The sequence below is a fragment of the Bradyrhizobium sp. USDA 4473 genome (assembly GCF_054063335.1).
Genome location: NZ_JBSSGE010000001.1, coordinates 1,540,374 through 1,596,987, shown reverse-complemented (window position 1 = coordinate 1,596,987; position 56,614 = coordinate 1,540,374). Strand labels below are relative to the sequence as shown.

The window sequence follows — 56,614 nt, the reverse complement described above, 5'->3', positions numbered from 1 at the left end:
CCGAGTCCTTATCGGCGCCGATGGCGGAAACATGGACTATCCGGGCTCCGGCAGCGGCCGACGCCTGGGCGATTGCCTCGGCGCCCTTCACCTGCACGGCATCAAAGCTCTGTCCGCCGCCCTCGGCCAGGATGCCGACCAGATTGATGGCGATGTGCGAATCACGCAACGCCGCCTCGACCGAGGCCGGGTAGCGCACATTGGCCTGGACGGCATGAATCTGCCCGACGCGGCCGAGCGGCTGCAGATGGAACGCCAGTTCAGGCCGCCGCACCGCGACTCGCACGCGGTAATCGCGCTTGCAGAGCGCTCGGACCACGTTCCGTCCCAGAAAACCCGATCCGCCGAAGACCGTGACGAGCGTTTCCAGGTTCGATGCCATGAGGTCCATTCCTGCCGGATTCGAGAGCGATTGAGCGCATTTAGCGCCTCTCGCGATACGCCATCAGCCCAATCCTGTACAGGCTATTTGAATTTTCGATCGCGAATTTGACAAGCGCGTAACCGATCCTTACTAAGCCGCTCCACATGCCCAGGTGGCGGAATTGGTAGACGCGCTGGCTTCAGGTGCCAGTGGCTTAACGGCCGTGAAGGTTCGAGTCCTTTCCTGGGCACCACCCACTTTTTAAGCGATTGAAATCGCTCAGCATCCGGAGGGTGGGTGCGACGAGGCCGTGACCCGCTGAGGATGCGGTGGCAGAGTACGCCGACGCCGGGCCGAGCTTGCCTCACACCACCCGCCGCCCAGCCCGCCGCGCGATCGGCTTCTGCACAAAATACATCGCGATCATCGAGATCATCGAGCTCGCCACGACGACGTAGCCGATCCGGTCGAAATGCAGCAGCGAGCCGTCCGCATTCTCGGCGACGATCGCGGCTGCGACCACCGAGCCCAGCCCGCCCGAGAGCTGCTGCACCGAGGCCGAGACCGCGCTGAACGCGCCGCGCTGGCTGGCGTCGGGGATCGCCGACATCAGCGCCTGCGACGGGATCATGCGCGAGAAGATGCCGACGAACATCAGCACGTTGACGATGATCGCGGTCAGCAGCGAGACGTGGCCGAGATGAGTGTAGATCAGCACCATGATCGCCGACACCACGCAGCCGAAGATGAAGGTCGGATATTTGCCGAATGCATCGCTGGCGCGGCCGACCAGCGGTCCCATCAGGATGCTGAACAGGCCGGAGACCAGATAGATCGTCGGCAGATGGACGATGTCGATGCCGAGATTATGCACGGTGAAGGCGCTGCCGAACGGCATCAGCATGAAGCCGCCGGTCGCCAGCAGCGTCGTCACCAGGAAGGCCAGCGTGTAGCGCGGCTGCGTCACGGTCGCGAACAAATGCTGGAACGGGTTGCGGTCGTGCTGCAGCTTGAGATGGCCGTCGACCGGCTCCATGAACAACGCGATGGTGGCGATCGCAGCGATCGACAGGCCGACGATGGCGACGAAGCAGACGTGCCAGTTCCAGTGATTGGCGAGGAAGAGTCCGGCCGGCACGCCGAGCACCTGGCTTGCGGCAAATGCGGTCTGGATGAAGCCCATCACCCGGCCGCGCAGCTGCAGCGGAAACAGGTCGGTGACGATGGCGAGCACCACGGAGCCGATCACGCCGCCGAACAGACCGGTAACGATGCGGCCGAGCAGCAGCACGTGGAAGTTCTGCGCCAGCGCGCACAGCACGGTGCCGAAGGTGAAGCCAACATAGAAGAACAGCAGGAGCCGCTTGCGGTCGAAGCGATCGGCAAAGCCGGCGGCGAGGATGCCGGAGATGCCGGCCGCGAAGGCGTAGGCCGACACCGCGACGCCGAACTGCCCGGCGGTGATGTTGAGCGACGGCATCAGGATGGCGCCGAGCGGCGACATGATGATGAAGTCGAGGATCAGGGTGAATTGCGTGAAGGCGAGCAGCGCGATCAGGAACGTTTGATAGCGCGAAAAGCCGCGCTCCTGCTGGTCGTCATCGATCGGCGCGGCGATGGTCTGTTCCGACATGAGGCTCATTTCTGAAGATGAGTAGGACGTGCGAGCGGCTGGCCACAGATAGGGCGCCGCTCGTGGATTTCATCGGCGCGGATACGCAAAAAATGCGCGGAAGTGCGATCAAGAACCGCGAGATTTCCGCTTCTTCATATGGGTGTTGCCGGGCCTCGGGTCATCCCGGCGCCTATCGTTTGAATTGCAGCGTGATCCAAATGCAACAGGGTCGGCGCGATGCTGGGCAGCCGTGTCGGGATATGGCAAGAGCAGGGAGTAACGCCCGGCTGAGCCGCCCGGCAACTGCCTATCCGCTCGCATCCGGGGCGTTTGGGGCAGAGCGTTTTCGAGCGAAGCGGATACCGGTTCGCGTAAAGAAAACGCGTCAAAACAAGAGTCTAGAGCTCCGTTCCGATTTCATCGGAACGGAAAAGGCTCTAGTGTCGCCTGTCGAATCGAACCGAGACCCGAGGCCTTGATACATGACCATCCGCCTGCATCGCGGCGACCTGCCCGATCTCACGCGCTACACCGATTCCGTTGCGATCGACACCGAGACCATGGGGCTGCATCCGCATCGTGACCGGCTCTGCGTGGTGCAGATGTCGAACGGCGACGGCACCGCCGACGTGATCCAGATTCCGAACGGCCACACCGATGCGCCGAACCTGAAGGCGCTGCTCGCCAATCCCAAGATCACCAAGATCTTCCATTTCGCGCGGTTCGATGTCGCGGTGCTCTACAACACCTTCGGCGTGATGCCGACGCCGGTCTATTGCACCAAGATCGCCTCGCGGCTGTCGCGCACCTACACCGACCGCCACGGCCTGAAGGATCTGGTGCGCGAGGTGCTCAACGTCGAGCTGTCGAAGCAGCAGCAGTCGAGCGACTGGGGCGCGCAGAGCCTCAGCGAAGCCCAGCTCGCCTACGCCGCGTCCGACGTGCTGCATCTGCATGCGCTGCGCGACAGATTGAATGCGATGCTCGCGCGCGAAGGACGCACCGACCTCGCTCAGGCCTGCTTCGATTTCCTTCCCGCCCGCGCCAGGCTCGATCTCGATGGCTGGGAGGCCGAGGACATCTTCGCTCATTCATGAATTCGCCGTTCATGATGGGCGTCGAATTCGTCGCGGCAGGGGCCGTTCCGCCCCGTTTCGGCCAAACTGTTCACGCGTGGTCTCCTTGCGGGGGCGCGACGCGAGGTCCGGGCTGCATGATTGGGCGGCTCCGGCTAGAATAGGGGCAATTTCGTGCCTCTGGAGCTCAGGTGAATTCGGTTCAGAATCCAGCCTATGTGACTGGCCTCGAGGCGCGCTTTGCTGCCGCCGCGCGGCACAGCCGCATGGTGCGGATACTGCGCGTCGCGGTGCCCGCTGTGGTCGGGCTGTCGATGGCCTCGATCATCTTCGTCTCGGTCTACAATCCGTTCCGCGAACTGATCCCCAAGCTGCCGGTCGAGATGGACAACCTCGTGGTGTCGGGCACCAAGATCACGATGGAATCGCCGCACATCGCCGGCTTCTCGGCCGACGGGCGGCCCTACGAGATGTGGGCCAAGGCGGCGATCCAGGACGTCACCGATCCCGACCATGTCGAGCTGAAGACGATCCGCGCCAAGGTCGCGCAGCAGGACGAGTCGACCGTAACGATGGATGCGCGCACCGGCTTCTTCGACAACAAGAAGCAACTGCTCGATCTGCGCCAGGATGTCTTCCTGCAATCCTCCACCGGCTATGAAGCGAAGCTGACTCAAGCTTTCGTCGACATCAACAAGGGCAACGTGTCGTCGGACGAGCACGTCGACGTCAAGCTGCTCCAGGGCACGCTGACATCGGACCGGCTCAGGATCTACAACAGCGGCGAGCTCGTGCGTTTCGAAGGCAATGTCGTGATGTATCTCGACAAGCTCGGCGACAACAATCCGAGCCCGCAAGCCGAGCCCGCACCGCCTCCTCCTCCGGCGCCGCCGAAGGCGCGCAAATCCGCCAACCCGAAATGATTTTGATGATGAGACGTTTTCCGTACGGCACGGCAATTGCGACTTTCCTGCTTGCGCTGCTCGCGAGCGGCGCGGCCTTCGCGCAAGGCTCGATGAGCGGCGTTCCCAACGCCATGCAGGGCTTTTCGCAGAACCGCGATCAGCCGATCCAGATCGAGGCGGCTGCGCTCGAAATGCGCGACAAGAAGAAGGAGGCGACCTTCTCCGGCAATGTGAAGGTCGTGCAGGGCGACACCACCATGACCTCGAAGATCCTGGTCGTGTTCTACGAGGATAAGTCGACCCAGACGCCGGCGCCCGCGCCGGCCGGCACCAAGGCCGCGGCCGCCAAGGGGGGTGCCGCGCCGATGCAGTCGGCGACGCCCGGGCCCGGCGGCGCGTCCTCGATCAAGCGGCTCGAGGCGAAAGGCAATGTCGTCGTCACCCAGAAGGACCAGGTCGTCACCGGCGAGACCGCGATCTTCGACACCAAGACCAATCTGATCACCATGCTCGGCGGCGGCGGCGGCGGCGGCCAGGTGGTGCTGACCCAGTGCCAGAACGTGCTGCGCGGCGATCGTCTGCTGGTCGACATGACCACCGGCGTCTCGCGGGTGGAATCCGACAGCGGCAAGGTGCAGGGCCTGTTCAATCAGAGCGCCAAGGGCGGCTGCGGAACGCCGGCCGCCCCCGGCGCAGCCCCGGCGCCGTCGCCGCTTCAACTGATTCCCGGCAGCAAACCGAAATAGCCGACTGGTGGTGCGCGGATGGCCATCAGAGTTGCTGGCGGCGCGCCGGCTGCGGCCAGCCCGTAAGCCCCCCGTCAGCTTTGGCCAAGCCACCAAAAGCAAGATAGATCAATGCATTAGATAATATTTTGCAGCCGCGAGGTTGAAGCGCGCGGGGTGAGGCTGTATCTACTGCTGCGGCCCGGCCGAACGATGCGCCTTGAGGGGGAGTCTTGTCGGCCGGAGGGGCATCCATTCATTCAAGGCGCGGGCGATCGCGCTTTGCCGTGTTGTTTGAGCATGATCTCCGCCGCAAACGCGTCCGCTTTTGTTGCGCAGGGAAGGCCGGTGTTCAGTTTTCCGGCTCATGCTTGCGCCTTCGCATGCGAATCGATTGGTCCGCAGGCAAAAGTCGCGGGATCCGTGAAAGGCTGAAGCGAAGCGGGGATGGTGGATTTTCTCGGCATGTTCCGGCGGCGCCCTGCGAAACGCAGTTCCGGATTTGCGCGCGCGCATGACGACATCACGGCGCTCGGCGACCAGTTCGGCGAGATGCTGACGTCTCCGGTGCGCGACGCACCGCCGATGGCGCGCGCCGCCTCGGCGCCCGCAGTCGAGCTGCGAGCCCAACCGGCCGCAGCGCCCGCACCGGCGCGTGCGCGGCCCGCCCGCAACAACGCCACGGCGGCGCCCCAGCTGATCAAGCGGCCGGGCTATCTGGCTGTGCATAGCGTGGAAAAGAGTTTTGGCAGCCGCCAGGTCGTGCGCGGCGTCAGCATCTATGTACGCCGCGGCGAGGCGGTCGGCCTGCTCGGGCCCAACGGCGCCGGCAAGACCACCGTGTTCTACATGATCACCGGCCTGATCAAGGCCGATCGCGGCGCGATCGAGCTCGACGGCCACGACGTCACCAAGCTGCCGATGTACCAGCGCGCACGCCTCGGCATCGGCTATCTGCCGCAGGAAGCCTCGATCTTCCGCGGCCTGTCGGTGGAACAAAACATCCGCGCCGTGCTCGAAGTCGTCGAGCCTTCGAAGAAGAAGCGCGAGCACGAGTTGGATTCGCTGCTCGACGAGTTCAACATCACGCGGCTGCGCAAAAGCCCGTCGATCGCGCTGTCCGGCGGCGAGCGCCGCCGCGTTGAAATCGCGCGCGCGCTGGCGACGCGGCCCAATTACATGCTGCTCGACGAACCGTTCGCCGGCATCGACCCGATCGCGGTCGGCGACATCCAGGACCTGGTCCGCCATCTCACCAACCGCGGCATCGGCGTGCTCATCACCGACCACAATGTCCGCGAGACGCTCGGCCTGACCGACCGCGCCTACATCGTCTATGCCGGTGAGATCTTGACTGAGGGCAGCCCGGAGGAGATCGTTAACGATCCGGATGTACGCCGGCTTTACCTTGGCGAGGAATTCCGCCTGTAGCGCATGATCCGCCAAAGTGTGAAGCGGTGTGGCGACAAGATCATGCGCAAATTAGAGAATCTGACGCGCGATCGGACGCAAAACCGGACGTCCACTTTTGCTGATCGCGCTTACCCCAAAAATTGCATCCGTCAAGCCGTGTACAAGCTTCACGGACTAAGATAAGCAAGAATCGAGCCAACTTTCAGGGTCGATCTTGCCTCCATGGCGCTGACGCAAAGACTAGAGTTCCGCCAGTCGCAGTCGCTGGTGATGACGCCGCAGCTGATGCAGGCGATCAAGCTGCTGCAACTGTCGAACCTGGATCTGTCGACCTTCGTCGAGGAAGAGCTGGAGCGTAACCCGCTGCTGGAGCGGGCGACGGACGGGCCGGAACCCCCGGTGGCGGGCGAGCCGACCATGGAGCGGGCGGACTACGACGATTCCGACGGTTCGAGCAGCTACGGGGATGAGGGCGACTCGTCCGACATGGCCGCGGGTTCCGGTGGCGAGGCCGCTTTCGAACCCGGCCAGGAGGAATGGCTGAACCGCGACCTCGGCACCCGCGCCGAGATCGAGCAGACGCTCGATACCGGTCTCGACAACGTGTTCTCCGAGGAGCCGGCGGAAGCCGCCGCGCGCGCCGCGCAGGACGCGCCGCCGTCGGTCTATACCGAATGGGGCGGAGGCGCCTCCAGCGACGACGAGTACAATCTCGAAGCCTTCGTGGCCGCCGAGCTGACGCTCGCCGATCACCTCGCCGAACAGCTCGCGGTGGCGTTCTCGGCGCCGGCGCAACGCATGATCGGGCAGTACCTGATCGACCTGGTCGACGACGCCGGCTATCTGCCGGCCGACCTCGGCCAGGCTGCCGAGCGGCTCGGCGCATCGCAGGAAGCGGTCGACGAGGTCGTCGCGGTGCTGCAGAAATTCGATCCGCCGGGCGTGTGCGCCCGTAACCTGAGCGAGTGCCTGGCGATCCAGCTGCGCGAGCTCGATCGCTACGATCCGGCAATGCAGGCGCTGGTCGAGCATCTCGACCTGCTCGCCAAGCGCGACATCGCGGCCTTGCGAAAGCTCTGCGGCGTCGACGATGAAGACATCACCGACATGATCGCGGAGATCCGCCGGCTCGATCCGAAGCCCGGGCTGAAGTTCGGCACCTCGCGGACGCAGACCATGGTGCCTGACGTCTATGTGCGTCCGGGTCCCGATGGCGGCTGGCATGTCGAGCTCAACAGCGACACTCTGCCGCGCGTGCTGGTCAACCAGACCTATTACTCTGAGCTGTCGAAGACGATCCGCAAGGACGGTGACAAGTCGTACTTCACCGACTGCCTGCAGAACGCGACCTGGCTGGTCCGCGCGCTCGATCAGCGCGCCCGCACCATCCTCAAAGTCGCGACCGAGATCGTCCGCCAGCAGGACGGCTTCTTCACCTATGGCGTCGCGCATCTGCGGCCGCTCAATCTGAAAGCGGTCGCGGACGCGATCCAGATGCATGAATCGACGGTGTCGCGCGTCACCGCCAACAAATACATGGCGACCAATCGCGGCAGTTTTGAATTGAAGTATTTTTTCACCGCGTCGATCGCGTCCGCCGACGGCGGCGAAGCGCATTCGGCCGAAGCGGTGCGTCACCACATCAAGCAGTTGATCGACGGCGAGGCGCCGTCAGCGATCCTGTCCGACGACACGATCGTGGAACGTTTGCGGGCCTCGGGCATTGATATTGCCCGCCGCACCGTCGCGAAATATCGCGAGGCGATGCGGATACCATCCTCGGTGCAGCGCCGCCGTGACAAACAGAGCATGCTTGGTAATGCCCTTTCGGCCCCTGCCTCCTCATCCGACCGGTCGCGCGATACAGCCCCCGTTTAGGTTACTTCTTGAGCATGCCCCCGTCCGAGTACGGAGCGGCCCATGCGCTCGTTGCGTTCGCGCCAAATCGGGATAGTCTCAATCTCCAGGTGAAGCGTCGTCCAGAGAGGGAGGTTACCGGAAGCCCAGCAAGCATCATGCTCCAGCAAGAGTGATCGAGGCATCCAGCAATCGAGGCATCAAATGACCCTTCGTATCTCGGGAAAGAGCATCAGCATCGGCGAGGCGCTTCGCGCGCGCGTCAGCGAGCGCACCGACGAGGTCCTGCGAAAGTATTTTGATGGCAACTATTCCGGTCACATCACCCTGAGCAAGGATGGCTTCGGCTTCCGCACCGACTGCGCGCTGCATCTGGATTCCGGCATCACGCTGGAAGCCGAATCCAACGCCGCCGACGCCTATGCCAGCGCCGATGCCGCGCTCCTGATGATCGAGAAGCGTCTGCGCCGCTACAAGAGCCGGCTCAAGGACCGCTCCGCGCGCAAGGCCTACGCCGCGACCGCCGCACTTGCCGAGTTGAACGGCGCAGGTCTCGACGCGCCGAGCTACGTGATCGAGGCGCCCGAGAACGAGGACGAGGTCACCGAATACAGCCCCGTGATCATTGCCGAGGCAACCACCGCGCTGAAGCGGCTGTCGGTCAGCGAAGCCGTGATGGAGCTCGACCTGACCGGCGCCTCCTGCCTGGTGTTCCAGCACGGCGGCAGTGGCCGGTTGAACATCATATACCGCCGTACGGACGGCAATGTCGGCTGGGTCGATCCGCCCGCGGTGAGCCCCTGAGGATAGTTGGCCGATGGCATTGACGTCCGAAGCCAGCCCTGCTTATGGTCCGCCGCCTCCAGGAATAAGGGGGCGGAACAGGGTTCGCAGGTGTTGGCACCGCCGATACGTTGGAGTAGAAGCCCTGCCAGCTGGACCCGGGCTAAGCCCGCATCCCACCTCAACTTCTTGACGCCGCCGCTGTAAAGCCCATTTCGCAACCTGACGGTTCATTCACCTCGGAACGTCCCAATGCCGATTACCGATTTGGTCGCACCCGAGGCGATACTTCCGGCTTTGAAAGTCATCAGCAAGAAGCAGGCGCTGCAGGAACTCGCCGCGCGTGCATCGGCGTTGACCGGGCAGAACGAGCGTGCCGTTTTTGAAGTGCTGCTGCAGCGCGAGAAGCTCGGCACCACGGCGGTCGGCTACGGCGTTGCGATTCCGCACGGCAAGCTGCCGAAGCTCGAGAAGCTGTTCGGCTTCTTCGCCCGCCTCGAGCGCCCGATCGATTTCGAGGCGATGGACGGCCAGCCGGTCGATCTGATCTTCCTGCTGCTGGCGCCTGAAGGCGCCGGCGCCGACCACCTCAAGGCACTGGCGCGCATCGCCCGCTTGCTGCGCGACCAGGACGTCGCCAAGAAGCTGCGCGCCTCACGCGACGCCCAGGCGATCTACTCGGTGCTCGCACTGCCGCCGGCGAGCGCGGCGTAATCATCCCCGTCAGCGAATTCGTTCGCGCTGCTGTCACCAGAGCATAGCCGATGCGTGACGTGATGACGTTCGCCAATGCGTTGTTGATGTTTGAATTCCCGTAGCCCGGATGGAGCCAACGGGTCGCGCGAACGCGCGCCCGATGACAGGCTCCGCGCAATCCGGGAAAGTCTCGCCGCCGGCACAAATCCCCGCTGCGCTTCATCCGGGCTACGAAGCTGTGTACGTCGCAACGTCTCAGCAGATCGTCGGCAGCAGACGGCGGACTTCGTCGAGCAGGTCCGGAACGGCTTTTTTGTCGTCTGCGAGATGCCTGAGCAGCGCGCTCTGGAACAGGCCGTCGAACAGCGCGTAGAGCGCCGCCGGTGACGATGCCGGGCGTTTGTTGCCGAGCTCGGCATAGCGCGTGGCGATGCGCCAGATCATCGCTTCCAGGCTCTTGTCGATCTCCAGCACATCCTTGCGAAATGCCGGTTCGAACATCGCCTGCGAGCGCAGATCGTACCAGAGTCGATGCATGCGCGCTTCATTCTCGAGCGTCGCTGCGAGCTTGGCGAGGAAGCCTTCGGTCAATTCGTCGCGGCTCTGTGCCGTCGTCACCACCTCGTCATAGCGCGTCACGCATTTCGCCTTGTAGTGACGCACGCAGCAGCAGATCAGATCGAGCTTGTCGCTGAAGTAGTAGTGAAACACGCCGTGCGTGAAGGCGGAGTTCTGCGCGATCTCGCGCAGGCTGGTGCGCGCGAAGCCGAGTTCGCCGAGCGTCTCAAGCGCGGCCTCCGCAAGTTCGATGCGCCGTGCGTTGAACTTTTCGTCGCGCAGCGTCTCGGCCGCTACGGCAACACGCTGGGCCGCTCCTGTCGCTTGCCGCGCCATCCGGTGCCTTTCCTCTTCTTCCTTTCAGCAGCTTATACCGCGGCAACCGCGGCGCGCTCCATCTCTTCACAGCATCCTCTTTGACACTTGTCAAATTCAGGCTTGACAAGCGTCAAGTTCCTGGACGAGGGTTGGGTCAATAATTCGGACAACCGTCAAGACGGCTGACCAATCGACAAAACAGGAGGAAATGCACCGCGGGGCGCCAAGGCTGCGCCCCGCCGCCGCCGGCCGCGACCACCAATGCGCTCCAAATGCGCGAAGCGCCCCGGCCCGCGCTGCCCCCGTCCGCAGCACCATCAATCAGCAAGCAAAGGGAGGACTACGTCATGAGTGGGAAGAGCCTCGAAGGCAGGAAAGCCCTGGTGACCGGCGGCGCCCGGGGGATTGGCGCTGCGATCGCACAGGCGCTGGCGCGCTCCGGCGCCGCGGTCATGATCGGCGATATTCTCGAAAGCGTCGGCAAAGACACCGCCGGCGAGATCGCCAGGGCCGGCGTGAAGACCGGCTTTGCCAAGCTCGACGTCACCGACGATGCGCAATGGGAGCGGGCCGCCGCCGCGACGGTCGAGACGCTGGGCGGCTTCGACATCCTGATCAACAATGCCGGCATCGAGATCACCTCGCTGGTCGCCGACATCAAGGCCGAGGACGCGCGGCGGATGTGCGACGTCAACATCGTCGGCACCGTGCTCGGCATGAAGTACGCCTTCCGCGCGATGCGGCCGGGTGGCGCCGCAGGCAAGGGTGGCGCCGTGGTCAACATTGCCTCGGTTGCCGCGACGATCGCCTTCCCGAGCATCGCCGTCTATTCCGGCACCAAATCCGCGGTCGATCGCATGACCCGGGTCGGCGCGATGGAAGCCGGCAAGCTCGGCTACGGCGTGCGCGTCAATTGCATCTATCCCGGCCTGATCCCGACCGACATGGGCCTGCAGCTCGCCAACGACATCGTGAAGATCGGCCTCGCGCCCGACGTCAACGCCGCGGTCGGCTCGGTGGTCGAGCAGACGCCGCTCGGCAAGCTCGCGGAGGTCACCGACATCGCCGACGCCGCGGTGTTCCTGTGCTCGAACGATGCCCGCTTCATCACCGGCATCGGCCTGCCGGTCGACGGCGGCATGGGCATGTAGCAACAAGCCGACAACAGGCATTTCGGAGGAACGCAATGAGCGAGAAGAAGCCCGTCATCGTCTATGGCGCATCCGGCTACACCGGCCGGCTGGTCTGCGAATATCTGCGCGAATACAACATCCCCTTCATTGCCGCCGGCCGCAGCGCCGACAAGCTCAACGCCGCGATGAAATCGAACGTGGCCGGCATCGAGACGGCCGACTACGAAGTGGTGACGGTGCCGCACACCGCGAGCGCGCTGACCGAATTGTTCAAGGGCGCTTCGGTGGTGCTCAACACCGTGGGCCCGTTCGCCAAGTTCGGCATTGAGGTCGTGCAGGCCTGCCTCGCCGCCAAATGCCACTACGCCGACACGACCGGCGAGCAGGACTGGCTGATCATGCTCGAGCAGGAGTTCGGCACCAGGTTCGGCAATGCCGGCCTGCTGCTGGCGCCGGGCATCGCCCAGATGTACACCACCGGCGAGATCGCCGCGCAGCTCTGCCTGGAGACACCCGGCCTCGACACGCTCGATATCGCCGTGTTCTGGGGCGGCAGCCCGACCATCGCCTCGACGCAGACCATCCTGGTCAACGCCGCGATGGCCAAGGCCTACTACCTCGAGCAGAACAAATACGTCGAGCATCAGCCCGATGCCGGTCTCACCAGCCTCGCGATCCCCGGCCAGCACGAGCTGGCGCTGGCGCTGCCCTGGGGCGGCACCTCGCACCCGGTGTGGTTCAAGCGCGATCCGCGCGTCGCCAATGTGAAGGTGCTGGGCGGCGTGTTCAATCGCGCGCTGATGCTGGGCGTGCCGCAGATCGTCGCCGCCGCGCTGGAGGCGACCAAGGACATGAAGCCGGATGAGCGCTACGCCGCGCTGGCGCAGACCGCGGCCGGCGTGATGAACACCATGCCGCCGCGCGAGAACCCGCGCGTCAACAAGTCGCTGGATTCGGTGTATGCCTCCGGCCCGCTGGGGCGCGCGCACTGCGTCATCTACGGCAACAGCAACTACAAGCAGACCGGCATGCTGCAGGCCTATGCTGCCGCGCACCTGCTGCAGCAGCCGCCCAAGCGCGTCGGCTTTGCCTCGGCCTGCCAGGCGTTCGGCCATCATGAGCTGCTCGGGCAGTTGCGCAGCTTCGGCCTGGTCGGCAAGCCGGTCCTGACCGTCCACGACTAGGCCTGAGCCCCGATCGGATCGGGGCTCAGCACTCCGTTCCCTGAAGCGTTTTCGTCAAGCGGACAGGTATCCGCTTTGCTCGAAGACGCACTGCGGGTGACGCAGTCGCGCGTCACCCGCCCCCCTTTCGCGAGACCCGCCATGCGCTTCATCGATTATCTCGATAAGGGTGCCTCGCTCGGCGCCGACGCGCCGTGCCTCACGATGGATGGCCGCGACCTCAGCTATGGCGAGGTGCAACGGCTGAGCTACCGCATCGCGCGCGGGCTCGAGCGATCCGGCATCACGCCCGGCGAGAAAGTCGCGATCCTCTCAAGCAACGATCCGCTCGCGTTTGCCTGCGTGTTCGGCATCTCGCGCGCCGCCGCGGTGTGGTGCCCGATCAATCCGCGCAACGAGGCGGCCGAGAACAAGTTCATCCTCGATCAGTTCGATTGCAGCCTGCTGCTGTTTCATTCGAGCTTCGCCCCGATGGTCGACGCCGTGCGTCAGGATCTGCCCAAGCTGCGCGCGCTGGTCTGCCTCGATACCGAACTGCCGTTCGCGCCGTCGTTCGACCACTGGCTCGGCGGGCTCGCCGGCGATGTCTATCAGCGCGACACGATCGACGATCTCGCGATGATCCCGGGCACCGGCGGCACCACCGGCAAGCCGAAGGGTGTGATGCTCTCGGGCCGCAACATCGAGGCAATGACCGCGCTGACCCTGATGGGCTACCCGTTCGAGGGCCGCCCGATCTATCTCGCGCTGGCGCCGCTGACGCACGCCGCCGGCGTGCTGTGCTTTCCGATCATGACGCTGGGCGGCCGTATCGTGATCATGCACCATCCCGACATCGGCGAGTTCCTGGCGCTGATCGAGCGCTACCGCGTCACCCACACCTTCCTGCCGCCGACCGTGATCTACATGCTTCTCGATCATCCCAGGCTCGACGCGACCGATCGCAGCTCATTGCAGTGCTTCTGGTATGGCGCAGCGCCGATCTCGGCGACGCGGCTTGCCGAAGCCTTGCGGCGGATCGGGCCGATGGCGCAGCTGTTCGGCCAGACCGAGGCGCCGATGATGATCTCGATGATGGCGCCGGCCGATCATTACAATGCGGACGGCACCATCGCGCTGGAGCGCCTTGCGTCCGCGGGGCGGATCGGCCCGCTGGTGCAGGCCGGCATCATGGACGGCGACGGCAAGCTCTTGCCGGCGGGATCGCGCGGCGAGATCGTGGTGCGCGGCTCGCTGGTCATGGAGGGCTACTACAAGAACCCGGAAGCCACCCGCGAAGCATCAGTGCATGGCTGGCACCACACCGGCGACATCGGCTACATCGACGGCGACGGCTATCTCTACATCGTCGACCGCGCCAAGGACATGATCATCACCGGCGGCTTCAACGTCTACTCGATCGAGGTCGAGAACGCGTTGCGCGCCCATGCAGCTGTGCAGGATTGTGCGGTCATCGGATTGCCCGACGACAAATGGGGCGAGCGCATCGTCGCCGTGGTGCAACCGCGCGCCGGCCACACCGTCGACGCGGGAGCGCTGGCTGCGTTCGTCAAGCAGCAGATCGGCAGCATCAAGACGCCGAAGCAGATCGAGGTCTGGGACGACCTGCCGCGTTCCAAGGTCGGCAAGGTGCTGAAGCCGGACATCCGCTCGCGATTGACCTGAGCGTGTATTGACATCCGGCCTGTGGCGCCAGACAAGCGGGGATAGTATCGCGCTTGCGACCCGAGGGATCGGTATGTCCCGTGACTTTCGCCTTGATCGCGTTCCCGTCGACGTTCTCGCCTACGAGCTCGCCGAAGAGAGGGCGAGCGCGCTTGGGCGCATGGGCCGCGCGCTGGAACAGGCGCTCGCCAGACTGCGGGAGTTTGATGCCGCGCATCCGCCCTCCGAAGCTAGGCAGCAGGCCCGGCGCATCCTCGTGCGGGAAGCCGGTCATGCGCTCTGGATGTTCGTGGTGCAGCGGGAGGCCTGCGGGCTGCGCAACAACCGGATGCTGATGCGCGACTATAGCGTGCCCGGCGAGGTGCAGCTCAGCATGGGTCCGCTACTGGCCACGTCGACCTCATCCCAATAAAAAAGCGCGGGCCGCCTCGGTGTCGAGGCCTGCCCGCGCATTGTATCGGCGGATGCTTCAGCCGTGCGTCAGTGGACGCTGACGGCCTGCAACTCGTTGCTCCAGGCGTTGGCGATCGCGGCTTCGCGGCTGTCGGTCAGCATGATCGGCGTGCCGTCGGCGGCATGTAGTGCGAACAGCTTGAGGCCGGGCGCGATCTTCGGCGCCTGTGGAAAGAGGTCGGGCACGTCCTCGGAACGGACCTGCTTCACATAGGCGATGTGGCCTTCGCCCAGATGAGCCAGTGCTTCCGGCGTGACGCTGGTGGATTCGATGGTCGTGGTACTCAGCTCACTCATGGTCTCGACTCCTCAGTCAGATAAGCGGTCGAGTCCGCTCGTTGTTTCTATTATTCGTGTTCATTGATAGCGATTGTCTTAATGACCCGTTCAGGTTCTGGCCTGGCCAGGTCGATCGACAACAGCCCGTTCTTCAGATCCGCGCCCAGCACCTGCATCCCCTCCGCCAGCACGAAAGTGCGCTGGAAGTGGCGCGCGGCGATGCCGCGATGGATGTATTGCCGAGCCTTGTCGTCCTGCTGGCGGCCGCGGATGACGAGCTGATTTTCCTCAATAGTTACATCGAGTTGGTCGCGGGTGAAGCCCGCCACCGCCAACGTGATGCGCAGCTTTTCAGGCTGCCCGTTGGACCGGTCGCACCGCTCGATATTGTACGGAGGATAGCCGTCGGCGCCCTTGACGACGCGGTCGAGCGCACGCTCGATCTCGTCGAATCCCAGCAGGAACGGACTGGACAACGATGGAACACGAGACATTACAAAGTCCTCTCGAAGCGACTTTGAGGGGCCCTTGCGGCGCCCCATGCAACCGGCGGGCCGTCGGGCCTCCGGTCAGTGAGGGATATGGGGGCGATCTGGATAGCGTTCAAGCAGCCCCGAAACCAGCCTAAACGCCCGCAACATGAGGGCAAATTCTTCTCGATCTGTTACCCCGCGAGCCGCGTGCGGCCATCGGCGGTAAAAAGATGCAGTTTGTTGCGCGGGGCCACTGCCCGGATCCGCTCGCCGGTCGCCGGACCGGTGGCGCCGGGAACCCGGACGATCACCTCGCCCGGCGGCAGCTCGCCCGGATTGGCAGCAACGCCCCGCTCCTCGCGCTGGCGGCTGCCATAGACGAAGGTTTCGGCGCCGACATGTTCGATGGCCTCGACCGTCAGGTCGAGCGCAACGCCGCCGGACGCGGTCTCGCCCGTGATCACAAAGTCCTCCGGGCGGATGCCGACAATGCCGGCACCGTCGGTGCCTGATATCTGGGAGGTCAGCTCGTCCGAGCGCAGCGGCATCAGGTTCATCGGCGGGGCGCCGATGAAGGAGGCGACGAAGGTGGTCGCCGGCTTCTGGTAGATCTCGAGCGGATTGCCGATCTGCTCGACCTGGCCGCCATTCATGACCACCAGGATGTCGGCCAGCGTCATTGCCTCGAGCTGGTCGTGGGTGACGTAGATCGAGGTGGTGTTGAGCCGGCGCTGCAGCTTGCGGATCTCGACCCGCATCGCGATGCGCAGCTTGGCGTCGAGGTTCGACAGCGGCTCGTCGAACAGGAACACCTTCGGCTGGCGCACGATGGCGCGGCCCATCGCGACCCGCTGGCGCTGGCCGCCGGAGAGCTGCCGCGGCTTGCGCTCCAGCATCGGCAACAGCTCGAGCACGCGCGCGGCTTCCTCGACCCGGGTCCTGATCTCGGCTTCGGCCATGCCGCGGTTACGCAGGCCGTAGGCCATGTTGTTGTAGACGCTCATATGCGGATAGAGCGCGTAGTTCTGGAACACCATCGCGATGTCGCGATCGGCGGGCTCAACCTGGTTGACGACGCGGCCGCCGATGTCGATCTCGCCGCCGGTGATGGTCTCGAGCCCGGCGACCATGCGCAGCAGCGTGGACTTGCCGCAGCCGCTTGGGCCGACCAGCACGCAGAACTGGCCGTCGCCGACGTCGACATCGACGCCCTTGATGGCCTCGAAGCCGCCGGGATAGGTCTTGCGGACACTGCGCAGCGTGACGTTGGCCATTACTTTTCCGTCTCCACCAATCCGCGCACGAACAGTTTCTGCATCACGACGACGACGAATACCGGCGGCAGCATCGCGAGCAGCGCGGTCGCCATCACCACTGGCCATTCGGTTAGCGCGTCGGTCGTGGTGATCATCTTGCGGATGCCGACCTGGATGGTCTGCATGTCGTCGCGTGTCGTGATCAACAGCGGCCAGAGGTACTGATTCCAGCCGAGGATGAACAGGATCACGAACAGCGCGGCCATGTTGGTGCGCGACAGCGGCAGCAGCGTATCCCAGAAGAAGCGGAACGGGCCCGCCCCGTCGATCCGCGAGGCCTCCAGCAATTCATCCGGCACCGTCATGAAGAATTGCCGGAACAGCAGCGTTGCGGTGGCGGACGCGATCAGCGGCAGCGACAGGCCTGCGTAACTGTCGAGCAGATGCAGGTCGGCGACGATCTTGTAGGTCGGATAGATGCGCACCTCGACCGGCAGCATCAGCGTGATGAAAATGATCCAGAAGATCGCCATCCGGAACGGAAAGCGGAAATACACGATCGCATAGGCCGAGATGATCGAGATCGCGATTTTGCCGACCGCGATCAACAGCGCCATGATCAGCGAGTTCAGCATCATGTTGAGCACCGGCTCGCGGGTCGAGCCGCTCGTGCCGACAAACAGCGTCTGGTAGTAGGTCTCGAGGAAATGGCCGCCGGGCAGCAGCGACATCTGGCCGTTGGCGATGACGGCGTTGTCCTGGGTCGAGGCGACGATCGCCAGATACACCGGGAAGGCGACGATCGCGATCCCGATCCACAGGATGACGTGAGCCAGATAGCGCTGGAAGCCCTCCTCCTCGACCATCAGTAGGTCACCTTGCGTTCGACGAAGCGGAACTGGATGCCGGTCAATACGACGACGATGACCATCAGGATGACCGACTGCGCCGCCGAGGAGCCGAGATTGCCGCCGAGCAGGCCGTCGGTATAGACCTTGTAGACCAGCGTTTCGGTCGCCTTGCCGGGGCCGCCGCGGGTCATCGTGTCGATGATGCCGAAGGTGTCGAAGAAGGCGTAGACGATGTTGATGACCAGCAGGAAAAAGATGGTCGGCGACAGCAGCGGGAAGATCACGGTCCAGAACCGCCGCATCGGGCGGGCGCCGTCGATCGCCGCGGCCTCGATCACGCTCTTGGGGATGCTCTGGAGCCCTGCGAGGAAGAACAGGAAATTGTAGGAGATCTGCTTCCACGCCGCGGCGAGGATGATCAGGGCCGCCGCCTGATCGCCGTCGAGCAGCGGATTCCAGTCAACCCCCATGGCGCGCAGATAGCGCGACAGCACGCCGAGCGAAGGGTGCAGCATGAACACCCAGAGCACGCCGACCACCGGCGGGGCGACGGCATAGGGCCAGATCAAGAGCGTGCGGTAGAGCGTCGAGCCGCGCAGCGGCTTGTCGGCCATGACCGCGAGCAGCAGCGCAAACGACAGCGAGGACACCGCGATCGCGAACGAGAACGCGAAGGTCCTGACGATCGCGGCGAAATAGGCCGGGTCCTTGAACAGCTCGAGATAGTTCTCGAACCAGACGAAGGTGGTGGACAGGCCGAAGGCGTCCTGCAGCAGGAAGGACTGGATCACCGCCTGCGCGGCCGGCCAGTAGAAAAAGATCAGGACGATCGCGAGTTGCGGGGCAACCAGCGCGTAAGGCAACAGCTTTGATTGGAAAATCGCTTGCTTTTGCATGACATCCTGAAAAATGGCAGGCCGCATGATGCGGCCTGCCGGATCGTTGGTCTAGGGCCGGATTATTTCACGGCGGTCTTTTCAAACTGCCGCAGCATCTGGTTGCCGCGCTCGACGGCCGAGTCCAGCGCCTGCTTGGCGGTCTTCTTGCCGGCCAGCGCCTGCTCGATCTCCTCCGACCACATGTCGCGCAGCTGCACCATGTTGCCGAGGCGCAGGCCGCGGGAGTTCTCGGTCGGCTCCTTGTTGGTGAGCTCGAGCAGCGGGGTCTCGAGATAGGGCTGGTCCTTGTAGAAGCCCTCTTCCTTGGCCTTGGCGTAGGCGGCCTTGGTGATCGGCAGATAGCCCGACGCCTTGTGGATCCAGACCTGGCGATCGGTGTCCGACAGGAAGGTCAGGAACTTGGCCACGCCCTTGTATTCCTCGGCCGATTTGCCGCCCATCACCCACAGCGAGGCGCCCCCGATGATCGAGTTCTGCGGCGCGCCCTTGACGTCGGGATAATACGGCATCGGCGCGGCGGTGAAGTTGAACTTGGCCTGCGCCTTGACGTTGCCGAAGAACGCCGACGAGGTCAGGTAGATCGGGCACTCGCCCGAGGTGAAGCGGCCTTCGCCGGTGTTGGTGCGGCCGGCATAGTCGTAGGTCTTGTCCTTCTGCAGCTCGACCAGGTTCTCGAGATGCTTGACCTGCAGCGGACCGTTGAATTCGAGCACGGTGTCGAAGCCGTCGAGGCCGTTGGCCTTGCTGGCGAGCGGCACGTTGTGCCAGGCCGAGAGCTGCTCGAGATTGACCCAGGTGACCCACGAGCCGGAGAAGCCGCAGGTGGTGTAGCCGGCGGCCTTCAGCTTCTTGGCGTCGTCGAACACTTGCGGCCAGGTCTTCGGGATCTCCGCGATGTTGGCCTTCTTCAGCGCGTCGAGATTGACCCACATCACCGTCGACGACGAGTTGAAGGGGAACGACAGCATCTCGCCCTTCGAGGTCGAGTAGTAGCCGGTGATCGCGGGCAGATAGACGCTCGGATCGAACTTCTCGCCGGCATCGGCCATCAGCTTGTAGACCGGCTTCACGGCGCCGGTGGCAGCCATCATCGTCGCGGTGCCGACCTCGAACACCTGCATGATGTGCGGCGCGTTGCCGGCGCGGAATGCGGCGATGCCGGCGTTCATGGTGTCGGCGTAGCCGCCCTTGTAGGTCGGGATCACCTTGTAGTCGGATTGCGAGGCGTTGAAGTCGTTGGCCAGCTTGACGATGACGTCGTTGTTGGCGCCGGTCATCGCGTGCCACCACTGAATCTCGGTCACCGCAAATGCAGGCGACGCGAATGCAAGCGTAGCGGCGGCGACAGCAGCAGCGCCCAATCGTCGAAAAATCATCAAGGCCCCTCCCGGTTGGAAACGTCATGTTTCGTTGCGCGCGTTATCAGCGCCGGATGACGTTCAAATGACCGTATAAACGAAAGCCATCGTAGGGGGGAAGCCGCGACAAAGGGAAGCGGTAAAAAAGGCGAAGAAGCCGGCGCCGTGCGGTGCAGCGCCAGACGCGACGCTGCACCGCACGGCTGACGGATGGTTGTGTCAGCGCTTGCGCTGGGGGCCGCAGACCACGCCCTTGTCGACCAGGCCGTTGATCTCGTCCTTTGAGTAGCCGAACTCGCCGAGCACTTCCGTGGCGTGCTGGCTGAATTTCGGCGGCGTGCGGCGCAAGCTCGGCTTGGTGCGTTCGAGCCGGATCGGCGAGGCGACGCCCTTGTACCAATCCTTCTCGATGACGTCGCCGCGATGGATCGTGTGCGGGTTGGTCAGCGCCTGGTCGATCTTCTGCACGGGGCCGGCCGGCAGGCCGGCGGCGAGCAGCCGGTTGCACAGCGGCTCGGCCTCGTGCTGGCTGAACACCGCCGCAAGCTCGATCCGCAGCGCATCGCGGTTGGCGATGCGGTCCTTGTTGCGGGCAAAGCGCGGATCGGTGCCGAGCTCCGGCTTGCCGATCTCCTTGGCGAGCTTGCGGAACGTGCCGTCATTGCCGACGCCGATGAAGATGTTGTCGGTCTTGGTCGGGAAGATCGCGTAGGGCACGAGGTTCGGATGCTCGTTGCCGGTGAGCTGTGGCGGCTTGCCGTGCATGAAGTAGTTCGCGGTGTGCGGATGCATGATCGCAAGCCCGGTCTCGTACAACGTGGTCTCGATGAACTGGCCGAGCCCGGAGCGCTGCCGCTCCGACAGCGCCATCAGGATGCCGATCGCGGCATAAAGACCAGTCGTGATATCGACCAGCGGCACGCCGATGCGCATCGGGCCGCTCTCCGGCGAGCCGGTGGCCGCGATCATGCCGGTCATCGCCTGGATGATTGCATCATAGCCGGGGTTGCCGCCGCGCGGGCCGTCGGCGCCGAAGCCGGAGATCCGGCAATGCACGAGGCGCGGAAACTTCGCGCGCAGCACGTCGTTTCCGATGCCCCATTTGTCGAGCGTACCCGGCTTGAAATTCTCGATCAGCACGTCGGCGGTCTCGAGCATCTTCATCAGCACCGCGCGTCCGCCTTCGGAGGCGAGGTCGAGGCCGATCGAGCGCTTGTTGCGGTTGATGCCGACGAAATAGGCCGCGTCTTCCTCATGGAAGGGAGGGCCCCACTCGCGCACCTCGTCGCCGGCGGGCGGCTCGACCTTGATCACATCGGCGCCGTGGTCGGCGAGAATCTGGGTGCAATACGGGCCGCCGAGCACGCGCGTCAGATCGATCACGCGCAGTCCAGTCATCGCGCCCGCAGCCGCTGGGGTATTCATGGAAACAACCTTCGCTCAGTTGGGATTGGAAATGCGGTCCCAGAGCTAACGGTCTTCAGGCAAGGCAGCAATGCTTTGATCGGCGCAGGCCCATGCAGGGGCGGCGCGAGCGTTCGCCAAACGAACCGGCATCTGAAAGACAATGGTCCGCCACGTATCGCGGCGGACCATTGCGTGATGTGGAATGAGAGCGTTTTCGAGCGAAGTGGATACCGGTTCGCGTGAAGAAAACGCGTCAAAAGAAGAGTCTAGGGCCCCGTTCCGATTCAATCGGAACGGAAAGGGCTCTACACGACGGTCAGCTTGACGTCGACATTGCCGCGGGTGGCGTTGGAGTAGGGGCACACCTGGTGGGCCTTCTCGACCAGCGCTTCGGCGTCAGCGCGGGACAGGCCCGGCAGCGAGATGGCGAGGTCGACGGCGAGGCCGAAGCCGCCCTCCGAGCGCGGGCCGATGCCGACCGTCGAGGTCACCGCGGCGTCGGCGGGAACCTTGGGCCCACCCTGCGAGGCCACGAACTTCATCGCGCCGATGAAGCAGGCGGCATACCCGGCCGCGAACAGCTGCTCCGGATTGTTGCCGGCGCCGCCGCCGCCACCGAGCTCCTTCGGGGTCGTGAGCTTGACGTCGAGCGCGCCGTCGAGCGTTGCCGCATGGCCGTCGCGGCCGCCGGTGGCCTTGGCGCTGGTCTTGTAGAGCACGTTCACAGACATCGTGGTCTCCCTTGGTTGTGGGCCGGTTTGAATTCGGCGCTGCATGTATTGCATCCAATTGAATTGTGCGCAATATAAATTATGGAGCCTCACATTTAATTGTCCGCAATTGAATCCGCGGTCCCTTGAGCCCAGAATGACCCGGAAACGAGATGGATTCGATGACAATCATGGTCAGGAAACAGACGGCGGCGGATCAGGCGCTGCGGCTCGATAACCAGATCTGCTTTGCGGTCTATTCGACCGCGCACGCCTTCAACCGCGTCTACAAGCCGCTGCTCGACCGGCTCGGGCTGACCTATCCGCAGTATCTGGTGATGCTGGCGCTGTGGGAGCGCGACGACGTGCCCGTGAAGGACCTCGGCGAGCGCCTGTTCCTGGATTCCGGCACGCTGACGCCGCTCCTGAAGCGGCTGGAGGCGGCCGAGCTGATCAGGCGGACCCGCAGCACCGAAGACGAGCGCGTGGTGCTGATCGCGCTGACGCCGCAGGGCCATGCGCTGCGCGAAAAGGCAAAAGCCGTCCCGCAATCGATCCTCGCGGCCTCGGACTGCACGGTCGGGGAATTGCTGGCGATGAAGGACGAGATCGTCGCGTTGCGTGATCGGTTGAACGCGGTGCTGGGGGAGTAGCGGGCGTTGCGAGCTGCGGCTAGAGGCGCTTCTTGGCGAAGGCGCGGCCGGAGGCGGACTTCAGGTATCTTTCAAAAGCAACGGCCTGCTTCTCGTCGCTGAAGGCAACGTAGGTCTTGAGCCGCCAAGGCCCATATTTGGATGTATGGGGCACTTCGCCAGCGTTGTGCTTGGCCAGTCTGGCCCGCAGATCGTCGGTGAGCCCGACGTAGAAGTGCAGGCCGTCGAGGCTTTCGAGAATGTAGACGTATTTCATGAGGCTCCCCGCGCGGCGGATGGGGAGCATGCTAGCGTATTTGAATTCGGTGAGAGCCCGGCTTCGCCCTTCGGGCTACGCCGCGGCAGCCTTCGTTCACTTCGCTACGAGGGACTTCCCCAGGCTTGCCGAGCTGTAGCTCGCGAAGCGAGCGAAGGCTGGTGGAGCCAGGCGGGATCGAACCGCCGACCTCTTGCATGCCATGCAAGCGCTCTCCCAGCTGAGCTATGGCCCCATATTCCAGTGGGATGATCCTGGGGGATCGATCCCGATCCGCGCGGCCTGGATGACTCGCGCGGCAGCACCGTTGATCATAGATCGGCGCCGATCTCAAGTCTCTTCATCACCGCCGACGTCACCAATGATGTCGGTCACGTCCTCATCGCCCTCTTCCTCGTCGGCGATGAAGGTCGAATCGTCGTCGTCATCGTCGTCGATGGTCTCATCGACCTCGATATCGTCCTCGGATTCGGGAACCTGGGCCTTGACCTTGCCGGTGTTCTCCTCGGCATCGGCCTCCTCCAGCGAGACCAACTCTTCGGCCTCGGCGGGTTCCGGCATGTCGGCGGCGGTCGCAGGCGAATTGACGGTGGCGCCACGGCCCCGCGGCGGGGCCACCGGCGCGATCGGCACGACCTCGCCGGTGTAGGGCGAAATCACCGGGTTCTTGTTGAGGTCGTAGAACTTCTTGCCCGTGGTCGGGCAAATGCGCTTGGTTCCGAGCTCGGACTTGGCCACGTGGTCATCCCAGAATTTTGCTGAAAAACGGTGCTTCACTTGGCTAGTTGAGGGGCTGCTGTCAATAGCGGTTTGCGCGCAAGTGACGGGCGCGTGACGCGGTGTTGCCTATGTGATACCTGCCGCGGCGCGAGAGGACACAGTCTTGGCCCATTCTGACACCCCGACCCCGCTGGAATCGCGCGCCTGCGGCCCCCTGGCCGGCAAGGTCCGCGTCCCCGGCGACAAATCGATTTCCCACCGTGCCCTGATCCTGGGAGCGCTTTCGGTGGGTGAAACCCGCATTTCCGGCCTTTTGGAGGGCGAGGACGTCCTCAACACCGCCAAATCGATGCGCACACTGGGTGCCAAAGTGGAGCGGACGGCGCCTTTTGCCTGGTCGGTTGCAGGCGTCGGCGTCGGCGGCTTCGCCCAGCCCGCAGCCCCGCTCGATTTCGGCAATTCCGGCACCGGCTGCCGGCTGGTGATGGGCGCGGTGGCGGGATGCCCGATCGCGGCCATCTTCGATGGCGACGCCTCGCTGCGGTCGCGCCCGATGCGCCGGATCCTCGATCCCCTGGAGCTGATGGGCGCCCGGACCAGCGATATCGGGGCCGGCGGCCGGCTGCCGCTGACCCTGCATGGTGCCCGCTATCCGGTGCCGATCGTCTACAAGACGCCGGTCGCCTCGGCCCAGATCAAGTCCGCGGTGCTGCTGGCGGGGCTGTCCGCGCCCGGCGTCACCACCGTGATCGAGCAGGAGGCGAGCCGCGACCACACCGAATTGATGCTAAAGCATTTCGGCGCCGAGATCTGCTCCGAAAAGGAAGGCAGCCATGGCCGCCGGATCACGCTGAACGGCGAGCCTGAGCTGCGCGGCGCCGAAATCGTGGTGCCGGCCGATCCGTCCTCCGCGGCGTTTCCGATCGTCGCGGCGCTGATCGTCCAGGGATCCGACGTCATGTTCTCCGACGTGATGACCAATCCGCTGCGCACCGGCCTGTTCACCACGCTGCGCGAAATGGGCGCGGCGATCGAGGAGAGCGAGGTGCGCGGCGATGGCGGCGAGCCGATGGCGCAATTGCGCGTCCGTGCCTCGAAGCTCAGGGGCGTCGAGGTGCCGCCGGAGCGCGCGCCGTCGATGATCGACGAATATCTGGTGCTCGCGGTTGCGGCTGCGTTTGCCGAGGGCACCACGATCATGCGCGGCTTGCAGGAGCTGCGGGTCAAGGAATCCGACCGCCTCGAAGCGACCGCGGACATGCTGCGGGTCAATGGCGTCACGGTCGAGGTCTCCGGCGACGATCTGATCGTCAAGGGCCGCGGCCATGTCCCGGGCGGCGGTCTCGTCGCCACCCACATGGATCATCGCATCGCGATGTCGGCGCTGGTGATGGGCTGTGCTTCGGACCGGCCGGTGAAGGTCGACGACACCGCCTTCATTGCCACAAGTTTTCCGGACTTCATCCCGATGATGCGCTCGCTTGGAGCTGATTTCGCATGATCATCGCCATCGACGGACCGGCCGCCTCCGGCAAGGGCACGCTCGGCAAGCGGCTCGCCCACCATTACGGCTATCGCCATCTCGACACCGGCGTGATCTACCGCGCGGTGGCCTATGCGATGATGGCGCAGGGCGCCGACCTCAACGACGAGATGCTGGCAGTGGCCGTCGCGCTCGAGCTCGATCCCGAGAAATTCGGCAATCCGATCCTGAAGACCCAGAAGGTCGGCGAGGGCGCATCCGTTGTCTCGGCCTTTCCCAAGGTGCGCGAGGCGCTGGTGAATTTCCAGCGCCAGTTCGCGGCCGATCCGCCCGGCGCGGTGCTGGATGGGCGCGACATCGGCACCGTGATCTGCCCCGATGCCGACGTGAAGATCTTCGTGGTCGCCGATCCCCGCGTGCGGGCGCGCCGGCGTACCCTGGAAGCCCGGGCCCGCGGCGAGGATGCCGACGAGGAGGCCGTGCTCGCCGACATCCTCAAGCGCGACGAGCGCGACCAGAACCGGACCATTGCGCCGTTGCGGCCGGCGGCTGACGCCCACACGCTGGACAATTCCAACCTCGACATCGAGGCCGGCGTCCGCGCCGCCATTGCCATCGTCGAGGCGGCCCGCGCAAAACGCTAGAATCGCAGGCACGGGCGGGCCTTTCGGCCCGAAACCCCAGCAAAATGGGGCATTTCCTGCTTGCCGAAAGGTGCCCGCACGGCTATATCAGCGCCGTTCGGAGCACCATCGACATTGTCGAGATCGTGTCTGAGCGGGCCGGCGCCGGGTTTGAGCCATCCTCAAACGAAACTGACGCCGCATCTGGAGGAACGCCCGCTCCCAGGTCTTGCAGTCGATATTTTCGTGATCACGCTCCGGATTATCAAAACGTACCGAACGTGCAGTCTTGCTGCCGGCCCGCTGTTGCACCTCCTGCAATGAGCGGTCGTCAGGGTTTGCGGAACCCTGACACTTCACGCGCGGTGCGCCCATCAACCCGAACTGCCGGCGAAATCCCGCATCTGGAGATCAAATGGTTTCGAATTCTGCGTCTTCTTACACCCCGACCCGCGACGACTTCGCGGCGATGCTTGATGAGTCCTTTGCCGGCGGCAATTTGCAGGAAAGCTCGGTCATCAAGGGCAAGGTGGTTGCAATTGAGAAGGACATGGCCGTCATCGACGTCGGCCTGAAGACCGAAGGCCGCGTCGCGCTGCGCGAATTCGCCGGCCCCGGCCGTGAGAGCGACCTCAAGGTCGGCGACGAAGTCGAGGTGTTCCTCGACCGCATCGAGAATGCGCTTGGCGAAGCCGTGCTGTCGCGCGACAAGGCGCGCCGCGAGGAGAGCTGGGGCAAGCTCGAGAAGGCGTTCCAGAACAACGAAAAGGTCAACGGCGTCATCTTCAACCAGGTCAAGGGCGGCTTCACGGTCGACCTCGACGGTGCGGTGGCGTTCCTGCCGCGCTCCCAGGTCGACATTCGTCCGATCCGCGACGTTGCGCCGCTGATGAACAACTCGCAGCCGTTCCAGATCCTCAAGATGGACCGCCGCCGCGGCAACATCGTGGTGTCGCGCCGCACGGTTCTCGAAGAGACCCGCGCCGAGCAGCGCCAGGAGCTGGTACAGAACCTCGAAGAGGGTCAGGTGATCGACGGCGTGGTCAAGAACATCACCGATTACGGTGCGTTCGTTGATCTCGGCGGCATCGACGGCCTGCTGCACGTGACCGACATCGCCTGGCGCCGCGTCAACCACCCGACCGAGGTGCTGACCATCGGCCAGACCGTCAAGGTCAAGATCATCAAGATCAACCACGAGACGCACCGCATCTCGCTCGGCATGAAGCAGCTGCTGGACGATCCGTGGCAGGGCATCGAAGCCAAGTACCCGCTGGGTGCCCGCTTCACCGGCCGCGTCACCAACATCACCGACTACGGCGCGTTCGTCGAGCTCGAGCCGGGCATCGAAGGCCTGATCCACGTCTCCGAGATGTCGTGGACCAAGAAGAACATGCACCCCGGCAAGATCGTTTCGACCTCGCAGGAAGTCGAAGTGCAGGTGCTGGAAGTCGATTCGGTCAAGCGCCGCATCTCGCTCGGTCTCAAGCAGACCATGCGCAATCCCTGGGAAGTGTTCGTCGAGAAGTTCCCGGTCGGCTCGACCGTCGAAGGCGAGGTCAAGAACAAGACCGAGTTCGGACTTTTCTTGGGCCTCGACGGCGACGTCGACGGCATGGTCCATCTCTCCGACCTCGACTGGAAGCTTCCGGGCGAGCAGGTCATCGACAACTTCAAGAAGGGCGACATGGTCAAGGCCGTGGTGCTCGACGTCGATGTCGAGAAGGAGCGTATCTCGCTCGGCGTCAAGCAGCTCGAAGGCGACCCCTTCGCCGAGCCGGGCGACGTCAAGAAGGGCGCGGTCGTGACCTGCGAAGTGCTCGAAGTGAAGGAGAGCGGCATCGAGGTCCGGATTTCGGGCACCGAGTTCACTACCTTCATCAAGCGGTCCGAGCTGGCCCGCGATCGCAACGACCAGCGTGCCGAACGCTTTGCCGTCGGCGAGAAGGTCGATGCCCGCGTCATCCAGTTCGACAAGAAGGCCCGCAAGGTGCAGGTCTCGATCAAGGCGCTGGAAGTCGCCGAAGAGAAGGAAGCCATCGCGCAGTACGGCTCCTCCGATTCGGGTGCGACGCTCGGCGACATCCTCGGCACCGCGCTGAAGAACCGCGGCACCGACAAGTAAGCGTTCGGGCGATTTAAGCGAACAACTAGAGGGCCCCGGCGCGAACCGGGGCCCTTTGTTTTTGGCGTAGCCCGGATGGAGCGAAGCGAAATCCGGGGCTTTATCCCCGCGGCGGACTTTCCCGGATTGCGCTTCGCTTCATCCGGGCTCCGGATGCGTCGATGGGACGGGCCTTGTTTTCTTCAAATTGCGCCGCAATTGATGTATTTGGCTAAGCAGATGGTGACGCTGCGACGGCAAAACGCGCGGGACTGCGCGCTGACTATTTCTGGAGAGATCGGATGTCGCTTGATTCGGATGTGATCGTCGACCGCCGCCGTATCAGGCGCAAGCTGACGTTCTGGCGCGTCGCCGCTGCGGTCATTGCGATCGCGGCCATCGTCGGCGTCGGCGTGATCGCCGCCGGCGACCGCGGCAGCCTCTCGGCATCGAACGCGATCGCGCGGATCAACATCGACGGATTGATCCGCAGCGACCAGGAACGCGTCGAAGCGCTGGAGCGGCTCGGCAAGTCGAGCTATGCGGCGGTTGTCGTGCACATCAATTCGCCGGGCGGCACCACCGCAGGCTCCGAGCAGCTCTACGACTCGCTGATGCAGTTGAAGGCGAAGAAGCCGCTGGTCGTCGTGGTCGAGGGCCTGGCCGCCTCGGGCGGCTACATCACGGCGATCGCCTCGGATCATATCGTCGCCCAACAGACCTCGCTGGTCGGCTCGATCGGCGTGCTCTTCCAGTTTCCGAACGTTTCGGAATTGCTCAAGACCGTCGGCGTAAAGATGGAGGAGATCAAATCCTCCCCGCTGAAAGCTGCGCCCAACGGCATGGAGCCGACCAGCCCCGAGGCACGCGCCGCGATCGAGGGCCTGGTCAAGGACTCCTATGCATGGTTCCGTGGATTGGTGAAGGAGCGCCGCGGCATGGACGACGCCCTGCTGGAGAAGGTCGCTGACGGTCGCGTCTTCACCGGCCGGCAGGCGGTCGATCTCAAGCTGATCGATCAGCTCGGGGACGAGAAGACCGCGATCGCCTGGCTGGTTGCGGAGAAGAAGGTCAAAAGCGACCTGCCGGTGCGCACTTACAAGCTCAATCCGCGCTTCAGCGACCTGACCTTCCTGCGCACGGCTGCATCCATGACGCTCGATGCGCTTGGCCTCGGCGGCATCGCGCGGCGGATCGAGCAGGGCGGCGTGGCCCAGGCGGTCGACCGGTTCGGGCTGGACGGCATGCTGGCATTGTGGAGTCCGGGCGGAACCGACTGACCGGCTGCCAAACGTGTGCTGTTTGATGAATTCCCCCTCTGCGGGAATCGCTGCATGCCCCAATCGGGCTATTTGTCACGCGATTTCACGGCGCTCTAAATCGATTTAGCGTCTTGACAGTGCACGGCATTTTCACGGAAATGGGTTTCCGCAAGAGCCCGGATCCCACTTTCGATGATCAAATCCGAACTTGTTCAGCGTATCGCCGAGCACAACCCGCACCTCTATCAGCGGGATGTCGAGAATATTGTGAATGCGATTCTCGATGAAATCGTCGCGGCGCTGGCGCGTGGCGACCGTGTCGAGTTGCGCGGTTTCGGCGCATTCTCGGTGAAGCATCGCCCGGCGCGCGCCGGCCGCAATCCGCGTACCGGCGAGCATGTGCCGGTCGATCAGAAGAGCGTGCCGTTCTTCAAGACCGGCAAGGAAATGCGCGAGCGTCTCAATCGCGACGAGACCGAGGCGGGAGCCTCCAAGGTCGACGCGTCCAAAGCCGACGCTTAAAAGGCGGATGCTTGAGAGGCTGATGCCTGACAAGGCTGCGGCCTAGCGCGCGAGATCAGACGTTGCCGTGCTGCGGGTGATCGGCCCGCCACTTTCTCCATCGCTGCGAGAGATGGTCATGCGAAAGTTCTTCACGGCAGTGGTCGTCATTCCGCTCGGACTGATCTTCATCATCTTTGCGGTCGCTAACCGGCACTGGGTGACGGTGTCGTTTGACCCCTTCAACTCTGTGACGCCGACAATCGCGGTCACACTGCCGCTGTTTGTCGTCATCATTGCCTCCGCGATCCTGGGTGTGATCGCGGGCGGCATCGCGACCTGGTTCAGGCAGGGGCGGTGGCGCCGCGCCGCCCGGCAGCACGAGGCCGACGCCCGCCAGGTCCGCGCCGAGCTCGCCGACCTCAGGTCCGCCGCCCGGGACGACGCGCAGCGCCGTCCGGTCCCGGCCCTATCAGGCTTTTACGGGCCCAATGGGCGAGACAAGCAGGGCGCGACGTTGTAGAACCCGCCCCGTCGGACCCGGGCCTGCCCCTGTTCCGGGCGCCCGAAAACCCGTTTTGAAGACCCGTTTCGAGACCATGCCCCTGCTCGTCAAAATCTGCGGCCTGTCCACGCGCGAGACGCTCGACGTCGCGCTCGAGGGCGGCGCTGACATGGTGGGGTTCGTGTTCTTCTCCCCGTCGCCGCGCCATATCAGCCTGGAGACCGCGCGCGAGCTCGGCAGCCGCGCCAAGGGACGCGCCGTCAAGGTGGCGCTGACCGTCGATGCCGATGACGCGACCATCGAGAACATCATCGAGACGCTGCGACCCGACATCCTGCAATTGCACGGCAAGGAGACCACGGCGCGGCTGCGCGACCTCAAGCAGAAATTCGGCCTGCCGCTGATGAAGGCGCTGCCGGTCGAGACCTCGGCCGACCTTGCGCCGCTGCCGGGCTATGCCGGCGTCGCCGATCGCATCCTGTTCGATGCCCGCGCGCCCAAGGATGCGACGCGGCCGGGCGGTCTCGGCGCGCCGTTCGACTGGCACCTGCTGGAAAATCTCGATCTCGCTTTGCCCTACATGGTCTCCGGCGGGCTCAATGCCGGCAATGTCACTGAAGCCGTCCGCGTCACCCGCGCCGGCGGAGTCGACGTGTCGTCGGGCGTCGAGCGCACGCCCGGCATCAAGGATCCCGAGCTGATCCGCGCCTTCATCCGCGCCGCACGCGCAACCCAAAGAACTACCCGAGAACTGACGGTTCGATGAATCAAAACCTGCCCAATTCCTACCGCAGCGGCCCCGATGAGCGCGGGCATTTCGGCATTTTCGGCGGACGCTTCGTCGCTGAAACGCTGATGCCGCTGATCCTCGATCTCGAAAAGGCCTATGCCGACGCCAAGGCCGATCCGGCATTCCAGGCCGAGATGAATGTCTATCTGAAGGACTATGTCGGCCGGCCCTCGCCGCTGTACTTCGCCGAACGGCTCACCGAGCATCTCGGCGGGGCGAAAATCTACCTGAAGCGCGAGGAGCTCAACCACACCGGCTCGCACAAGGTCAACAATGTGCTCGGCCAAATCATGGTCGCGCGCCGCATGGGCAAGAAGCGCATCATCGCCGAGACCGGCGCCGGCCAGCACGGCGTGGCGACGGCGACGCTGTGCGCGCGGTTCGGGCTCGAATGCGTGGTCTATATGGGCGCGGTCGACGTCGAGCGGCAGCAGCCGAACGTGATCCGCATGGAAATGCTCGGCGCCAAGGTGGTCCCGGTGCAGTCGGGCGCGCGTACGCTGAAGGACGCGATGAACGACGCGTTGCGCGACTGGGTCACCAACGTGCACAACACCTTCTATTGCATCGGCACGGTGGCGGGCCCGCACCCTTATCCGATGATGGTGCGCGACTTCCAGTCGATCATCGGCCGCGAGACCCGCACGCAGATGCAGGAAGCCGAGGGCCGCCTGCCGGACTCGCTGATCGCCTGCATCGGCGGCGGCTCCAATGCAATGGGCCTGTTCCATCCGTTCCTCGACGATCCCTCGGTCGAGATTTTCGGCGTCGAGGCCGCCGGTCACGGGCTGACGCAGCTGCATGCCGCCTCGCTCGCCGGCGGGCGCCCCGGCGTGCTGCACGGCAACCGCACCTATCTGCTGATGGACGCCGACGGCCAGATCGAGGAAGCGCACTCGATCTCCGCCGGCCTCGACTATCCCGGCATCGGCCCCGAGCACGCCTGGCTGCATGAGACCGGCCGCGTCAAATATCTCTCGGCGACGGACGAGGAAGCGCTCGCCGCATTCCAGCTGCTGTCGCGGCTCGAAGGCATCATCCCCGCGCTGGAATCCGCGCACGCCATCGCGAAATTGTCCGAGCTCGCGCCGCAGCGGCCCAGGGATCATCTGATGGTGGTCAACCTCTCGGGCCGTGGCGACAAGGACGTGCCGCAGGTCGGCGACATCTTGAAGGCGAGGAAGAAGTGACCACCCGTATCGACGCACGTTTCGCCGAGCTGAAGCAGCAGGGCCGCTCCGCTTTCGTCACCTTCGTGATGGCCGGCGACCCCGACGCAAAAACCTCGCTCGACATCCTGAAGGCGCTGCCCAAGGCCGGTGCCGACGTCATCGAGATCGGCATGCCGTTCACCGATCCGATGGCCGACGGCCCGTCGATCCAGGCCGCAGGCCTGCGCGCGCTCAAGGGCGGCATGACCCTGCGCAAGACGCTGGCGATGGTCCGCGACTTCCGCAAGGAGGACAACGCCACGCCGATCGTGCTGATGGGCTACTACAATCCGATTTACATCTACGGCGTCGACGGCTTCCTGGCCGATGCCAAGACCGCCGGCGTCGACGGGTTGATCATCGTCGACCTGCCGCCGGAGGAAGACACCGAGCTCTGCATCCCTGCGATGAAGGCCGGGCTGAACTTCATCCGGCTGGCGACGCCGACCACCGACGACAAGCGCCTGCCGGCGGTGCTCGCCAACACCTCGGGCTTTGTCTATTACGTCTCGATCACCGGCATCACCGGCGCCGCGACGGCCGATTCGACCGCAGTTGCCGAAGCCGTCGCCCGCATCAAGCGGCACACCAAGCTCCCGGTCTGCGTCGGCTTCGGCATCCGTACCCCGGAGACGGCGCGGGCGATCGCCGGAAGCGCCAATGGCGCGGTGGTCGGTACCGCGATCGTCGATGCGGTGCGTGCCAACCTCGACGCCGAGGGCCGCGCGACGCCGAAGACCGTGAGCGCGGTGGCGGACCTGGTGTCCGCGCTGGCGCAGGGGGTCCGCGGCGCCAGGCAGGCCGCTGAATAAGCCACATTTTGCGGCAACAAGGCCGCCAATGGCGGCTTGCCGGGTTCGCCCGGCCCGCCATATATCCAGCTGGTGCGGGACCGACCCGCATTTCGGAGCGAACCATGAACTGGCTCACCAACGTCGTCCGGCCGAAGATCCGCAACATCCTGCGGCGCGAGACGCCGGAGAATCTCTGGATCAAGTGTCCGGATTCCGGGCAGCTCGTGTTCTACAAGGACGTCGAGGCCAACCAGTTCGTGATCCCCGGCTCGAACTACCACATGCGGATGGGCGCGGTGGCGCGGCTGAAGTCGATCTTCGACAACGAGACCTGGTTCGACGTCGCGTTGCCCGAGGTGACGGCCGATCCGCTCAAGTTCCGCGACGAGCGCAAATACGCCGACCGCATCAAGGATGCCCGTGCCAAGACCGGACTGAACGACGCGATCAAGGTCGGTTACGGCAAGCTCGAAGGCGCCGGCGTGGTGGTCGCGGTGCAGGACTTCGATTTCATGGGCGGCTCGCTCGGCATGGCCGCCGGTGAGGCGATGGTGCGCGGGCTCGAGCTCGCGGTCGAGAAGAAGTCGCCGTTCATCGTGTTCGCTGCATCCGGCGGCGCGCGGATGCAGGAAGGCATCCTGTCGCTGATGCAGATGCCGCGCACCACGGTGGGCGTGCAGATGCTGCGCGAGGCGAAGCAGCCCTACATCGTGGTGCTGACCAACCCGACCACCGGCGGCGTCACCGCGTCCTATGCGATGCTCGGCGACATCCAGATCGCCGAACCCGGTGCGCTGATCGGCTTCGCCGGCGCCCGCGTGATCGAGCAGACCATTCGCGAGAAGCTGCCGGAAGGCTTCCAGCGCGCCGAATATCTGCGCGAGCACGGCATGGTCGACATGGTCGTGCACCGTCACGAGATGAAGGCGACGCTGGCGCGGCTGTGCCGCCTGCTGACCAAGGCGCCGGCGCTCGAAACCGCATCGAAATCCACGGCCCCGGTCACCGAGCCGGCCCAGATCGTCACGGCGCCGGAGACGGTGCCGGCTGCGCCGCACGCGTGACCGCAAGCGCCGCCCCATCGCAAGCCTCGTTCGAGGCGTTGATCGCGCGGATATCGGCGCTGCATCCCAAGCGCATCGATCTCAGCCTCGATCGCATGCGCGGCCTGATGGAGCGGCTCGATCATCCCGAGCGCAAGCTGCCGCCGGTGATCCATGTCGCCGGCACCAACGGCAAGGGCTCGACGGTTGCCTATCTGCGCGCGATCCTCGAAGCATCAGGCCTGCGCGTGCACGTCTTCACCTCGCCCTACCTGGTGCGGCTCAACGAATGCTACCGGCTGGGTGCGGTCGGCGGCGGCAAGCTGGTCGGCGACGACGAGCTGCGCGCGACGTTCGAGGAATGCGAGCGCATCAACGCCGGCAACCCGATCACGGTCTTCGAGATGGAGACGGCGGTGGCGTTCTGCCTGTTCGCCAAGCATCCGGCCGATGTCGCGCTGCTCGAGGTCGGCCTCGGCGGCCGGCTGGATTCCACCAATGTGGTGGAGACGCCGCTCGCTTCGGTGATCACGCCGGTCAGCATGGATCACATGGAATTCCTCGGCGACAATCTGGCGGCGATCGCCGGCGAGAAGGCCGCGATCATCAAGCGCAAGGTGCCGGTGGTGTGCGCCGAACAGGCGCCCGAGGCAATGGCGGTGATCGAGGCGGAGGCGAGCCGCATGCGCGCGCCGCTGCATGCCGCCGGCCAGCAATGGCATGTCGGTGTTGAGCGTGGCCGGCTGGTCTATCAGGACGAGCGAGGCCTGCTCGATCTCGCCGCGCCAAAACTGTTCGGCCGGCACCAGTTCGACAATGCGGGCCTTGCGATCGCAACGCTGCGCGCGATCGACGCGTTCAAGCTCAACATCGCAGCCTTCGAGGCCGGCATCGTCAATGCGGAATGGCCGGCGCGGATGCAACGATTGGTCTCAGGCAGCCTGGTCTGCCAGGGCCCGCAGGGCTCCGAGATCTGGCTCGATGGTGGCCATAATGCCGAGGGCGGCCGCGTTGCGGCTGCTGCGCTCGGCGATCTCGAGGAGCGGGTGTCGCGGCCGCTGGTCGTGATCGCAGGCATGATGGCCAACAAGGATGCCAACGCCTTCCTCGCCAATTTCGCCGGGCTGACGCGACACATCATCGCGGTGCCGGTGCCCGGCCGCGACAACGGCATGGCGCCGGACAAGCTCGCCGACGCCGCGCGTGCGCTCGGCATGCGGGTCGAGATCGCATCCGGCGTCGACGCCGCCTTGCAGCGGCTCGCGACGCTGGCCTACGAGGTGCCGCCGCGCATCCTGATCACCGGCTCGCTGTACCTCGCCGGCCCGGTGCTTGCGGCCAACGGCACGCCTCCTGCATGATCCCGCTGACGTAGCCCGGATGAAGCGAAGCGAAATCCGGGAAGGCTCGATCCGCCGAGGCTGGGCCCCGGATTACGCTTCGCTTCATCCGGGCTACGGGAGAACAACACATCATGCGATTTGCTGCGATCGCCGATATCCACGGCAACCACCTCGCGCTTGAAGCGGTGCTGTCCGACATCCGCGCCCAGGGCATCTCCGACATCGTCGATCTCGGCGACATGGTGAGCGGGCCGCTCGACGCGCGGCCGACGATCGACATGCTGATGGCGCTCGATGCGGTCCATCTGCTGGGTAATCACGACCGCTATCTGATCGACCGCCCCCACGAGAAGATGGGCTCCTGGGAGCGGCTGACCTATACCCAGCTCGAGCCGCAGCATCTCGACTGGCTGCGCGCGCTGCCTGCCAATGCGGTCTATCGCGACGCGGTTTTCCTCTGCCACGCAACGCCGCAGGATGACGAGACCTATTGGCTCGAGGCGGTGCTGCCGGGCGGCGAAGTCTGCATGTCCGCGCTTGATGCGATCGAGGCCAAAGCCACGGGCATCACGCAATCGCTGATTCTCTGCGCGCACACTCATACGGCGCGTGCTGTGCGGCTTCGCGATGGGCGGCTGATCGTCAATCCCGGAAGCGTCGGCTCGCCCGGCTATCGCGCCGGCAAGCCGCATCCGCATGTCGTCGAGGCCGGCTCGCCCGACGCGCGCTACGCGATCCTCGAACAGGTTGGTGGCGACTGGACCGTGACCTTCCGCCACATCCCCTACGACCACGCAGCGATGGCGGCGCTGGCGAGGCAGCACGGCCAGGCCGAACTCGCCTCGGCGCTGGCGACCGGATGGATCCGCTGACGGCTACGCCTTCAACAGCTTCATCGGATCGACCGCCTTCTGCTTCAGCTGCTCGAACGTGCATTGCGTCGGCGCTTTGTCCGGACGCCAACGCAGGATTGAGGTGCCGTGGCGAAAGCGGTCGCCGCTGAAATGGTCGTAGCAGACCTCGATTACGAGCTTGGACCTTAGCGGACACCATTGTGCCGAGCGTTCGGTCGACCACCGGCTCGGACCGCCCGGTGCATTCCCTGTGAAGCCGGGCTTGGCGATCAACGGCTCGAGGCGATCGGTGAGCGCTGGCTTGTCCTGCTGCTTGATCGCCGAGGTGAAGCCGACATGGTGCAACAAGCCGTCGTCATCATAGAGGCCGAGCAGCAGCGAGCCGACGACCTTGCGGCGGCCGATCCTGTTGGTGGCATAGCGAAATCCGCCGATCACGCAATCGGCGCTTCTGAATTTCTTGATCTTCTGCATGCCGTCGCGATTGCCGGCCTGATAGGGCAGGTCCAGGCGTTTGGCGATCACGCCGTCGAATCCGCCGCCGGAGCGCGCCAGCCATGTCTTCGCCGTCGTGTAGCTCGTTGTCGCCGGCGAGAGCCGAAAGCCGGGATTGGATTTCAATTGCGCTTTGGCAAAAGCCTCGAGCTGCGGCCGGCGCGTGCTCAAGGACTGTCCGGAAAGCTTCGTCTCGGTCGGCGACGCCAGCAGGTCGAACGCCAGATACAAGGCGGGCGTTTCATGCGCGAGCCGTGTCACGCGGCTGGCCGCCGGATGGATGCGTTGCAGGAGATCGTCGAAGGAGAATGTCCGGCCGTGCGGCACCACGATCTCGCCGTCGAGCGCGAACGACTTTGCCTTTACGCTCAGCGCCGCGGCGACCAACTCAGGGAAATAGCGGGCGAGATCCTCGCCGGATTTCGAGCGCAGGTCGACCTTGTTGCCTGCGCGTTTCAGCAGGCAGCGGAAGCCGTCCCATTTGGGTTCGTATTGCCACGCTTTGCCGCGCGGGATGGCATCGACCGAGCGGGCCTCCATCGCGACGAGCGGCGTGGATATCGAAGCGGGCTTCTGACGTGGGAAGGGCAAGCGCTAAGACCTTCAAACGCAACACACAAGGTCTCAACGCAAACGGCCGGCGAATCCGCCGGCCGGGCTCGAAATTATTTAATCAGCAGACCTGGATCAGACCGCAGCGGTGATCCACTGCTGCAGCTTGGCCTTCGGGGCGGCGCCGACCTGACGGGAGGCCATCTCGCCGCCCTTGAAGATCATCAGGGTCGGGATCGACATCACGCCATACTTCGACGCGGTCTTCGGGCTCTCGTCGACGTTGAGCTTCACGATCTTGACCTTGTCGCCCATCGCGCCGGAAATCTCATCGAGAGCGGGCGCGATCATGCGGCAGGGGCCGCACCATTCGGCCCAGAAGTCAACGACCACCGGCCCGGTCGCCTTGAGCACTTCGGCTTCGAAATCGGCGTCAGAAACCTTGCCAACGGCCATGTGAGTACCTCGTTCGGTTAGGACAAAAGGGCGCGGTTGAGAATCGCGCCCGGGAGCATGGGGCAAACGTATGAATGCCCCCTTGCCGGGTCAAGCTCGCTCACGCCGACATGACCTTATGCCAGCCCGGCGTCTAGCGCGGAGGCGGAAATCTCCATCATTTCAGGGGTTTCGGTCCAGAGCAGAGCGGCGTGGATGATCCTGTGGGGATAAAGTTTTGCCAGCACCGCACGGTACAGTGCGAGCTGCCGGATATAGCCCCTGGGGGCCTCGGCGGAGATCTTGGGCGGGGCGTGGTTGGTCTTGAAATCGACGATCAGGACCTCGTTCGGCGTCACCACCAGCCGGTCGATCTGGCCCGAAACCAGCTCTTTCGGCCGGCCCGGCCGCTCCAGCCGACCCACGATCGAAACCTCGGCACGGCTGCCGGGAGCAAATACCGGCGCGAAGCGCAGATCGACGGTGAGGGCGACCACCTGCCGCGCCAGCGCCGCGCGCTCTTCCTCGCTCCAGCCATCGGCGTTACGAGCAAGATAACCGAGCGCCGCGTCGAGCCGTCGTTCCACCGCGACGTCGGGTAGCGATTGCAGCAGGCGATGCACCAGCGTGCCGCGCTGCAGGGCGCGGGCGCGCAGCAGCACCGATTCGCCGGTTCGTATCTTGTGGCCGTCGTCATCGGCCGGATCGGACGGGCGCAGCACGTCCGCGGCGGCGGCTTCCGGCGCGGCCGCCGTCCGCAGCCAGGACGGCAGTACGATCGGCGCCGCGGCCGGCGACGCCGCGGCGCTGGTGAGATCGGCAGCGTCATCCGGCCGCGAATAGCGCGTCACTTTGCCGGCCGGCGTCTCCTCTTCCTCCAGCTTGAGCCCGGAATTGGCGAGCCCCTTGGTGATCAAATCGTACCAGGAGGATTTGCGTACCGTGTTCATGTTGCCGGGCATGCAGCCGCCGACGATCAGCCGGTCGGCGGCACGCGTCATCGCGACATAGAGCAGGCGGCGATACTCGTCCTCGGTGTCGCCGAGCATCGCCTTGCGCGCGTCGGCGACGCTGGGCGGATCCTCGGCCTTCTTGCCGGCCCACACCACGACGCCGGGGGCGTTCGGTGCGGCGTTGCCTTGCGGCAGATGGATCAGCCGCAGCCGCTGCGTGTCCGACGGCGAGGTCGTGGTGTCGACCAGGAACACCACCGATGCTTCGAGGCCCTTGGCACCGTGCACGGTCATCACGCGGACCTCGTCGCGCGAGATCTCCATGTCGCGCTTCACCTCGGTGTCGGCGGCGCGCATCCAGGCGACGAAGCCCTGCAGCGAGGCCGGCGCCTTGCGCTCATAGCTCAGCGCCAGCTCGAGGAATTCGTCGAGCGCGTCATTGGCCTCGTGGCCCAGCCGGCGCAGCATGCGCGCCCGCCCGCCATCGCCGCCGAGCAGCCAGGCGTAGAACGCGAACGGCGTCTCCTGGGTGAAGCGGCGCTCGCAGCCTTCGAGGCGGCGCAGCGCGGCCGCCAAACGCTCATCACTCGGCGCCAGCGCGGCCAGCGCCTCGCGCAGCGAGCCGCGGCGCTGATACGCCAGCTTGAACAGGTCGTCATCGTCGAGGCCGAACAGCGGGCTCTTCAGCGCCACCGCGAGCGCGAGGTCGTCCTGCGGCAGCAGCAGCGCATCGGCGAGGTTCATCAGGTCGATGATCGCGATGTGCTCGGTCAACTTCAGCCGGTCGGCGCCGGCGACCGGGATGTTGGCATGCTTGAGCGCCTGGATCACCGCGTCGAAGGCGTTGCCGCGCCGCCGCACCAGGATCAGCATGTCGCCGTAACGCAGCGGCCGCCGCGCGCCTTCGCTGCCGGTCATGGTGCCGCTGGTGACGAGGCGCTTGATCTCGGCCTGGATGCGCCGCGCCAGCTTCACCTCGGGGCTCGTCACGGACACGCCGTCGAACGGCGCCCGCCAGCCCTCGATGTCCTGGCGGTCGTCGGCCGCCGCAAGATCCCACAGCTCGATCAGGCTGGGGCCGGCATCGGCCATCGCATTGTGGATCGGATAGCCGTTCTCGACCGCATGAATGCTGCGGAAGATCTCCTGCTCGCGGAACACATGGTCGACCGAATGCAGGATCACCGGCCCCGAGCGGAACGAATAGGTGAACGACACCGGATCGAATTTCAGCCCGGCCTCTTCAAATCGTCGCTTCAGCTCGCGCCGTCGCAGGTCGAATTCACGGGGGGCTGCGCCCTGGAACGAGAAGATCGACTGCTTCTCGTCGCCGACCGCGAACACGGTGCGCACCAGGCCGTCGCGGGCACCGGCGCCGGAGGTGAATTCCGAGATGATATGGGCGACGATGTCCCATTGCCGCGGGCTGGTGTCCTGCGCCTCGTCGATCAGCACGTGATCGACGCCGCGGTCGAGCTTGTAATGCACCCAGCCCGAGGAGACGCGGTCGAGCATTGCCAGCGTCTTGTCGATCAGATCGTCATAGTCGAGCAGGCCGCGTTCCAGCTTCTCGCGGCGGTAATGCGCGGCCGCCGCGGTCGCGATATGGATCAGCGCCTCGGTGCGGTCGCGTGCCACCACGGCGCGGCGGCGCTCGATCAGGGGACCGAGACGGTCGATCTCCGCCTCGAAGCGATGACCCGCGATGGAGTTCTTCTTGATGAAATTGTTGGTGACGACGGAGGCGCGCGGTGCCCGCTCATCGGTCAGGAACACGCCGAGATATTCGTCGACCTGCGCCGCCCCGCTAAAGGTCAGTGCGCTGCGCAGCCGCTCGGCCTGCTTCTGATCCGCCTTGCTGCTGGTGTCGAGCAGCGTCGCCGTCTCCTGCCAGCTCGACCGCGGCAGGTTCGGCCCGTCGACGATCTCGCGCTCGACATCCTCGATGCGAATATCGGCGGGAACGCCAAGCGCCGCGGACATCTGCGCGGCGGCGGCCGCGGCGCTGCCGGCGGCATCGGTCCAGGCCATGAAATGGTCGCGGCTGAGGCAGGCTTCGCGCACCACCTCCTTGAAGGTGACGTCGGCGGCATTTGCCATCGCCGTCCGCAGCGCGCGGCCGATCGGACTGTCGGGAATCCGCGATGCCTCGAGGAACACGGCGAGATTGGCGCGCTCCATCATCTCGTTCTGGTCGCGATCATCAAGCACGGCGAAGCGCGCCGGCACATTGGCCTCGAACGGAAACTGCTGTAGCAGGCGAGTGCACAGCCCGTGGATGGTCTGCACCTTCAAGCCGCCGGGCGTCTCCAGCGCGCACGCGAAAAGCTTGCGCGCTTCCTTGCGGAGCTTCGAATCCGGATGTGCGATGCCGGCCTCACGGATCGCAGCATCGAGCCCGGCATCGTCGAGCGTCACCCAATGGCCGAGCGTCGTGAACACACGTTCCGCCATGTTCGCAGCGGCGGCCTTGGTGAAGGTGATGCAGAGAATCTTTTCCGGCGGCACGCCTGACAGCAGCAGGCGAATCACGCGCTGCACCAGCACATGCGTCTTGCCCGAGCCGGCATTGGCCGACACGAAGGTCGAGGCCTTCGGATCGGACGCGCGGGCCTGCGCATCACGTACCGCGGGCGGGATCGGTCTGGCGGCCTTCACCATTCCTCGATCCCCAGGCCGCCGGCGGCGGACCATTCCTTGATCCGCGCGAGGTCGTCATAGGCGCCGTAACGGTTCGCCCACATCGAGAGGTTCAGTGAGGTGTAGGCTTGGCTCTCGTCGTCGAAGGCGCGGATCAGGGCTTCCAGCTTGCGCCGCGCGCTGTCGGCGGCTTCATCGGGCGGCTGCGGGGCGTCGTTGGTCTTGATCTTCAATTCGAGCGAGCGCTGCTCGCCCGGTGGGTTGTTGCCGCTCAGCCTGACATAGACGAGATCGCCGACCGAGGAGCCCGCCGGGATGTCGGCAAAGCCACCCTCGCGCAGGATCGCGGCTTCCAGCGTCAGCTGCGGCGACAGGCCCATGCGCACCTGCTTGCCGGTCGGCGGTTGCCCGGTCTTGTAGTCGAGGATCGCGAAGCTGCCGTCGTCGCGCCGCTCGATGCGATCGGCGCGCGCTGAGAGCACGAACGTCCTGGCATCGTCAAGCGGAATGCCGATCTCGCCGCGGATCTCGGCCTTGATCGCAGCAATGCTGCCGCGCCGGGCCTGCTCCCATTCGGCAAACCAGCCCGCGATGCGCTGGAAGCGCGGCCACCACAGCGCGCGCGCCTCCGGCCGCTCCATCAGTGGCGCGAAATGCCTGCTACCGATGTCGCGCAGCGCGCCCTTGATGTCGTCAGGCAGCGCGTCGGCGTAAGTTTGCGTGAACTCGCCGAGCGATTCGTGGATTGCGGAGCCGCGGTCCGCCGCAGACAGCGGCATGTCGACCGGATCGAGCGGATCGAGCCGCAAAATGTAGCGCGCATAGATCGTATAGGGATCGCGCAGCCAGTCCTCGATCGCGGTGACCGACATTTTCAGCGGCCGCGCCTCGCGCGGTGGCCGCGGCTCGGGCTGCGCGATCGGCTCGACCTTGTCGGGCCGGTCGAGCTCGGCGGCATATTGCACATAAATCTCGCCGGCCGAAGTCGCGGCTTTCCAGCGCGCTTCGCCCGCCACCGCTTCGAGCCGATGCAGGAAGCGCGAAGCAACAGCCGGCGCGCCGCCGACCTTGGCCGCGTGGGTCAGGATCACCTCGTCATGGCCGAGCAGCTGCGCGAAGTCGTGCGCGGACAGGCCGATGCGCCGTTCGGGGAGATCGAGCCCGAGCTCATGCCGCATCGGCCGGCTCAGCCACGGGTCGACCCGCGGCGCCGGCGGCCAGACGCCCTCGACCAGGCCGCCGAGGATGACGCGATCGGATTCGGTGAGGCGCGCTTCGAGCGAGCCGTAGATGTTGAGCTGAGCCCGCGCCGATTCCGGCCGCCGTACCATGCGGTCGGCGAATGCGGTCTGGAAAACCTCGGGATAATCTGACAGCGGCGTCATCAGCCCGCTCGGCTGCTGCTTGGCGAGCAGCTCGTCGAACGCGGATGCCAGCGACGCACCGGCGCGTTCCTCGAACGCGATGGCGATGCCGTTCTCGTCGGAGGACAGCGCGACCAGCGCCTCGCGGTGGCGCGCGGCCAATTCGGCGAAATCATGCAGTTTTGACGACGCCATGCCTTCCAGTGGCGCCAGCGCCGCCTGCAACCTGGCGATCAGGTCCTGCGCCTGGTTGAGCTCGTTGTCGCGCAGCCGCGTGCGTGGCTCCATGGCGTGCAGCGACGAGGTCTCGCCGCCACTAAGCTTGACCAGTTCGGCGCGGAAGCGGGCGAAGTCGCGGGCAAGCCCGGCGGTCCCGGCTTGCGGCCGCGTGCCGCGCAGCAACGCGATCTCCAGCACCTCGGTCGCGCGCTTCAGCGCACCGTGCGCGCTGCCGAGCCGGAACAGCGGATGCTTGAGCAGCGCGAGCAGTGTCGGCGGCTCCAGCCCCCTGGCCGCGGCCTCCGCGGTGAGGCGGGCGAACACGCCGGCGGGCGTTTCGATCAGCGCGTCGCCGCCGGAATCGTCGAATTCGAGCTTCCAGCGCGTCAACGAGGCCATCACGCGGCGCGCCAGCGCGCGGTCCGGCGTCACTAGCGCGGCCGATTTGCCGAGATGCCGCGCTTCGCGCATCGCGACCGCGATCGCCAGCGCCTCCATCTCCGGATTGGACGCCTCGACCACGGTGAGGTTGCTCATCCCAGCCGAAATCCGCGCCGCGATCTCGGGCCGTTCCAGCCGGTCGTGCCATTGCGCGGTCGCGGTCGAGGGACGCATCGTCTCCGACACCAGAATTTCGCGGCCCTGCGGTGCCGGCTGCGCGAGACTTTCGACATCGCGGCGCTTGATGCCGAAGCGGTCGAGCAGCGCGTGCATCGCGAATTGCGGGTGGTTCGACGAGGGCGGCGTTTTGAACCTGCCGTCGTCGCCGCGCTCGCCGCCGATCGTGTCCCAGGACTCTTCATCGAGATCGGTGTCGAGCCCGGGCAGCACCACCGCGCCGTTCGGCAGCTTCGCCACCGCGTGCAGGAATTTTGCGGTGGCCGGCATCGAGCCGGTCGAACCGGCCGCGATCACCGGGCCCGTCGGATGCGCGGTCAGCCGCGCGGCTTCCGCCTCGATCAACAAATCGCGGCGCGCCGCCGGTTCGATCCGGCCGATCTCCTTGAGGTAGTTCGGCCAGGCGTCGCGTGCGATGCGCAGAAATTCCAGCGAATGCTGCCAGTATTTGTCGAGCTGGTCCGGCACCAGGCGGTCGAGTGCGCGCCAGTCGACGCCGCGCGTTACCATGTCGTCCATCAGCCGCGCCAGATCGCCGGCGAGCTGCAAGGTCGAGGCCGGACCGCCGACCACCAGCGGCGCCGACACCGGCGTCTTGGCCCAGGCCGCGACCAGATGCGCCAAGGTCAGCCGTCGCTCGAGCTCGCCGAGCCGGGGCGGGATCTCCAGCGGCGCGGCGCCGCCGATGTCGTCGCCCTGATCGGCGAAGGCGAGCTCGTCCTCATCGATCTCGCCGAGCGCTATGATGCGTGGCAGCACCGCTGCGTCGGAATCGAGCACGTCGAGGAAGATTTCGCGCGCCAGCCGTCCGGCGCGGCGGGTCGGCAGATAGAGCGTGGCGTTGGCGAGCTTCGCCGGATCGTTGCGCGCCTCGAATCCTGCGACCAGCCGGCCGTCGACCAGCGCCGAGATGACGGTGCGCAGGAACGGCGCAGAAACGGGAACGCTGAAAACGCGCATGGGCTGCCTGATTCGATCCGGCGCCAATATAGGGAGCGGCGGCCGTCGTTAGCCACCCCTCATGCTCAACCGCTCATGATCGCAATCCGGCGACGCAGCGATCGATGGCATCCAGGAACCAGCGCAGCGCCGGATCCTCAGCAGCACGGCTTGCATGAATCAGGTCGATCGCGAAGGCTGGAATGTCGATCGGCGGCATGACCACCGCAACATCGGCCAGATTCGTAAAGCGGCGGGCGACGCGCTCGGCCATCGTGGCGATGAGATCGGTGCCCGTGACCGCGAAGGGAACGGCCACCACATGCGCAAGCGTCACGGCCACTCGTCGTTTCAGTCCATGGCGCGCCAGCAGCGCGTCGATCACGCTCGGCAGGCCATCGCCGCCGGCCGCCGAGAACAGCGCATGCGGCAGGGCCGCATAATCTTGCAGGGTCAGGCGTTCCGATTGATTGGCGGGCGCGGCGGCGCGGATGCAGACGAAGCGCTCTTCGAACAGCCGGTGCCGGACGCAGCGTGGCGACTCCGGCAAATGGCCGCCGATCAGCGCGTCGAGTTCGCCGCGCTCGAGTTTTGCGAGCGCCGTCGTCGCTTCGGTCAGTGGGCGCACGGCAAGGTCGATGCCGGGCGCCTCGATGCGCAACAGGCGGGTCAGTTCCGGCACCAGGACCAGATCGCCATAGTCGGTGGCGGCGATGGTGATGCGTCGTCGCGCGGTGGCGGGATCGAAGGCAGGATCGGGCGCCAGCGCGCCTCTGATCTGCCGCAACGCCTCGCCGACCGGCCCGGCCAGCGCGAGTGCCTTTTCGGTCGGCTGCATGCCGGCGCCGGCGCGCAGGAACAGTTCGTCGGCAAACAGCGCGCGCAGCCGCCGCAGCGCGCTGCTCATCGATGGTTGGGCCAGGCCAATGCGCTCGGCCGCGCGGGTGACATGGCGCTCCTCCATCAGCGCCTCGAAGGCGACCAGCAGATTGAGATCGACGGCAGCTAAATTCATTGCAGCAATAATGCTTATAGAAATAATCGATTTCAACAATGATTTGCCCAGTCGTATGCTGGGTCAGGACATGGCGATGAGATCCGAGGATTTGGCGCGATCATTGGAAAGGCTGGTGCCCCGGGGACCCACCTTGTTGATCATCGGCGTGCTGGCCGGACTGGCTTTGCCTGCCCTGGCGGACGCCGTCCGCCCGCTGATGGCGGCGGCGATCTTCGTTCTGGTGCTCGGCACCTTTGTGCAGACCGATGGCGCGGCGTTCCGGCGCGCATTGCGGCGGCCGCTGGTCTGGCTGCTATTGCCGGCGCTGGCGATGCTGGCCTGTCCGCTGGCGGTCGGCTTCGCCGCGCGCGGCGCCGGACTTCGCACCGAACTGATCGTCGCGCTGGTGCTGTCGGTGTGCGCGCCGCCGTCGAGCGGCACGGCGGCGGTCGCGCGCATGCTCGGCTTCGACGCCACCGTTCCGCTGGCAGTGACGCTGTTGTCGATGGTGCTGGCGCCGGTCACGGTGCCGCTGATCGCAGCCGGCTTTGCCGGTCTCGCGCTCGATCCGCTGGCGCTTGCCGTGCGGCTGGCGCTGCTGGTCGGCGGCGCCGGCGCGGTCGCGTTGCTGCTGCGCCAAAAAGCCGCTGCAGAATTGGCGCGGCGTTCGCGCAGCATCGATACGCTCGTGCTCGCCTCGCTGCTGCTGTTTGCGATCGCCACCATGGCCGGCGTGCGTGCGCAGATCGAAACGCAGCCGATCGCGGCGGCGACCTGCATCGGGCTCGCTTTCGCCTGTAATCTCGCGCTGCAAGGATTTGGCGTACTACTCACGCCGGGCAATCTTGCTGCGCGGCTGACCAGCGGTCTCGTTCTCGGCAACCGCAACGTCGGACTGATCTGGTCGGCGATGGGCGCGGCGGTGTCGCCGATGACGGCGCTGTTCTTCGCGGCCACCCAGTTTCCGATCTATATGACGCCGCGCCTGATCGAGCTGCTGGTCCGGCGCGCGCGCAAGGAGCAAGCCCCGTCATGAGCGACCCGATCCTGACCGAAGACCTCGCCGTCCGTTTTGCCCGCATCGCGCTCGGCCATGTCGGCCGCGAATATCCCAACAAGCCGGATCATGTGCTGGCGGGTCCGCAGGACGCGCGCACGCCGCGCGAGCTGCATCCGGTGTTCTTCGGCAGTTACGATTGGCACTCCTGCGTCCACAGCTACTGGATGCTGGCACGGCTGCTGCGTCGCTATCCGGCATCCGACGTGGCAGATGATATCCGCAGCCTGTTCAACGAACAGTTCGTTGCGGAGAAGATCGCGGCCGAATGCGCCTATCTCGCGGCGCCGACGGCGCGCGGCTTCAAGCGGCCGTATGGCTGGGGTTGGCTGCTGAAGCTCGCAGCGGAGCTCTCATTGCTCGACGGGGCGCGGTGGCGCGATCGAATCGGGCCGCTCGCTGAAATCTTCGCGCAGCGTTTTCGCGATTTCCTGCCGCTCGCCACCTATCCGGTGCGGGTCGGCACCCATTTCAACACCGCGTTCGGGCTGCGCATGGCTGCCGATTATGCCGCCGTGACGCAGGACGATGCATTCGGCGCGCTGCTGCGCGAGACCGCGCTGCGCTGGTACGGCGCCGATCGGGACTGTCCCGCCTGGGGCGAGCCCAGCGGCGACGACTTCCAGTCGTCCGCACTGATCGAAGCGGAGTGCATGCGGCGGCTGCTGCCGCCGGGCGACTTCCTGCCCTGGTTCGATCGCTTCCTGCCGCGGCTTGCGCAACGCGAGCCCGCAACCCTGTTCCGCCCTGCCACGGTGACCGATCGCACGGATGGCAAGCTGGCGCATCTCGATGGGCTCAATCTCAGCCGCGCATGGTGCTGGCGTGCGCTGGCCGGTGCATTGCCGGAGGATGATACGCGCCGTGCGATCCTGCTCGACGCCGCGCGACGCCATCTCGACGCCGGCCTGCCGCATATCGCCGGCGACTATATGGGCGAGCACTGGCTGGCGAGCTTTGCGGTGCTTGCGATCGACGGAGACGATTGACGACGGCGTCGCTTACGCGACGCTTTCCAGGTAGGCTTCTTCCGCGGCCTGGATCGCGTCTGGGGTGCCGACATGCATCCAGACGCCGTCGAGGCGCAGGCCGAACAGCCGCTCCTGCTCATTGGCGCGGTCGAACATCTTGGTCAGCGAGAACTCGCCGGCCGGAGCGTCCGCGAACAGCGACGGCGACATGATCGCGGCACCGGCATAGACGAACGGCACCACCTGGTTCTCCCGCCGCTTGCGCAGCGCGCCGTCCGGCAGCATCGAATAGTCGCCGCGGCCGCCATAGCCGATGCTCGAGGCGGTCGGCGCCATCAAGAGCAGGATATCCATCCGCTCGGGGTCGAAGGCTTCCGCGAGCCGCCCCAGATTGGACCGCACGCCGTCGATCCACATCGTGTCGGCATTGAGATGGAAGAACGGCGCATCGCCGAGCAGCGGCAGCGCCTTGACGACCGCGCCCCCGGTGCCGAGCACCTGGTCGCGCTCGTCGGAGATGATCACGCGCGGGCGGCTGCGGGTCTTGACGTGCTCGATGATCTGGTCGGGCAGATAGTGCACGTTGACGACGGCCTCAGTGACGCCGGCGCCGGCGAGCTTGTCGAGCACATGGTCGAGCAGCGGCTGGCCGGCGACGCTGACCAGCGGCTTCGGCATCGTGTTGGTCAGCGGGCGCATGCGGACGCCGAGACCCGCAGCGAGCACCATGGCCTTATGGGGAGTGACGGGCATTTTCCGGATATTCTCGGTCATCATCTCTCATGCGCCGATCCTATCACGGCGATTCGGCAAGCACATCAATCAGACGCCATAGTCATAGGACATGACGGCCGTAAGACGGCATTAACGACGACGGTTGGCCTAAACGTCGGCTGCCTGCGCGCCGCGTTTGGCCGTTTTCTTCTTCTTGTCGCCTTGTTTGAGGAAGTTGACGCCGATCTGATCGCCATTGACCCACGCCAACTCGCAGCGGCGATAGGCCAATCCTGTGGACGACAGCAGCAGAAAGAACTCCTTCAGGTTCAGGCCCTCGACCGAGCCCTCGACGGAGAGCTTGGCCCCCATCTCCGACACGTCTTCCATGGTGCAGTCGCGCCGCCAGGTGCCGTCAATGCCCATCATGTGCGCGGCGATGCCGCGTTCAAACGTGACACGATCGCCCCTGCGTCGTTCCGTCCCCATCGTCTGGTCCCGCTCCCGATCCGGCCGCGCCAAGGATGTGGTGCGACCCGGTGCAAGCTTAGGGGATCCAAGGCTAATAAACGGCTAACAAGCCGTAAACTACGGTACCGGCGGAGGAACGTTGGCCGTGTACCAGATCCGGAAGCTGGTCAGCGCCGGATGCGCCAGCGACCGCTCCAGATAGGTCCAGATCCGGGGCTGGTGCTTGAGGTAGTGCGGCTTGCCGTCGCGCCGGTTGAGCCGGGCGAAGGTGCCGAGCAGGCGGGTATTTCGCTGCGCCGACATGATCGCATAGAGCTCGGCGAACCCGGCCGGATCGAAGTTCTCGTCGGTGGCGCGCCGCGCCTTGATGTAGCGGGTCAACAGCGCCAGCTCGAGCTGCTCGGGCACGTCGATCCGCGCATCCTGCAGCAGCGACACCACGTCATAGGCCGCGGGGCCGAGCGTTGCGTCCTGGAAGTCGATGATGCCGACGCGCAGGATGCCGGTGCGTTCGGCAAGCCAGATGATGTTCGGCGAATGGAAGTCGCGGATCACCCAGGTCTGCGGGGCCGCAGCGGGCTTCTCCAGCAGGCCGCGCCACATGCCGAGGAATTCGCTGCGGATCTCCTCGCTCGGCTGCACGCCGCGGTCGGGCAAATACCATTCCAGCATCAGCCCGATCTCGATCAGCCAGGCGTCGATATCGAACACCGGGATGTCGTAGCTCTCGTTTGATGTCAGCGGCAGCGTGTCGGGCAGCGCCTCGCGATGCAGCGCGGCGAGCATGTCGACGGCGGCCTCGTAGCGCTCGGCGATCGGCTGCGGCGGATCGCCCGCGATGACGCCTTCGGCGCCGAGATCCTCGGTGATGAGGAAGCCGGATTCGAGATCGATGTGGCGGATCGCAGGCGCGGAGAAGCCGTGCTTGCGCAGACCGTTTCCGATCGCGACGAACGGCCTGACATCTTCGGCGAGATGCACCGCGGCGCTGTACGGCCTGCCGTTGTAGATCGCCGGGCCGTCGGGGCGGCGCGGCGAGTTCATCAGGATCACGCTGCCGTCGTCATTGCGCAGCCGCGCATAGGAGCGGGTCGAGGCATCGCCCGGCATCCGCTCACGCCGGGCGGTGAGGAAGCCCGCGCGATCGAGGAACTGGCGCAGCTCGTTCAGCCGGGTGACCTTCGCCGCGGCCTTGCCGTGGCCGGTGATCTCGGCCGCGCGCGCGGCCGATCCGAGCGCCGGGCGATGGCTGAAGGCGATGTCGATGCGATCGGCGGGCATCGCGTCGGGCGCGCGCTCCGGCCATTCGATCAGCGCCACGATATCGTCGGGCAATGGCGCCAGCCCGATCTCCTCGAGCTCGCTGGCGTCATTGATGCGATAGAGGTCGGCATGGACAAGCGGAAACGACGGCAGCTCGTAGCTCTGCGCCAGCGTGAAGGTCGGGCTCGGCACCTCAAGCGTATCGTCGTCGGCGAGGTAGCGGATCAGCGCGCGCGCGGCCGCGGTCTTGCCAGCGCCGAGGTCGCCCGACAGCGTGATGACGTCGCCGGCGCCGATCAGCAGCGCGAGGTCGGCCATCAGCTCTGACGTCGCGGTTTCGTTCGCGAGCGCCACCGAGAATGTCGAGGGCGCCGTCATTCGGCAGCGTTGCGATGTGCGGTCTGGTCGATCGGGAAGTCGCAGGTCACCGTCGTGCCCTGGCCTACGGTCGAATCGACGCGCACCCGTCCGCCATGCAGCTCGACGAAGGAGCGGACCAGCGACAGGCCGAGCCCGGCGCCGCGATGCCGCGAGCCATGGGAATGGCTCTCGAACCAGTTGAACACCTTGTCGCGCATCTCGGGCGGAATGCCGGGACCGGCATCGGTCACCGCAAACACCACGCTGTGCGCGGTGCGGTGCGCGCTGATCGTGACGGTGGCGTCATGCGGCGAGAAGCCGACCGCATTGGCGAGCAGATTGTAGAGCACCTGCACGACGCGCCGCTCGTCGCCGATGAAGGCGCCGATATTGGGCTCGATGTCGACCTTGAGCGCGATGCGGTCGGTGGCCAGCCGGTCCTGGATGCCTTCGGCGGCGGCCTCGATCGCCTGTCCGATATTGACCGGGCCGAGCTCGAGCTTCATCGCGCCGGCGTCGATGGTGGCAAGATCGAGGATGTTGTTGGTCAGTGCCAGCAGCGCGTTGGTCGATTTGGTGACGTAATCGAGATATTCGGCCTGCTTCGGGGTCAGCGGTCCGGTCGAGGGATCGCTGAGGAAATGCGCGAAGCCGATGATGGTGGTGAGGGGCGCGCGCAGCTCGTAGGAGACGTGGTGGACGAAATCGACCTTCATCTGGTCGGCGGTTTCCAGCGCCTCGTTGCGCTCGCGCAGCGCCCGCTCGACATTCTCGGTGTCGGTGATGTCCTGGAACGCGAGCAGGGTCTTGCCGTCGGGCAGCGGGATGGTCAGGCAGTTCAGCACGCTGCCATCCCTGCGCTCGAGCTTGAGCGCGACCTGGGCGCGGTTCTCGATCGCGGTGATCTGCTCGCGCAGCGTCCGCCAGGTCAGCGCGTCGTCGAACAGCGGCCGGCACAGCGCTTCCACCGCCTCGATATGCGGTTCGCCCTGCAGCGCGTCAGGCGGCAGCTTCCACATCTTGGCGAACGGCGGGTTGAACAGTTCGGCGCGGCCGTTGCTGCCGAACACCGCGACCGCTTCGCTGAGATTGTCGAGGGTCTCGCGCTGCACCCGGGTCAGGCGGTCGTAGCGGCGGGCGAGGTCGAGGCTCTCGGTGACGTTGTCGAACAGATAGGTGACGCCGCCCTCGAGGTTCGGCGTGGTGACGACGTGGATGGCGCGGCCGTCGGGCAGGAACCAGGTATAGGTCTCGGATTCGACCGCGCGGTAGGCCTCGTGCAGCTTGGCCTTCCAGGCGCGGAAGTCCGGCTGCTCGGGCAGCTTGCGGTTGGCGCGCAGCCGGTCGAGCACGCTGGAATCGTCGGGATTGCTGTCGAGGAAGGCCTGGTCGAGGCCCCACAGCCGCCGATAGGATTCGTTGTAGAAGGTGAGCCGGCGGTCGGCGTCGAACACCGCGACGCCAGAGGACAATTGGTCGAGGGTGCGCCGGTGCGCTTCGACCATCCGCGCGATCGCCGCACGGAGCGCCGCGGCTTCGCTGGCGTCGATCGCGATCCCGGCGGTGCCGCCGGAAAGCTTGAGCGCCTGGACGTCGTAGATCCGCCGCTCGCCGCTGACCACGATCGGCAGCCGCGCGGCATAGCTGGCATTGTCGTTCAGCGCGCGGGTCAATTCGGTGCGCTGGTCGCTTTCGAGCAGTTCGAGATTGCGCTGCAGCGCGTCCGACACGCTCTTGCCCTCGGTGGCGCGGACATAGGCCGCGTTGGCATAGCGCAGATTGCCCTCGAGGCTCTTGGCCCAGATCGGCCAGGGTGCCGCGGCAGCGAAATCGCGCAGCAGCTCCGTCTCCTCCTGCAGCGTCTTGTAGCGCAGGTTGGATTCGGCGAGTTCGCGGCGCAGGCCGCCGAGCTCGCGGATCCGGACGATGGCTTGTCCCCCGATCGCGCGGCCCATCGCCTCGATGGCGCGGCCGGCGGAGGTGGAGAGGTTGAGCAGGAACGCCTCGCCCTTCTCGCGCAGCGCGTCGACGGCGTGGTCCATCTGCAGCGCCGGCTCGGGCGGCAGCCAGGTTCCGAAGGCAAGGACGCGCTGCGGCGACCCTTCCTGCGACATCACCAGCGAGGTGTCGCCCGAGATCTGCGGCCGGTTGTCGCCCGCGGCCCAGGAGATCAGGACCTGCGGCTCGACGAACAGCAGCGCGCGCAGCCGGTCCGATTGCGCCTGCAGGTCCGATATCTCGGATTGCAGCTGTTCTTCATTGCGGGTCGCGCGCAGCCGGGTGCGCATCAACAGGATCGCGGCGACGGCGGAGAAGCCGACCAGCGCGAACGACGTCGCGAGCACCGCGACCTCCTGGTGATTGAAGCCGAGATGATCCGACATCGCCTGGGCGACCAGGCTTTCGGCGGCGAACGAGGCGCGGGCCGGCAGCAATGCGGTGATGGCGAGCCCAATCATGCCGTCGCGCGCCAGTGAGGTGCATGACAGCAGGGTTCGACGCATTGCCGCGACTACGCCCGACATATGTTGCCCCAGAACGCACAAACCTTGAGGCATGATCCGGAAATGAGGAGACCGGTGTTCCCTCACGGCAAACGTTTCGCGTTTGTCCGTGGATCATGCCCGAGCAGGACCCGACAGCCCGACGAAGACCCCCCGTCGCGCTCGAATCAATCCAGAATAGTCCCAACCGGACTCGGCGAGTAAGAGTCCAGACCGTGAACGCAGAATCCGCTGTGAAAAAATGCGCCGGTGGTGTGGATTTTACGCGAATTGACTCCGTATTCACGCGGGAGTGCGCTTCAGCAGCGTGATCTGCCAGAGGCATCCGCACACGTCTCGGGTTACGACGACAGGTGGGCTCCCTCGCCCCGTTCTTACGGGGAGAGGGTTGGGGTGAGGGGCCGTCTCCGCAGATGGGGTGATGGCTGCGCTCGCGGAGATCCCCCCTCACCCGGAACGCATCTGACGATGCGTTCCGACCTCTCCCCGCACGCGGGGCGAGGTGAGCCGGCGCCCGCTGATCTAGCGTCCGGTCGAGCCGAAGCCGCCGCTGCCGCGCTCGGTGGACGACAGCACCTCGACCGCAACCAGCTCGGCCCGTGTGACCGGCGCGATCACCATCTGCGCGATGCGCTCGCCGCGCCGGATCGAGAACACCTGCTCGCCGTGATTGATCAGCAGCACGTTGATCTCGCCGCGATAGTCGGCGTCGATCGTGCCTGGCGAGTTCAGCACCGTGACGCCGTATTTGGCGGCGAGCCCGGAGCGCGGTCGCACCTGCGCCTCATAGCCCGCCGGCAGCGCGATGGTCAGCCCGGTCGGAACCATCTCGTAGCGCCCCGGCAGCAGCAGCAGCGGCGCCGACCGCGGCACCGCGGCCAACAGGTCGAGCCCGGCTGCGCCATCGGTCTGATAGATCGGCAGCAGCAGATCAGCGCCATGCGGCAATTGGTGGACTTCGACCTTGATGGTGGCGCTCACGATCCGGTTCCTACTTCTCGTGCGATCCGCGACACCAGCGCGGTCGCGACTTCTTCCTTGGTCATGACCGGCCAGGAATCGACGGTGACCTCCTTGCCCTCGCGCGCGAGCAGATGGACGGTGTTGCGGTCGCCGCCCATCACGCCGGTCGCCGGCGAGACGTCGTTGGCGACGATCCAGTCGCAGCCCTTGCGCGCGAACTTGGCCTTGGCGTTCTCGATCAGGTGCTCGGTCTCGGCGGCAAAGCCGATCACCAGCGGCGGCCGCTTCTCCTTCAGCTTGGAAATTGTCGCGAGGATGTCGGGGTTCTCGACCAGTTGCAGCGGCGGCATGCCGGCTGTGGTCTTCTTCAGTTTCTGGCTGCCTTCGGTGGCGACCCGCCAGTCGGCGACTGCGGCGGCAAAGATCGCCACGTCGACCGGCAGCGCCGCCTCGACCCGGTGCAGCATGTCGCGCGCGGATTCCACGTGCATCACCGAGATGCCCTGGGGATCGTCGAGCTCGACCGGCCCGGTCACCAGCACGACCTCGGCGCCGGCGGCGCGCGCGGCAGCCGCGATGGCAAAGCCCTGCTTGCCGGACGAGCGGTTGGCAATGTAGCGGACCGGATCGATCGCCTCGTGGGTCGGCCCGGCGGTGATCAGCACCCGCTTGCCGGCCAGCGGGCGCGGCTGCGGCGGCCGCAACATGCGCTCGGCGGCGGCGGCGATCTCGACAGGCTCGGCCATCCGCCCGACGCCGGCCTCGCCGGCTTCGGCCATCTCGCCCGCATTGGGGCCGACGGTATGGACGCCGTCGCGGCGCAGCTGCAGCACGTTGCGGCGGGTGGCCGGGTTGTTCCACATCAGCGGATTCATCGCCGGCGCCAGCAGGATCTGCCGGTTTGCCGCCAGCAGCGTGGCGGTGGCGAGGTCGTCGGCATGGCCCTGCGCCATCTTGGCCATCAGGTCGGCGGTCGCCGGTGCCACCACGATCAGGTCGCAGTCCCGCGCCAGGCGGATATGGCCGGCGTCGAACTCGCTCTCGGCGTCGAACAGGTCGGTATAAACGCGCTCATGCGACAGCGCGCTGGCGGCGAGCGGGGTGACGAACTGCTGGGCCGCCTTGGTCAGCACGCAGCGGACCTGGATGTGCCGTTCCTTGAGCCGCCGGATCAGATCCAGCGCCTTGTAGGCCGCGATCCCGCCGCCGATGATCAGGGTCACCCGGGCCTCGCCGGCCGCGCTGCCGGCCCGCGGCGCAGGCGCTGCGGGCGTGGCGGAGCCCGATCTGGGCGCCTCCGCAGGCTCTGTACCGCCCTCGGCGAGGTCCCGGAGGATGACCCGGATCTCCTCTTCGACCGAGCGCCCGTTTTTGGCGGACCGCAGCCGCAGATAGGCTTTCAGGGTGTCGTCGAGTTTGCGGATGGTCAGGCTGGCCATGGCATGCCCCAGGCATGATCCGGAAAAGTGCGAAGCGGTTTTCCGACAAGATCATGCGTATGATAGCGATGCTATCACATGGTGCATGCATTGCAATCAGTGCGCTCGGATGGCGAAAAAGATCGCGATGGAGGCGATCGCAATGACCCAAAGGCCTATGGTCTGGACCCGCTCCTTGCGGGCCTCGGCGCGGGCCATTTCGTCGATCGAATCCGACGACAGCGTGTGGCCCTCCCGCGTCATGGTCTCGAGCTGCTCGAGCACCGTCACGGCGCGGTTGGCAATCGACGGCAAATTGGCAAGGACGCGACCGAGCTCGCCTGCGCCCGAGATCGCGCCCTGGATGCGGCCGGCCGGCCCGAGATTCTGCGTGATCCATTCGCGCACCACCGGGTCGGCGATCTTCCAGATGTCGAGCTTGGGGTCGAAGCCGCGCGCCACGCCCTCGACCACCACCATGGTCTTCTGCAGCAGGATCAGCTCGGGGCGCGTCTGCATGTCGAACAGGCCGGTGACCTCGAGCAGAAGCGTCAGCAGCTTCGCCATCGAGATTTCCTCGGCGGTACGGTTGTGGATCGGCTCGCCGATGGCGCGGATGGCTTGCGCAAAATTCTCCACCGAATGGTGGCCCGGCACATAGCCGGCCTCGAAATGCACCTCGGCGACGCGGCGATAGTCGCGGGTGATGAAGCCGAGCAGGATCTCGGCCAGGAAGCGCCGCTCCTTCAGCCCGAGCCGACCCATGATGCCGAAATCCACCGCAACGAGGCGGCCGGCCTCGTCGAGGAACAGATTGCCCGGATGCATGTCGGCATGGAAGAAGCCGTCGCGCAGCGCGTGGCGCAGGAAGCTCTGGATCACCTTGCGGCCGAGATCGGGCAGGTCGACCTGGGCCTGCGCCAGGCGCGCGTGATCGTTCAGCGCAATGCCGTCGATCCATTCCATCGTCAGCACGCTGTGCGCGGTGCGATCCCAATCCACGGTGGGCACGCGGAAGTCCGGATCGTCGCGGGTGTTCTCGGCCATCTCGGACAGCGCGGCCGCCTCCAGCCGCAGATCCATCTCCATCGCGACCGAGCGCGACATCGTATTGATGACTTCGATCAGCCTCAAGCGCCTTGCCTCGGCGGAATGCGCCTCGGCCTTGTGCGCGACAAAGAAGAAGTCGCTGAGGTCGCGGCGGAAGCGCGCGGCGACGTTGGGCCGGAGCACCTTGACCGCAACCTGCTGGCGCACGCCGTCGCGCTCGACCTCGCCGCGATGTACCTGTGCGATCGAGGCTGCGGCGACCGCCGGGCCCAGATGTACGAAGGCCTGCGATACCGGCCGTTCCAGCGATTGCGTGATGACGGTCTCGGCCTCTTGCTGCGCGAATGGCGGCAGCCGGTCCTGCAGGCTTTCGAGGTCGCGCGCCATCGCGACGCCGACCACGTCGGGACGGGTGGCGAGGAATTGCCCCAGCTTGAGATAGGCCGGCCCGAGCCGAGTCAGCGCGCGTGACAGCCGCGGCCCTGACTTGGCCGAGCGGCGCTCGATCAGC

Annotated in this window: 51 protein-coding genes and 2 tRNA genes (2 of these 53 only partly in view); 27 read left to right on the top strand and 26 right to left on the bottom strand. The window is 65.6% G+C overall.

All coding sequences use genetic code 11. From position 1 onward, the window contains the following. Positions 1-382: the start of a complex I NDUFA9 subunit family protein gene (locus ACVW17_RS07445; protein ID WP_456796990.1), read on the bottom strand. The gene continues 587 nt to the left of window position 1, outside the view; 382 of the gene's 969 nt are visible here — the first part of the coding sequence; the start codon lies at positions 380-382; its stop codon lies off the left edge, out of view. A 148-nt stretch (positions 383-530) separates the two neighbouring features. Here ACVW17_RS07445 and ACVW17_RS07440 point away from each other — a divergent pair. Then, positions 531-617, top strand: a tRNA-Leu gene (locus tag ACVW17_RS07440). 111 nt (positions 618-728) lie between these two features. Here ACVW17_RS07440 and ACVW17_RS07435 read toward each other — a convergent pair. Then, positions 729-1,997, bottom strand: coding sequence for an MFS transporter (locus tag ACVW17_RS07435; protein WP_456796989.1), 1,269 nt, complete (start codon positions 1,995-1,997; stop codon positions 729-731). Positions 1,998-2,461: 464 nt separating this feature from the next. Here ACVW17_RS07435 and ACVW17_RS07430 point away from each other — a divergent pair, with 464 nt between their 5' ends. The 7 genes from ACVW17_RS07430 to ptsN all read left to right on the top strand — a co-directional run bounded on the left by ACVW17_RS07430 (position 2,462) and on the right by ptsN (position 9,452). Then, a complete protein-coding gene (locus ACVW17_RS07430) occupies positions 2,462-3,076 on the top strand; it encodes a ribonuclease H-like domain-containing protein (RefSeq protein WP_456751228.1) in 615 nt (204 codons plus the stop codon). 170 nt (positions 3,077-3,246) lie between these two features. After that, on the top strand, positions 3,247-3,978 hold the full coding sequence (gene lptC, locus ACVW17_RS07425; protein ID WP_456751227.1) for an LPS export ABC transporter periplasmic protein LptC: 732 nt from the start codon (positions 3,247-3,249) through the stop codon (positions 3,976-3,978). A gap of 5 nt (positions 3,979-3,983) precedes the next feature. After that, entirely contained in the window at positions 3,984-4,706 is a 723-nt protein-coding gene (locus ACVW17_RS07420; RefSeq protein WP_456751226.1) for an LptA/OstA family protein, read from the top strand. 426 nt (positions 4,707-5,132) lie between these two features. Next, complete coding sequence (lptB, locus tag ACVW17_RS07415; RefSeq protein ID WP_456751225.1) at positions 5,133-6,116, top strand: LPS export ABC transporter ATP-binding protein; 984 nt, start codon at positions 5,133-5,135, stop codon at positions 6,114-6,116. A gap of 204 nt (positions 6,117-6,320) precedes the next feature. Further along, complete coding sequence (gene rpoN, locus ACVW17_RS07410; RefSeq protein ID WP_456751224.1) at positions 6,321-7,976, top strand: RNA polymerase factor sigma-54; 1,656 nt, start codon at positions 6,321-6,323, stop codon at positions 7,974-7,976. Between the two features lie 183 nt (positions 7,977-8,159). Next, positions 8,160-8,759 (top strand): ribosome hibernation-promoting factor, HPF/YfiA family, encoded by a 600-nt coding sequence (gene hpf / locus ACVW17_RS07405; protein ID WP_456751223.1) that lies wholly within the window; start codon positions 8,160-8,162, stop codon positions 8,757-8,759. A 231-nt stretch (positions 8,760-8,990) separates the two neighbouring features. After that, the gene (ptsN, locus tag ACVW17_RS07400) at positions 8,991-9,452 is read left to right on the top strand and encodes a PTS IIA-like nitrogen regulatory protein PtsN (RefSeq protein ID WP_029082506.1); all 462 of its coding nucleotides are present in this window, start codon (positions 8,991-8,993) and stop codon (positions 9,450-9,452) included. A gap of 237 nt (positions 9,453-9,689) precedes the next feature. Here ptsN and ACVW17_RS07395 read toward each other — a convergent pair whose 3' ends face one another. After that, positions 9,690-10,328, bottom strand: coding sequence for a TetR/AcrR family transcriptional regulator (locus tag ACVW17_RS07395; protein WP_163153963.1), 639 nt, complete (start codon positions 10,326-10,328; stop codon positions 9,690-9,692). Positions 10,329-10,657: 329 nt separating this feature from the next. Here ACVW17_RS07395 and ACVW17_RS07390 point away from each other — a divergent pair, with 329 nt between their 5' ends. The 4 genes from ACVW17_RS07390 to ACVW17_RS07375 all read left to right on the top strand — a co-directional run bounded on the left by ACVW17_RS07390 (position 10,658) and on the right by ACVW17_RS07375 (position 14,704). Beyond that, positions 10,658-11,461 carry an SDR family NAD(P)-dependent oxidoreductase gene (locus ACVW17_RS07390; RefSeq protein ID WP_456751222.1) on the top strand — a complete coding sequence of 268 codons (804 nt, stop codon included), beginning with the start codon at positions 10,658-10,660 and terminating at the stop codon, positions 11,459-11,461. Between the two features lie 35 nt (positions 11,462-11,496). Beyond that, positions 11,497-12,627, top strand: coding sequence for a DUF5938 domain-containing protein (locus ACVW17_RS07385; protein ID WP_456751221.1), 1,131 nt, complete (start codon positions 11,497-11,499; stop codon positions 12,625-12,627). Positions 12,628-12,768: 141 nt separating this feature from the next. After that, positions 12,769-14,292 (top strand): AMP-binding protein, encoded by a 1,524-nt coding sequence (locus ACVW17_RS07380; RefSeq protein WP_456751220.1) that lies wholly within the window; start codon positions 12,769-12,771, stop codon positions 14,290-14,292. 73 nt (positions 14,293-14,365) lie between these two features. Further along, positions 14,366-14,704: a DUF6665 family protein gene (locus tag ACVW17_RS07375; protein WP_456751219.1), complete on the top strand. Its 339-nt coding sequence runs from the start codon at positions 14,366-14,368 to the stop codon at positions 14,702-14,704. A 68-nt stretch (positions 14,705-14,772) separates the two neighbouring features. On the opposite strand, the gene ACVW17_RS07370 is transcribed toward ACVW17_RS07375, so the two are convergent. From ACVW17_RS07370 to ACVW17_RS07335, 8 genes are all read right to left on the bottom strand, one after another. Next, positions 14,773-15,042 (bottom strand): BQ00720 family protein, encoded by a 270-nt coding sequence (locus ACVW17_RS07370; RefSeq protein WP_456751218.1) that lies wholly within the window; start codon positions 15,040-15,042, stop codon positions 14,773-14,775. 50 nt (positions 15,043-15,092) lie between these two features. After that, positions 15,093-15,518, bottom strand: a complete 426-nt coding sequence (locus ACVW17_RS07365; protein WP_212019554.1) for an Hsp20 family protein — start codon at positions 15,516-15,518, stop codon at positions 15,093-15,095. A gap of 170 nt (positions 15,519-15,688) precedes the next feature. Further along, positions 15,689-16,771, bottom strand: a complete 1,083-nt coding sequence (locus tag ACVW17_RS07360; RefSeq protein ID WP_456751217.1) for a sn-glycerol-3-phosphate import ATP-binding protein UgpC — start codon at positions 16,769-16,771, stop codon at positions 15,689-15,691. Beyond that, positions 16,771-17,619 carry a sn-glycerol-3-phosphate ABC transporter permease UgpE gene (ugpE, locus tag ACVW17_RS07355; RefSeq protein WP_456751216.1) on the bottom strand — a complete coding sequence of 283 codons (849 nt, stop codon included), beginning with the start codon at positions 17,617-17,619 and terminating at the stop codon, positions 16,771-16,773. The genes ACVW17_RS07360 and ugpE overlap by 1 nt, the downstream gene beginning before the upstream one ends. Further along, complete coding sequence (gene ugpA, locus ACVW17_RS07350) at positions 17,619-18,500, bottom strand: sn-glycerol-3-phosphate ABC transporter permease UgpA (protein WP_173639768.1); 882 nt, start codon at positions 18,498-18,500, stop codon at positions 17,619-17,621. Before ugpA ends, ugpE begins: the two co-directional genes overlap by 1 nt. A 62-nt stretch (positions 18,501-18,562) precedes the next feature. Further along, on the bottom strand, positions 18,563-19,879 hold the full coding sequence (gene ugpB / locus ACVW17_RS07345; protein WP_456796988.1) for a sn-glycerol-3-phosphate ABC transporter substrate-binding protein UgpB: 1,317 nt from the start codon (positions 19,877-19,879) through the stop codon (positions 18,563-18,565). Between the two features lie 201 nt (positions 19,880-20,080). Continuing rightward, positions 20,081-21,286 (bottom strand): CaiB/BaiF CoA transferase family protein, encoded by a 1,206-nt coding sequence (locus ACVW17_RS07340; protein WP_456796987.1) that lies wholly within the window; start codon positions 21,284-21,286, stop codon positions 20,081-20,083. A gap of 287 nt (positions 21,287-21,573) precedes the next feature. Further along, the gene (locus ACVW17_RS07335) at positions 21,574-21,999 is read right to left on the bottom strand and encodes an organic hydroperoxide resistance protein (protein ID WP_456751213.1); all 426 of its coding nucleotides are present in this window, start codon (positions 21,997-21,999) and stop codon (positions 21,574-21,576) included. Positions 22,000-22,169: 170 nt separating this feature from the next. On the opposite strand from ACVW17_RS07335, the gene ACVW17_RS07330 reads away from it, so the two are divergent. Then, positions 22,170-22,631: a MarR family winged helix-turn-helix transcriptional regulator gene (locus tag ACVW17_RS07330; RefSeq protein ID WP_298371380.1), complete on the top strand. Its 462-nt coding sequence runs from the start codon at positions 22,170-22,172 to the stop codon at positions 22,629-22,631. 19 nt (positions 22,632-22,650) lie between these two features. Here the strand turns inward: ACVW17_RS07330 and ACVW17_RS07325 are convergent, their stop codons facing one another. From ACVW17_RS07325 to ACVW17_RS07315, 3 genes are all read right to left on the bottom strand, one after another. Beyond that, complete coding sequence (locus ACVW17_RS07325) at positions 22,651-22,887, bottom strand: GIY-YIG nuclease family protein (RefSeq protein ID WP_456796986.1); 237 nt, start codon at positions 22,885-22,887, stop codon at positions 22,651-22,653. Between the two features lie 159 nt (positions 22,888-23,046). Next, positions 23,047-23,122, bottom strand: a tRNA-Ala gene (locus ACVW17_RS07320). A gap of 95 nt (positions 23,123-23,217) precedes the next feature. Further along, positions 23,218-23,625 (bottom strand): TIGR02300 family protein, encoded by a 408-nt coding sequence (locus tag ACVW17_RS07315; protein ID WP_456751211.1) that lies wholly within the window; start codon positions 23,623-23,625, stop codon positions 23,218-23,220. Positions 23,626-23,770: 145 nt separating this feature from the next. On the opposite strand from ACVW17_RS07315, the gene aroA reads away from it, so the two are divergent. From aroA to ACVW17_RS07255, 12 genes are all read left to right on the top strand, one after another. Beyond that, positions 23,771-25,108, top strand: coding sequence for a 3-phosphoshikimate 1-carboxyvinyltransferase (aroA, locus tag ACVW17_RS07310; RefSeq protein ID WP_456796985.1), 1,338 nt, complete (start codon positions 23,771-23,773; stop codon positions 25,106-25,108). After that, complete coding sequence (gene cmk / locus ACVW17_RS07305; protein ID WP_456751209.1) at positions 25,105-25,734, top strand: (d)CMP kinase; 630 nt, start codon at positions 25,105-25,107, stop codon at positions 25,732-25,734. The genes aroA and cmk overlap by 4 nt, the downstream gene beginning before the upstream one ends. Before the next feature lie 394 nt (positions 25,735-26,128). Beyond that, the gene (rpsA, locus tag ACVW17_RS07300; RefSeq protein ID WP_076863580.1) at positions 26,129-27,838 is read left to right on the top strand and encodes a 30S ribosomal protein S1; all 1,710 of its coding nucleotides are present in this window, start codon (positions 26,129-26,131) and stop codon (positions 27,836-27,838) included. Between the two features lie 281 nt (positions 27,839-28,119). After that, positions 28,120-29,097: a signal peptide peptidase SppA gene (sppA, locus tag ACVW17_RS07295; RefSeq protein ID WP_456751208.1), complete on the top strand. Its 978-nt coding sequence runs from the start codon at positions 28,120-28,122 to the stop codon at positions 29,095-29,097. Between the two features lie 174 nt (positions 29,098-29,271). Further along, the gene (locus ACVW17_RS07290; RefSeq protein WP_456751207.1) at positions 29,272-29,601 is read left to right on the top strand and encodes an integration host factor subunit beta; all 330 of its coding nucleotides are present in this window, start codon (positions 29,272-29,274) and stop codon (positions 29,599-29,601) included. Between the two features lie 118 nt (positions 29,602-29,719). Beyond that, a complete protein-coding gene (locus tag ACVW17_RS07285) occupies positions 29,720-30,103 on the top strand; it encodes a LapA family protein (protein ID WP_456751206.1) in 384 nt (127 codons plus the stop codon). Positions 30,104-30,179: 76 nt separating this feature from the next. Next, complete coding sequence (locus ACVW17_RS07280) at positions 30,180-30,851, top strand: phosphoribosylanthranilate isomerase (RefSeq protein WP_456751205.1); 672 nt, start codon at positions 30,180-30,182, stop codon at positions 30,849-30,851. Next, positions 30,848-32,065, top strand: coding sequence for a tryptophan synthase subunit beta (trpB, locus tag ACVW17_RS07275; protein ID WP_456751204.1), 1,218 nt, complete (start codon positions 30,848-30,850; stop codon positions 32,063-32,065). Before ACVW17_RS07280 ends, trpB begins: the two co-directional genes overlap by 4 nt. After that, the gene (trpA, locus tag ACVW17_RS07270) at positions 32,062-32,898 is read left to right on the top strand and encodes a tryptophan synthase subunit alpha (protein ID WP_456751203.1); all 837 of its coding nucleotides are present in this window, start codon (positions 32,062-32,064) and stop codon (positions 32,896-32,898) included. The genes trpB and trpA overlap by 4 nt, the downstream gene beginning before the upstream one ends. Before the next feature lie 104 nt (positions 32,899-33,002). After that, the gene (gene accD / locus ACVW17_RS07265) at positions 33,003-33,944 is read left to right on the top strand and encodes an acetyl-CoA carboxylase, carboxyltransferase subunit beta (RefSeq protein WP_456751202.1); all 942 of its coding nucleotides are present in this window, start codon (positions 33,003-33,005) and stop codon (positions 33,942-33,944) included. Between the two features lie 95 nt (positions 33,945-34,039). Next, positions 34,040-35,284, top strand: a complete 1,245-nt coding sequence (locus tag ACVW17_RS07260) for a bifunctional folylpolyglutamate synthase/dihydrofolate synthase (RefSeq protein WP_456756361.1) — start codon at positions 34,040-34,042, stop codon at positions 35,282-35,284. A gap of 113 nt (positions 35,285-35,397) precedes the next feature. Next, positions 35,398-36,138, top strand: a complete 741-nt coding sequence (locus ACVW17_RS07255) for a metallophosphoesterase family protein (protein ID WP_456751201.1) — start codon at positions 35,398-35,400, stop codon at positions 36,136-36,138. Between the two features lie 3 nt (positions 36,139-36,141). Here the strand turns inward: ACVW17_RS07255 and ACVW17_RS07250 are convergent, their stop codons facing one another. The 5 genes from ACVW17_RS07250 to ACVW17_RS07230 form a co-directional block, all read right to left on the bottom strand. Further along, a complete protein-coding gene (locus ACVW17_RS07250; protein ID WP_456751200.1) occupies positions 36,142-37,206 on the bottom strand; it encodes an ATP-dependent DNA ligase in 1,065 nt (354 codons plus the stop codon). Positions 37,207-37,302: 96 nt separating this feature from the next. Beyond that, entirely contained in the window at positions 37,303-37,623 is a 321-nt protein-coding gene (gene trxA / locus ACVW17_RS07245; RefSeq protein ID WP_016847387.1) for a thioredoxin, read from the bottom strand. A 116-nt stretch (positions 37,624-37,739) separates the two neighbouring features. Continuing rightward, entirely contained in the window at positions 37,740-41,216 is a 3,477-nt protein-coding gene (addA, locus tag ACVW17_RS07240) for a double-strand break repair helicase AddA (RefSeq protein WP_456751199.1), read from the bottom strand. Beyond that, complete coding sequence (gene addB / locus ACVW17_RS07235; protein ID WP_456751198.1) at positions 41,210-44,356, bottom strand: double-strand break repair protein AddB; 3,147 nt, start codon at positions 44,354-44,356, stop codon at positions 41,210-41,212. Before addB ends, addA begins: the two co-directional genes overlap by 7 nt. 73 nt (positions 44,357-44,429) lie before the next feature. After that, a complete protein-coding gene (locus tag ACVW17_RS07230; protein ID WP_456751197.1) occupies positions 44,430-45,386 on the bottom strand; it encodes a LysR family transcriptional regulator in 957 nt (318 codons plus the stop codon). Between the two features lie 79 nt (positions 45,387-45,465). Between ACVW17_RS07230 and ACVW17_RS07225 the strand changes: the two genes are divergently transcribed. Then, entirely contained in the window at positions 45,466-46,368 is a 903-nt protein-coding gene (locus ACVW17_RS07225) for a hypothetical protein (protein WP_456751196.1), read from the top strand. Continuing rightward, positions 46,365-47,378: a DUF2891 domain-containing protein gene (locus ACVW17_RS07220; RefSeq protein ID WP_456751195.1), complete on the top strand. Its 1,014-nt coding sequence runs from the start codon at positions 46,365-46,367 to the stop codon at positions 47,376-47,378. Before ACVW17_RS07225 ends, ACVW17_RS07220 begins: the two co-directional genes overlap by 4 nt. A 12-nt stretch (positions 47,379-47,390) precedes the next feature. On the opposite strand, the gene ACVW17_RS07215 is transcribed toward ACVW17_RS07220, so the two are convergent. From ACVW17_RS07215 to ubiB, 7 genes are all read right to left on the bottom strand, one after another. Continuing rightward, positions 47,391-48,113 carry a nucleotidyltransferase family protein gene (locus ACVW17_RS07215; RefSeq protein ID WP_456751194.1) on the bottom strand — a complete coding sequence of 241 codons (723 nt, stop codon included), beginning with the start codon at positions 48,111-48,113 and terminating at the stop codon, positions 47,391-47,393. Between the two features lie 129 nt (positions 48,114-48,242). Next, on the bottom strand, positions 48,243-48,563 hold the full coding sequence (locus tag ACVW17_RS07210; RefSeq protein WP_456756360.1) for a PilZ domain-containing protein: 321 nt from the start codon (positions 48,561-48,563) through the stop codon (positions 48,243-48,245). Positions 48,564-48,662: 99 nt separating this feature from the next. Beyond that, the gene (tsaE, locus tag ACVW17_RS07205; protein ID WP_456751193.1) at positions 48,663-50,186 is read right to left on the bottom strand and encodes a tRNA (adenosine(37)-N6)-threonylcarbamoyltransferase complex ATPase subunit type 1 TsaE; all 1,524 of its coding nucleotides are present in this window, start codon (positions 50,184-50,186) and stop codon (positions 48,663-48,665) included. Then, positions 50,183-52,693, bottom strand: a complete 2,511-nt coding sequence (locus ACVW17_RS07200) for an ATP-binding protein (RefSeq protein WP_456751192.1) — start codon at positions 52,691-52,693, stop codon at positions 50,183-50,185. Before ACVW17_RS07200 ends, tsaE begins: the two co-directional genes overlap by 4 nt. 501 nt (positions 52,694-53,194) lie before the next feature. Then, entirely contained in the window at positions 53,195-53,653 is a 459-nt protein-coding gene (dut, locus tag ACVW17_RS07195) for a dUTP diphosphatase (protein ID WP_456751191.1), read from the bottom strand. Further along, complete coding sequence (gene coaBC, locus ACVW17_RS07190) at positions 53,650-55,074, bottom strand: bifunctional phosphopantothenoylcysteine decarboxylase/phosphopantothenate--cysteine ligase CoaBC (protein WP_456751190.1); 1,425 nt, start codon at positions 55,072-55,074, stop codon at positions 53,650-53,652. Before coaBC ends, dut begins: the two co-directional genes overlap by 4 nt. A gap of 96 nt (positions 55,075-55,170) precedes the next feature. Next, positions 55,171-56,614, bottom strand: the 3' portion of a protein-coding gene (gene ubiB / locus ACVW17_RS07185) for a 2-polyprenylphenol 6-hydroxylase (protein ID WP_456751189.1). Its footprint extends 131 nt past the window's final position; 1,444 of the gene's 1,575 nt are visible here — the last part of the coding sequence; the start codon falls outside the window, past its right edge; the stop codon is at positions 55,171-55,173.

What these genes read in the sequence shown, in the direction of transcription:
- ugpE (WP_456751216.1), bottom strand. Translation starts at nt 17,619, where the DNA reads ATGGTCGAGGAGGAGGGCTTCCAGCGCTATCTGGCTCACGTCATCCTG.
- ACVW17_RS07200 (WP_456751192.1), bottom strand. Translation starts at nt 52,693, where the DNA reads ATGTCGGGCGTAGTCGCGGCAATGCGTCGAACCCTGCTGTCATGCACC.
- cmk (WP_456751209.1), top strand. Translation starts at nt 25,105, where the DNA reads ATGATCATCGCCATCGACGGACCGGCCGCCTCCGGCAAGGGCACGCTC.
- ACVW17_RS07370 (WP_456751218.1), bottom strand. Translation starts at nt 15,042, where the DNA reads ATGAGTGAGCTGAGTACCACGACCATCGAATCCACCAGCGTCACGCCG.
- sppA (WP_456751208.1), top strand. Translation starts at nt 28,120, where the DNA reads ATGTCGCTTGATTCGGATGTGATCGTCGACCGCCGCCGTATCAGGCGC.
- ugpA (WP_173639768.1), bottom strand. Translation starts at nt 18,500, where the DNA reads ATGCAAAAGCAAGCGATTTTCCAATCAAAGCTGTTGCCTTACGCGCTG.
- ACVW17_RS07380 (WP_456751220.1), top strand. Translation starts at nt 12,769, where the DNA reads ATGCGCTTCATCGATTATCTCGATAAGGGTGCCTCGCTCGGCGCCGAC.
- ACVW17_RS07375 (WP_456751219.1), top strand. Translation starts at nt 14,366, where the DNA reads ATGTCCCGTGACTTTCGCCTTGATCGCGTTCCCGTCGACGTTCTCGCC.
- ACVW17_RS07420 (WP_456751226.1), top strand. Translation starts at nt 3,984, where the DNA reads ATGATGAGACGTTTTCCGTACGGCACGGCAATTGCGACTTTCCTGCTT.
- addB (WP_456751198.1), bottom strand. Translation starts at nt 44,356, where the DNA reads ATGCGCGTTTTCAGCGTTCCCGTTTCTGCGCCGTTCCTGCGCACCGTC.
- ACVW17_RS07210 (WP_456756360.1), bottom strand. Translation starts at nt 48,563, where the DNA reads ATGGGGACGGAACGACGCAGGGGCGATCGTGTCACGTTTGAACGCGGC.
- ACVW17_RS07360 (WP_456751217.1), bottom strand. Translation starts at nt 16,771, where the DNA reads ATGGCCAACGTCACGCTGCGCAGTGTCCGCAAGACCTATCCCGGCGGC.
- ACVW17_RS07395 (WP_163153963.1), bottom strand. Translation starts at nt 10,328, where the DNA reads ATGGCGCGGCAAGCGACAGGAGCGGCCCAGCGTGTTGCCGTAGCGGCC.
- rpsA (WP_076863580.1), top strand. Translation starts at nt 26,129, where the DNA reads ATGGTTTCGAATTCTGCGTCTTCTTACACCCCGACCCGCGACGACTTC.
- ACVW17_RS07255 (WP_456751201.1), top strand. Translation starts at nt 35,398, where the DNA reads ATGCGATTTGCTGCGATCGCCGATATCCACGGCAACCACCTCGCGCTT.
- tsaE (WP_456751193.1), bottom strand. Translation starts at nt 50,186, where the DNA reads ATGACGGCGCCCTCGACATTCTCGGTGGCGCTCGCGAACGAAACCGCG.
- addA (WP_456751199.1), bottom strand. Translation starts at nt 41,216, where the DNA reads ATGGTGAAGGCCGCCAGACCGATCCCGCCCGCGGTACGTGATGCGCAG.
- coaBC (WP_456751190.1), bottom strand. Translation starts at nt 55,074, where the DNA reads ATGGCCAGCCTGACCATCCGCAAACTCGACGACACCCTGAAAGCCTAT.
- ACVW17_RS07365 (WP_212019554.1), bottom strand. Translation starts at nt 15,518, where the DNA reads ATGTCTCGTGTTCCATCGTTGTCCAGTCCGTTCCTGCTGGGATTCGAC.
- ACVW17_RS07260 (WP_456756361.1), top strand. Translation starts at nt 34,040, where the DNA reads ATGCGCGGCCTGATGGAGCGGCTCGATCATCCCGAGCGCAAGCTGCCG.
- lptB (WP_456751225.1), top strand. Translation starts at nt 5,133, where the DNA reads ATGGTGGATTTTCTCGGCATGTTCCGGCGGCGCCCTGCGAAACGCAGT.
- ACVW17_RS07390 (WP_456751222.1), top strand. Translation starts at nt 10,658, where the DNA reads ATGAGTGGGAAGAGCCTCGAAGGCAGGAAAGCCCTGGTGACCGGCGGC.
- rpoN (WP_456751224.1), top strand. Translation starts at nt 6,321, where the DNA reads ATGGCGCTGACGCAAAGACTAGAGTTCCGCCAGTCGCAGTCGCTGGTG.
- ACVW17_RS07435 (WP_456796989.1), bottom strand. Translation starts at nt 1,997, where the DNA reads ATGTCGGAACAGACCATCGCCGCGCCGATCGATGACGACCAGCAGGAG.
- ACVW17_RS07340 (WP_456796987.1), bottom strand. Translation starts at nt 21,286, where the DNA reads ATGAATACCCCAGCGGCTGCGGGCGCGATGACTGGACTGCGCGTGATC.
- ACVW17_RS07290 (WP_456751207.1), top strand. Translation starts at nt 29,272, where the DNA reads ATGATCAAATCCGAACTTGTTCAGCGTATCGCCGAGCACAACCCGCAC.
- ACVW17_RS07285 (WP_456751206.1), top strand. Translation starts at nt 29,720, where the DNA reads ATGCGAAAGTTCTTCACGGCAGTGGTCGTCATTCCGCTCGGACTGATC.
- ACVW17_RS07430 (WP_456751228.1), top strand. Translation starts at nt 2,462, where the DNA reads ATGACCATCCGCCTGCATCGCGGCGACCTGCCCGATCTCACGCGCTAC.
- trxA (WP_016847387.1), bottom strand. Translation starts at nt 37,623, where the DNA reads ATGGCCGTTGGCAAGGTTTCTGACGCCGATTTCGAAGCCGAAGTGCTC.
- ACVW17_RS07280 (WP_456751205.1), top strand. Translation starts at nt 30,180, where the DNA reads ATGCCCCTGCTCGTCAAAATCTGCGGCCTGTCCACGCGCGAGACGCTC.
- ACVW17_RS07330 (WP_298371380.1), top strand. Translation starts at nt 22,170, where the DNA reads ATGGTCAGGAAACAGACGGCGGCGGATCAGGCGCTGCGGCTCGATAAC.
- ACVW17_RS07215 (WP_456751194.1), bottom strand. Translation starts at nt 48,113, where the DNA reads ATGCCCGTCACTCCCCATAAGGCCATGGTGCTCGCTGCGGGTCTCGGC.
- trpB (WP_456751204.1), top strand. Translation starts at nt 30,848, where the DNA reads ATGAATCAAAACCTGCCCAATTCCTACCGCAGCGGCCCCGATGAGCGC.
- ACVW17_RS07325 (WP_456796986.1), bottom strand. Translation starts at nt 22,887, where the DNA reads ATGAAATACGTCTACATTCTCGAAAGCCTCGACGGCCTGCACTTCTAC.
- ptsN (WP_029082506.1), top strand. Translation starts at nt 8,991, where the DNA reads ATGCCGATTACCGATTTGGTCGCACCCGAGGCGATACTTCCGGCTTTG.
- ACVW17_RS07335 (WP_456751213.1), bottom strand. Translation starts at nt 21,999, where the DNA reads ATGTCTGTGAACGTGCTCTACAAGACCAGCGCCAAGGCCACCGGCGGC.
- accD (WP_456751202.1), top strand. Translation starts at nt 33,003, where the DNA reads ATGAACTGGCTCACCAACGTCGTCCGGCCGAAGATCCGCAACATCCTG.
- hpf (WP_456751223.1), top strand. Translation starts at nt 8,160, where the DNA reads ATGACCCTTCGTATCTCGGGAAAGAGCATCAGCATCGGCGAGGCGCTT.
- ugpB (WP_456796988.1), bottom strand. Translation starts at nt 19,879, where the DNA reads ATGATTTTTCGACGATTGGGCGCTGCTGCTGTCGCCGCCGCTACGCTT.
- ACVW17_RS07220 (WP_456751195.1), top strand. Translation starts at nt 46,365, where the DNA reads ATGAGCGACCCGATCCTGACCGAAGACCTCGCCGTCCGTTTTGCCCGC.
- ACVW17_RS07385 (WP_456751221.1), top strand. Translation starts at nt 11,497, where the DNA reads ATGAGCGAGAAGAAGCCCGTCATCGTCTATGGCGCATCCGGCTACACC.